Here is a 56,355-nt window from a genome sequence, read left to right as displayed (position 1 = left end):
CTGGGTCGACCAGATTGCCGCCCTGCTCGATGGGCTTGGCATAGACAAGGTGTCGATGGTGGGCAATTCGTTCGGTGGCGGCATTGCGCTGGCTTTCACGATCGCGCATCCGGATCGAGTTGAGCGGGCGGTACTGATGGGACCGGCCGGTCTTGAGTTCCCGATCACGCCTGCGCTCGATGAGGTCTGGGGCTATGTTCCCTCGGTCGAGGCCATGCGCTCGTCGCTCGAATATCTTGCCTGGGATCACAGCAGGCTGACCGACGATCTGATCAAGTCGCGATACGAAGCAAGTATGCGTCCTGGTGCACAGGAACCGTATCATGCGACCTTTGGCGGCGCGAACCGTCAAGCCAATATCGCGATGCTGGCAAGCCGCGAAGAAGACATTGCTGCGCTGCAACACGAAATGCTGGTGCTGCATGGCCGGTTCGATCAGGTTATTCCACTGGAGTCGAGCGTGCGCTTGGCAACGCTGCTGCCTCGTGCTGACCTGAACGTGTTCGGCGAATGCGGGCACTGGGTTCAGATTGAGCGCATGGCCAGCTTTAATCGAGTTGTGTCTGAATTTTTCACCAACGGCCTCAAGGGCTGACGCATACAAGGAGAACTGAAATGGCTTTGACCGGTGTAATTCGCCCTGGATATGTGCAACTGCGGGTCCTCGATCTCGATGAGGCTATTGTTCATTATCGTGACCGGATTGGTCTCAATCTCGTCAGCGTCGAGGATGGGCGTGCCTTCTTCCAGGCGTTCGACGAATTCGACCGCCACAGCATTATCCTGCGCGAAGCCGATACCGCTGGGCTTGACCGGATGGCGTTCAAGGTCGCGAAAGACTCCGATCTTGATCATTTTGCCGAACGCCTGCTCGACGCGGGAGTGCACGTCGATGTCATTCCCGCTGGCGAAGATCCGGGTGTCGGACGCAAAATCCGCTTCAACACGCCGACCTCGCATGTGTTTGACCTATACGCAGAAATGGAGCTGTCCGAAACCGGGCCGGCGGTCCGCAATCCTGATGTCTGGATAGCCGAACCGCGTGGCATGCGGGCAACCCGCTTTGATCACTGCGCGCTCAACGGCGTGGACATCTCGGCGAGCGCCAAGATCTTCGTGGAAGTTCTCGACTTCTCAGTCACTGAGGAACTGGTCGACGAAAGTACGGGGGCACGTCTCGGTATATTCCTTTCATGCAGCAATAAGGCCCATGATGTCGCCTTTCTGGGCTATCCGGAAGATGGCCGGATCCACCACACTTCGTTCAACCTCGAATCCTGGCACGATGTTGGGCACGCGGCTGACATTATCAGTCGCTACGATATCTCGCTCGACATCGGCCCGACGCGCCACGGGATCACTCGCGGCCAGACGATCTATTTCTTCGATCCGTCGGGCAACCGCAACGAGACGTTCAGCGGCGGCTATTTCTACTACCCCGACAACCCGCGCCGCATGTGGCAGGCGGAAAACGCGGGCAAGGCGATTTTCTATTATGAGAAGGCGCTGACCGACCGCTTCATGACGGTAAACACCTGATCATGGACGGTTTGGTGACAATCCGGACAATCGGACACGGCTTGGCCGCACAAGCGGTTTCGGCCGCCGTCGCCAAGGGCGAGGAAGCCGGTTGCCCGGTCGTTGCCGCCGTCATCGGTGGAGGAGGCGAACTGGTGGCTTTGCTGCGCGCGAGCGGTACACCCTTTCCCTCGTCACAAATTGCCCAGGACAAGGCCTATACCGCCGCCAGCTTTCGGGTTGCGACGCCTGACGTGTACCATATGGTTTCGGGCAATCCGGCGCTGTGCACCGGAATTACCGCGCGACCGGGCATCGTGATGTTTGGCGGGGGGCTGCCGATCGTTATCGATGGCGAATTCGTCGGCGCAATCGGCGTCTCTGGCGGATCTGAAGAACTCGATATTTCCTGCGCCAATGCCGGCCTCTCCGCGATCGGCGCAGAGCAGCAGTGAGCGGCCGGCGCCTCAATACATTGGAACGATAGAAATCAAATGACTACCAATCCGCCTCGACCTGTAACCGACACCATACTCAATTTCATTGGAGGCTCCTTTCGCAAGGGCAGCCAGGGAAAGACCTTTGACAACGTCAATCCTGCAACCGGACAAACGATCGGCACGGTTCATGAGGCAAGCGAAGCCGATGTCTCCGATGCAGTGGCGGCGGCGAGGGCGGCGCTGAACGGACCGTGGGGAAAGATGACGACTGCCGAGAGGGTCAAGTTGATCGTCGCGGTAGCCACCGAAATCGAGCGTCGTGCGGATGATTTTCTCGATGCCGAGGTGGCCGATACCGGCAAGCCCCGTCACGTGGCTTCGCACATCGACATTCCGCGCGGCGCGGCGAATTTCCGCATGTTCGCCGACGTTATCGCGACGATGCCAGGTGAATCCTTCACCACGCCGACGCCTGATGGTGGGCAGGCGATCAATTATGCCGTGCGCAAGCCCAAGGGCGTGATCGCGGTGATCTGCCCGTGGAACTTCCCGTTGCTGCTGATGACCTGGAAGGTCGGACCGGCGCTAGCCTGCGGAAACACAGTGGTAATCAAGCCTTCGGAGGAAACTCCCCGAACAGCAGCGCTTCTCGGCGAGGTCATGAACGCGGTGGGGATGCCCAAAGGCGTCTACAATGTCGTCCATGGTTTCGGCGGCGGCTCGGCGGGCGAGTTCCTGACCTCCAACAAGGATGTCGATGCGATCACTTTTACCGGCGAGACCGGAACCGGGCAGGCGATCATGCAAAAGGCTGCAGTCGGGGTCCGCGACGTTTCTTTCGAGCTCGGCGGCAAGAATGCGGCGATCATCTTCGTCGACGCTGATCTCGACAAGGCGATTGAGGGCCTGGCACGCTCGGTCTTTCTCAACACCGGGCAGGTCTGTCTCGGCACAGAGAGGGTCTATGTCGAGCGGCCGCTGCTCGATGAGTTCGTCCGGCGGATGACGCTGGCGGCGCAGGCATTCAAGCCCGGTTCCATCGACGATCCGGCCTACCTTGGGCCGTTGAGCAGCGCAGAGCACCGCGACAAGGTGCTCGGCTATTACGCGAAAGCGGTCGAAGAAGGGGCGACGGTTGTCACCGGCGGCGGCGTTCCGAAAGTCGATGGCGATCAGGCGGGCGGCTTCTACGTGGAGCCGACGCTGTGGACCGGACTTGCGCACGACAGCACAGTGATGCGGGAGGAAATCTTCGGTCCGTGCTGCGGGGTAATCCCGTTCGACTCCGAAGACGAGGTTATCGCGCTGGCCAATGACACCGACTACGGATTGTGCGCGACCGTGTGGACCGAAAACCTTTCGCGCGCGCACCGGGTGGCAGCGGCGATGCAGGTCGGTGTGTGCTGGGTCAATTGCTGGTTCCTGCGCGATTTGCGCACGGCGTTTGGCGGGTCTGGCCATTCCGGGATCGGCCGGGAGGGCGGTGTTCACAGCCTCGAATTCTACACTGAAACCGCAAACATTTGCGTGAAGCTCTGAGATTATGACCATGGAAACAACGATAGACCCTCGGGTCATTCAACAAGCAGCCGAACAATTGCGCGGTGCCGCGACAAGCGGAACTCCCGTCGCACCGGTTCGCGATCTCATATCGGCGGGCGGGGTGGATGCGGCCTATGCCGTGCAGGAGGTCAATACCCGGCACTATGTCGACAGCGGACGAAGACTGGTAGGCCGCAAGATCGGGCTCACTTCGCTTGCGGTCCAGCGGCAGCTTGGCGTCGACCAGCCCGATTACGGCATGCTGTTTGCCGACATGGACGTGCCTGAAGGCATACCGGTTTCGCTTGATCAGGTGATTCAGCCCAAGGTCGAAGCCGAGATCGCGATTGTCATCGGTCGCGACCTGCCGCATCCGGACCTAACGACCGCCGAAATGATCCGCGCGGTGGAATATGTCGTGCCGGCGATCGAGATCGTCGACAGCCGGGTGGCCAATTGGGACATTCGCATCTGGGATACGGTTGCCGATAATGCCTCAAGTGGCCTGTTCGTGCTGGGCGCGGTTCCGCGCAAGCTCGATGGGCTCGATCTGCGTGAATGCGGCATGGTGATGGAGATCAAGGGCGAACCCATTTCGGTCGGCGCTGGTATCGCCTGCTTGGGCAGCCCGATCACCGCATCGTTGTGGCTGGCGCGGGTCATGGCGCGGGTCGGCCGGCCGCTACTCGAAGGCGATGTGATCCTGTCCGGTGCGCTCGGCCCCATGGCCGGGGTAAAACGCGGCGATGTCGTCGAGGCGAGAATCAACGGAGTTGGAACAGTTCGCGCAGAATTCGCCGCGAACGGCAACTGAAGATTGGATGAAAGGCAAGCGTATGCCCAAGATGAAATGTGCGATCATCGGCTCAGGCAATATTGGTACTGACCTGATGATCAAGATGCTCAAGGGTTCGGATGTGCTCGAACTCGCTGCGGTGGTCGGCATCGACCCAGCATCGGAAGGGCTGGCGATGGCCCGCGAGCGCGGTGTGACGACCACCCATGAAGGGATGGACGGGCTGCGCAAGCTGCCGGTTTATCCGGAGATCGGAATCGTCTTCGATGCAACCTCGGCTTACGCCCACAAGGTGCATGATGCCGCGCTGCAGCAGGACGGCAAGCTGGTCGTTGACCTGACGCCTGCTGCTTTAGGGCCGTTTTTCGTGCCCCCGGTAGGAAATGTGCTCGACAGCAGCGTCCGCAACGTGAACATGGTCACCTGCGGAGGCCAGGCTACCATCCCGATCGTTGCCGCCGTATCGCGCGTGTCTCCGGTCCATTACGCAGAAATTGTCGCATCGGTATCATCGCGTTCGGCAGGGCCGGGCACGCGCGCCAATATCGACGAATTTACCCGGACCACCGCAAAGGCGATCGAAGTCGTCGGCGGCGCGGGCCGCGGACGCGCGATTATCATCCTCAATCCGGCTGAACCGCCGATGATCATGCGCGATACGATCTTCACGCTGACCGATCAGGTTGACGAGGATCTTATCCGCCAGTCGGTGCAGGACATGGTGCAGACCGTCCAGTCATACGTCCCTGGCTATCGCCTCAAGCAGGAAGTGCAGTTCGAACGGTTCGGCTCGAACCGGCCCCTCAAAATTCCTGGTTATGGCGAGTTCGCCGGTCTCAAAACCAGTGTTTTCCTCGAGGTAGAGGGGGCGGGCGACTACCTGCCAAAATATTCCGGCAACCTCGACATTATGACCGCTGCGGCGAAGGCGGCTGGCGAGCGGCTTGCACTGCAGAACCTAGAAAAGGTGAGAGCATGACCTTCAACCCTGAAACCGGTAAGCTTTACATCCAAGACGTCACCCTGCGTGACGGGATGCACGCCATCCTCCACATGTACGGCACTGACAGCGTCCGCACGATCGCCAAAGCCCTGGACGATGCCGGTGTCGACGCCATCGAAGTGTCGCACGGCGATGGTCTTAACGGCACCTCATTCAATTATGGCTTTGGCTCCCACACTGACTGGGAGTGGATCGAGGCGGCAGCTGACGTGATCAAACGGGCGGTGCTGACCACACTGCTGGTGCCTGGCATCGGCACTGTCGAAGAGCTTCGCCGCGCTTACGCATTGGGTGTTCGCTCCGTACGAGTGGCAACCCATTGCACCGAAGCAGACGTTGCCAAGCAGCACATCGGTATCGCCCGCGATCTTGGTATGGATGTATCGGGCTTTCTGATGATGAGCCACATGATCGACGCCGAGGCGCTGGCCCAGCAGGCCTTGCTGATGGAAAGCTATGGCGCGCACTGCGTCTATGTCACCGACAGTGGCGGGGCGCTCGACATGGACGGTGTGCGCGATCGGCTGCGGGCTTACGACCGCGTTCTCAAGCCAGAAACCCAGCGCGGCATGCATGCCCACCACAATTTGTCGCTCGGTGTCGCGAATTCGATCGTTGCCGCTCAGGAAGGCGCAGTACGGATCGATGCCAGCCTTGCAGGCATGGGGGCAGGGGCGGGCAACGCCCCGCTCGAAGTGTTCGTTGCTGCAGCCGACCGAAAGGGCTGGAACCATGGATGCGACGTGATGGCACTAATGGACGCAGCGGAAGATCTGGTCCGTCCACTTCAGGATCGCCCGGTGCGGGTCGACCGCGAGACGCTGAGCCTGGGTTATGCCGGGGTCTATTCAAGCTTCCTTCGTCACGCGGAAAAGGCGGCCGAACAATACGGCCTCGACACCCGCGAAATTCTGATCGAACTGGGTAAACGGCGTATGGTTGGCGGGCAGGAAGACATGATTGTCGATGTTGCGCTCGATCTCGTTTCCGCGCGGGCAGCATAGGCGATGGCAATGGACAAGATTGAACGTTACGCGGAAATTCTGGACAGCGCGGCGCTTCATGCGCGCGCAACGCCCCAGCTCACGCATACCGACCCCGACCTGAGCGTGGCAGATGCCTATCTGGTGCAGAAGCTGTCGGTCGATCGTCGCCTCAGCCGCGGTGAACGCCGAATCGGAGTCAAGATGGGTCTGACGAGCCGGGCCAAAATGCTGCAGGTCGGAGTCGACGAGGTGGCATGGGGCCGCCTGACCGACGCGATGCTGCTCGAGGAAGGCGCGTCGATGTCTCGCGCACGTTTCGTTCACCCACGGGTTGAACCGGAAGTGGCCTTTCTTATGAAGGCACCGCTTTCCGGAAAGGTCACAGCGATGGAGGCGCTGGCGGCGGTCGAAGCGATTGCTCCGGCAATGGAGATCATTGATAGCCGGTACGAGAACTTCAAATTCGCTTTGTCTGATGTTATTGCTGACAACACTTCGTCCTCTGGCCTTGTGATCGGACAATGGAACGATCCGGCCAAGGATTTCTCGAACCTCGGGGTAATTCTCGAAATCGACGGCCATGTGATCGAGGTCGGTTCGACTGCAGCTATTCTCGGCCATCCCTTGCGGTCGTTGGTCGCCGCAGCGCGACTTGTCGCTGAAGGCGGAGAAGAAATCTCAGCAGGCGACATCGTCATGGCAGGTGGCATCACCGCCGCTCCCAATCTCGCGCCCGGTCAAACCGTCCGCACGACGATTCAGGGGCTTGGCTCGGTCATGTTCCAGGTGGAGGACTAAATGCCGATCATCGAGGTTAACCTGCTCGAGGGGAGATCGCCGGACGACAAGGAACGGCTGATCCAAGCCCTGACCGATGCTGCCATCACTTCGATCGGGGCGCCGCGTGAATCGGTTCGCATTATGTTGCGCGAGATGCCGAGCGGCCACTTCGCGGTGGGCGGACAGTCCTTTGCGGCGAAAGCGGCTGCAAAGGCCGCCGGGAAGCAATAGCGTGACAACTGGGCTGCACCGGATCCGGATTGTCGGCGGCGGAGAGTTCAGCTGCGGTGAGGACGAGCGGGTCTTGCTCGCCATGGAGCGATGCGGATCGAGCGATATCGGCGTTGGTTGCCGTGGCGGCGGGTGCGGAATTTGCAGAGTCAGGGTGGTCGGCGGAGATTATACGACAGGTAAGATGAGCGTGGCGAAGATTTCGGAGACCGAGCGCGCAGCGGGCTTTGTCCTAGCCTGCAGAGTGTTTCCGGTGAGCGACCTTTTGATCGAAGTTGGATGAATTCTAAGGAGAGATGCAATGGCTACACAGTTGAAAAGTGGTACCAACGAGTACGGAATTAAGAGCGAATACGGTCACTTTATCGGCGGCGAGTGGATTTCCAGTGATAGCGGAAAGACGATTGACCTGATTAACCCTGCCACCGGGGCGGTGCTGACCAAAATCCAGGCTGGCAATGCTAAGGATATCCAGCGTGCAGTGGCAGCTGCCAAGGCTGCCTTCCCCAAGTGGTCGGAAAGCTCGCCTGCCGAACGTCAGGACATTTTGATCGAGGTCGCGCGTCGGCTCAAGGCGCGCCATCAACATTACGCTACGCTCGAAACGTTGAATAACGGTAAGCCAATCCGCGAATCGATGTACTTCGACATGCCCCAGGCTATCGGCCAGTTCGAGTTGTTCGCCGGGGCCGCCTACGGTTTGCATGGCCAATCGATGGATTATCCTGATGCCGTCGGCATCGTTCATCGCGAGCCGTTGGGCGTGTGCGCCCAGATTATCCCGTGGAACGTGCCGATGCTGATGATGGCCTGCAAGATCGCGCCCGCGCTCGCTTCGGGTAACACAGTTGTGCTTAAACCCGCCGAGACGGTCTGCCTTTCGGTGATCGAATTCTTCGTGGAAATGGCGGATCTTTTGCCCCCAGGCGTGATCAACGTGGTCACCGGCTACGGTCCTGACGTCGGTGAGGCACTTGTGACTCATGAGGACGTCCGTAAGGTCGCCTTCACCGGTTCGGTGGGGACAGCCCGCCGGATCATGCAATATGCTTCCACCAACATCATCCCGCAGACACTCGAACTGGGTGGCAAGTCCGCGCACATCGTTTGCGCCGATGCTGATATCGATGCAGCAGTCGAAAGCGCCACGATGTCGACAGTCCTCAACAAGGGCGAGGTTTGCCTGGCCGGATCGCGACTGTTCCTGCACGAGTCGATCCAGGATGAGTTCCTCGCCAAGTTCAAGGTCGCACTCGAAGGCATTCGCCAGGGCGACCCCCTCGACTTCGCCACACAGCTCGGCGCGCAGGCGTCGCAGATGCAGATGGACAAGGTCGTAAGCTACCTCGAACTGGCGACTGAAGAAGGCGCCGACGTTCTGACAGGCGGCAGCCGCAACAACAATCTTGCCGATGGGCACTTCATCAGCCCGACGGTCTTTACCAACGTCAACAACTCGATGCGTATTGCGCGTGAAGAGATCTTCGGCCCCGTTACCAGCGTGATTAGCTGGAAGGACGAAGACGACATGATGAAGGTGGCGAACGATACCAATTACGGCCTCGCCGGTGGTATCTGGACCCGCGATATCGCGCGCGCGCACCGCATGGCACGCAAGCTCGAAACCGGCACGGTGTGGATCAACCGCTACTACAATCTGAAGGCCAACATGCCACTCGGCGGCTACAAGCAGAGCGGGTTCGGTCGTGAATTCAGCCATGAAGTGCTCAACCACTACACCCAGACCAAGTCGGTCGTGGTGAACTTGCAAGAAGGTCGCACCGGGATGTTCGATCAGTAATCCCAGACTGATCGATAACCGGAGACGGAGGAGAGAAAATTGTCTAACAGGCTTGATGGACAGGTGGCGCTACTTACCGGTGGCGCCACCGGGATCGGGGCGGCGGTGGTCGCGCGTTATATTGAGGAGGGCGCCAAGGTTGGCGTCCTGGTCAAGGACGATGAGCAGGTAGAACTCGTGCGTTCGCGGCATGGGGACAGCGTGGTGGCCGTGGCGGGAGACGTGCGTTCCTATGCAGACAATGCCCGCGCCGTGGCGGAAACCGTGGCGGCTTTCGGCAAGCTTGATGTATTCGTCGGGAACGTTGGGATCTGGGATTTTATGGTCCCGCTCGAACAGCAGGATCCCGAGCAACTCGGCAAGGTCTTCGACGAAATCTTCGACGTCAACCTGAAGGGTTATTTTCTTGGTGCCCGCGCCGCCATCCCCGAACTCAGGAAGGTTAAGGGAAGCATCATTTTCACGGCCTCTACCTCGAGTTACTATACCGGAGGCGGCGGCACGCTATACGTCGCCTCCAAGCACGCGGTGCTCGGGCTGATCAAGCAACTGGCCTGGGAGCTGTCGCCTGACATCCGGGTCAACGGCGTTGCACCGGGGGGGACGCGGACCCCGCTCAGCGGCACTGAGACCGGTGGCTTTGCAGAGACGAAGATGGAACAGATGCCCGGGCTTGACGAAATGATTTCCAGCATGACCCCGCTCGGGCGGATAGCCGAACCGGCCGACCATGCTGGTCTCTACACGCTTTTGGCTTCGCGGCGGGACTCTTCGTATATGACTGGCACGGTTCTGCTCAGCGATGGCGGTATCGGTATCGGCAAACGTCCGGAAGAGTGAGTACTCTGCATTCAGCCAGGGTCGTTAGAAGCAAGAGCATGACAGGAGGATAGAGGCCATGGCTGAGAGATTTCAATTTTCCGACTTGCTCGTCATTTCGGGAGTCATCGGAGCTGCACGATGGAAGCCGACGCATCTTGGACGCACTGTTGCCCCTCCCCAACTGGTTGAATTCGGCGGCGATCTGACAAGAGATCGAGCGGAACGGCTGATGGCACATGCCGAAGCAGGGGGGCTTGCAATTTACGGGATCGGGCAACTCAGCTACCATCGCGCGCCGGTTGACAAGACGGTCGTCTATCCGATCGACGCCTATTACGCGCATGGTCAATACACGTCGGTCATTGCGACCATGAACCGCGTGGCAGTTCTGCTCGACAACGCCGAAAAGGTGGACATCCAGGAAATGGTCCGCAAAATGATCCGGGTCGATAACTGACGCGGGCTCGTTTCCCCCTTCGCTGGTATTGACGGGTTGGGGTTGGGGATGGGGAGCGAGGGAACCTTCATCCCACCCTTACCCAGAAGATCGCGGTCCAAAAAGGTCAACGATACCTTTTGGATCTGACGATCCCGAAGCTACAACCTTGATCCGAAACTACTGAAAATCTGGCTCGATCTCTTCTGGAAGCCCGGGCGCGGGACGGTCCGATACCATTCGGACGCCATCGATGACGATCGGGCTGGCTACTCCGGGGCGGCCGTGGCGTTCAATCGCCATGCCCCGTGCGATGACCTGTGGGTTGGCAAAAACCTGGTCCAATTCGTTGATCGGGCCTGCGGGAATTCCTGCCTGTTCGAGTTGTTCGAAAAGCTCTTCCCGGCCCCTTTGCACCGTGATCACTTCGAGCGCTTCAATCAAGTCTGCCCGATTGCGGATCCGTTGAGGATTGGTGATAAAGCGCTCGTCCCGGTCGAGTGCAATATCCAGCACGCGGCAGAGGGCGGCAAACTGGCCGTCATTGCCGACCGCGATGATCAGATCGCCATCGCGAGTGGGGAATGCCTGATAGGGTACCAAATTGGCATGCCCATTGCCGACCCGGCGCGGCACCACCCCCGAGGTCATCCAGTTCAGTGCCTGATTGCCCATGACACTGACTTGGGTATCGAGCAGCGCCATGTCGATGTGCGCGCCGACCTGCGTTTCGTTCCGCCGGTTAAGCGCCGCCAGGACCGCCACCGCGCTGTAAACCCCGGTGAACAAGTCGGCGGCCGCGATACCGGCCTTCTGAGGCTCGCGCTGCGGCTCTCCAGTCATGGACATAAGCCCGCCCATCGCCTGGGCGATATAGTCGTATCCCGGTCGGTTGGCATAGGGCCCGGTTTGTCCGAAGCCGGTGATCGAACAGGTGATGAGGCGCGGATTGACCTGGGATAAAGCCGCGTGATCAAGCCCATACTTGGCGAGCCCACCCACCTTGTAATTCTCGATTATGATGTCAGCGCTTGCCGCAAGGCCACGAATGATATCCTGACCTGCTGGCGTCGCGATATCAACCGCGATGGACCGCTTTCCCCGGTTGGCCGAATGATAATAGGCGGCACCCAGATTTTCGCCCGCGTCCGACATCACAAACGGAGGCCCCCAGTGGCGAGTGTCGTCGCCACTGCCGGGGCGCTCGATCTTGATAACCTCGGCACCGAGATCGGCGAGCAACTGTCCGCACCACGGGCCGGCAAGAATGCGCGCGAGTTCGAGAACCCTGATGCCGTTTAGCGGTTTTGTGGATGCCTCTGTTGGCGTTGCGGCCCAGCCACACCCCGTCATTGCGCACCTGCCACTGCCGAAGCAATGCGCTTGCGCCAGTCTCGCGCCATATCGCCGGCTGCTTTGGCCAGGGTGAAAGAGTCTATCCCCACCGCGAGGAACCGGGCGCCGCCGTCCAGATATTGCTGCACCAGCCGTTCGTCGCGTGAAAGGATACCACAGGGAGTGCCGGTAGCGCGAATGCGGGCTAGGGCTTCGCCGGTCACTTGAGCGAGAGCTGTTGCATTGGCGGAACCAAGCAGGCCGAGCGATGCAGCCAGGTCAGCCGGTCCGACAAACAGGGCGTCAATGCCATCGACTGCTGCGATAGCTTCCAGATTGTTGAGCGCTTCGACGGTCTCGATCTGGGCGATGATGCACAGGCGCTCGTTGGCCTCAGCTACGAAAGCAGGGTAGCGGCCCCAACGTGCGGCGCGCGCGCCGCCGATCCCGCGATCACCCGTCGGCGGATAGCGCGAGGCCTTGACGATAGCCTCCGCCTGTTGTGCGGTGTCAACCATCGGGACCATGATTGTCTGGGCACCAAGATCGAGGATCTGGCGGATCGTCACCGGATCGTGGCCGGGCACACGCACGATGGCAGAGCAGGCGGGAACGGTATCGACCGCGCGTAGCTGGTTGGCAATCCCGGGCAGGGTCTGAGCAGCGTGCTCACCATCGATCAGAACCCAGTCATAGCCCAGGCCAGAGCAAATTTCAGCGATGTCCGGATTGGCGAGCGCCAGCCAGAAACCAAGTTGTGGCGGACCGTCGCCAAGACGATCCTTGAAGCAGTTTTGCGGTGTCTGCATCATTCCCTGCCTTAAACGAACCGAAAACCGATGACGCCCAACGGCCCGAAATCGGCGTTGAACACATCGCCCGCATGGGCTTCAACCGGCCGGGTGAATGATCCGCCCAGCACGATCTCGCCCGGCTCTAGAGTCTGGCCCCAGGGCGAGAGCCGGTTGGCGAGCCATGCCACGCCGATTGCCGGATTGTTGAGCACGCCTGCGGCAACGCCGGATTCCTCGATCACACCGTTGCGGCTGAGCAGGGCACTAACCCATCGCATGTCGATCTTGTCGGGCCGCATCGGCAATCCGCCGACGATGATCCCGGCATTGGCAGCATTGTCGCTGATAGTGTCCTGCACCTTGCGGCGCGCGCCGGTTTCAGGATCGACGGGAAAGGTGCGGCTGTCGATGATCTCGACCGCTGGGATTACATATTCGGTCGCCCGTAGCACGTCGAACATGGTCGCACCGGGGCCTTCGATGCGCTTTCCCAGGACGAAAGCCAGCTCGACCTCGACCTTGGGAGTGATGAACCGGCCGATTGGCACGTCACCCCCCTGCTCGAACACCATATCATCGAGCAGGGTGCCGTAATCAGGTTCGGTAATCCCGGCGGCCTGCTGCATGGCCCGCGAAGTCAGGCCGATCTTGTGGCCGACGATTTTCCTGCCCGAGGCGAGTTTAAGGTCAACCCACCGCTTGCTGATGCTGTAGCCATCTGCGATCGACATTTCCGGGTGGCGCGCCGTGAACTGGCGAATCTGCTGGCGCGATTTTTCGGCCTGATCGAGCTCGGCCGCAAACGCCGCGATCTCTGCCTCGCTGAGGATCGTCGCTGCAGCGTCGGGTCGGCTTCCATTGCGGTCCATAAATTGCTCCTCGTCCCTTGCGATTTTGGCTCTGCCGCTTCTGGGTAAATGCATTGCACAATTGGAAACGCTCGTCTACATCCTCGCTGCACAACAGCCCGTAAACGGCCGCAACAAACACTTAACAGAGGAGAGCAGGATGCCAGGCGATACGAGCGTAAGAGAAGAAAAAATTACTGGCCGTGGGCTGACTTCCCACACCTTGCTTGCAGGTGACCCGAGCAAGCCCGCCATTCTTCTGTTGCACGGTGCAGGGCCAGGGGCGCATGCCGCTTCCAACTGGCTGCACCTGATGCCGGATCTGGCAGAAAACTTCTTCGTGATCGCGCCCGACCTGATCGGCTTCGGGCAGTCGGTTATCCCCGACCCATGGCCAGACAATGTGATGGGATGGATCGGCACTCGGGTCGAACAATGCTTTGGCGTGCTCGACGCGCTGGGGATTGAGAAGGCCCATGTAGTCGGCAATTCGATGGGCGGCGCGCTTACCCTGCAGATGATGAGCGAAGAGCCTGACCGGCTTGATCGGGTGGTGCTGATGGGTTCGATCGGTGCCCCTGGCCCCAAAACTCCTGAGCTTATCCGCCTGCTGTCGTTCTATTCCGATCCGCGGCACTCACGTTACCGCCAGTTGATGCACAGTTTCGCTTATGACGCCGACAAGTTCGAAGGCATGGAAGAGATCGTCAACAATCGCTTCAAGATCGCCACCGACCCCGAGATCATGAAAACTGCGGTCAAGATGATCGATTCGATGAAACAGGGGATGGACGGGCTCAACATGCCGCCTTCTATCCTGTGCAAGATGCCGCACAAGGTGCTGATCTTCCACGGCCGGCAGGATCGCATCGTACCGCTTGATACCAGCCTCTATCTGATCGAGCATCTGAAACACGCCGAGCTTTACGTGCTCGATCGGTCGGGCCATTGGTCGCAGCTTGAGCGTTGGGACGTCATGCGGCCGATGATGGAAATCCATTTCGGCGCGCGTAGCTTCTGACGCTCCTTGGGCTTTGACGGTTCGGGTCCTGACGGACGCAGTCAACTGCATCTGTTAGCCCGGTCCGGCGTGTGAACGACCAGCATGTATCAGACTACAGCCTCGGTGCTTTGGCAGTTTTCACTGGACCAGATTGGCACGCTTTGCCGGACGTTCTAAAGCTGGCATGCCCGTTATCTTGAATGCGGGCCGGAAGCGCTGGGATAACGGGCACTGGCGCCGAGCCGGGTGTGTCTCCGAGATGGCGGAAAAATCCAAAGCCAGCTCGTCGAAATGGCGCTGGAAGAGACCGAAACGAGCCCCCGCGAACTTGCGATGCGCTTCACCTGCTTCGTCTCAGAATCCACGGTTTGAAGCAAATCACTCTGCCGATGCCTTCTGCCTCAGATAAACGATGCAATCTCGCTCTAAAGTAATAACGAGTCCAACCTGGTTTAGTCAGCAAGGTTGCCAGACATTTTCCCCAGCAGGGTCTTGACTGTGTTATACTCAGTTGCGGAAATCCCGGCCAGCAGTTGAGTGTATATCGCGTCGGCCTCTAGCCTGAGCGATGGAAGTATCTCGATAGCCTTGGGAAGCAGGTGCAGGCTCCAGACGCGGCGATTCCCTTCGATTGAGCGCCGCTCGACAAAATGGGCCTTTTCCAGCTGATCGATCACATGACCCACACTCGCGCGTTCAAGATCGAGGTGTCTTGCAAGTTCGGTCTGGGTGAGTCCCGGTGAGCGGAATATATAGGCAAGGGCGCGCCATTGAGTGCGAGTCAGGCCGAATTTTGCCGTGGACGCATCAAACAGCCTGCGCAGTTTGCGCGGGACTTCCTCGACGAGAAAAACGATCTCGTCGGCCTCGGTCACATAGCTATCTTGGCTGATTTCGTCCGGCATTGGTCTGTGCCTTACGCGACGGGCAGAGGATTGAAAAGACTTTACTGTAAGATATATTACAGTAAGCTGCCATCATGGCGAAAGAATCGATCAAACTGGCCGGTCAATCTGCTCTTGCCATTTCCGCCAGTGTCGAAGGCGCAAGCGATGAAATGCCGGTCATCCTCGCGCATGGCGGGGGACAAACCCACCTTGCCTGGAAGAGGATTTCAACGCTTCTCGCAAGTCATGGCTTTCACGCGATTGCATTGGACCTGCGAGTTCACGGGAACAGCGAACGGGCATTGATATGAGTATAGCACCCAATCACAAGATTGCCCAAAAGATCCCTTCGGCTTTGTTAGCGCCGTTCGCGGATGGATTTCCCCTTGGCAAATGCTTTGCTCAATCTGAAGAAGCTTCGCCGCCAACTTCTGTGCTTGTCGGCATCCGTACCCCAACATTTCGTATGGGTCTGAGCCAAGACTACTGGAGAAACCGATGACCATACAGCAGCCCGTCGATCCGGTCCCCGCGGCCACCATGCTCTTGCTTCGCGACACGCCGGAGTTTCAGGTCCTGATGGTCAAACGCCATCACCAGATCGATTTCGCCTCCGGCGCGCTGGTGTTTCCCGGAGGGAAGCCTTCGGTTGGAGATGAAATTGTTGAATGGGCCGATCATTGCAGGGGCTGGGGCACTTTCGACGCTACGCAGCGCACATTGCGGATCGCCGCGATCCGCGAAGCGTACGAGGAAGCCGGGATCTTGCTGGCTGATCATCGTGACGGCGGCGCGTTTGAAGATACATGTGATCTTGAAAGCCGCAAAGCGGTGGAGCGAGGCGAGCGCGAATTTCTTGACGTCGTTCGCGAGGCCGGTGTGCACTTGCGCCTCGATCAGCTCAGCATATTCGCAAGGTGGATAACGCCCACCTTCATGCCCAAGCGCTTCGACACCCATTTCTTCGTCGTTCGCGCGCCTGAACGCCAGATTGCCGCATGCGATGGATACGAAACCGTCGATGCGGAATGGCTTTCGCCGCACAAGGCGTTGGAAATGGAAGCAACTGGCGAGCGAACCATTATCTTTCCTACGCGCTTGAACCTGCAATTGCTGGCCAAAGCCGCAAGCGCAGCGGATTGCGTGGCGCAGGCTGAAGCCCGCGATATCGTAACGGTTCTGCCGGAAATCATTCAGCGAGACGGCAAAAACGTCCTTACGATCCCAGCTGATGCCGGATACGGCCCAGCCCACGAAATCATGGGCTGAGAGCAAGCTGCCAGCGGCGAGGAAACTTTGTCGTTAGTAGCCGGATAGCTGGGCAAAACGGTCCTTCAGGTAGCTCGACGACCCCCAACTCGCCTCGAGCACGCGAGCACGCTTGAGGTAGAAGCCGACATTGAATTCATCGGTCATCCCGATGCCGCCATGCAGCTGGATACCCTGATTACTGATCGCGTGCAGAACGCGATTTGCCTCGGCCTTGGCGATGGTCGCTGCACGCGCGACACCAAAGCCGCTGTCGACTGCCTGTAATCCCGCCTCGACTGCGGAGCGCATTTGCGCAAGGTCGGCGAACAGGTCCGCCATGCGGTGCTGCAGCGCCTGGAAAGTGGCGAGCACCTGATTAAATTGTACGCGCTGCTTCAGATAGTCGAGGGTCGTGTCGAACACGGCTTGCGCCATGCCGAGCATTTCGGCCGCCGAAAGTACGCGCGCCCGGTCGAGCACGTCGTCAAGCAGACTGTCGCTTCCGCCCTCGAGCTTCTCGGCGGCAGCGCCAGCGAAAGAGACATCGGCGTGGCTGCGCTGGTCGGTGAGCTTGCGCGTGGTCAGTGAAACGCCATCGCCCTTCTCGACCAGGTAGAGGCCGTCTTTGGCTGCAACAACGAAGAGGTTCGCGCCATGCGCTTCGTGAACGAATGCCTTTCTGCCGGTCAGCTTGCCGCCCGAAACGCTTGTCGCGATTGCTGCAGGATCGCAATGCGCGCCTTCGTCGACAGCCAGCGTTGCCACGGTTTCGCCGCTGGCAAGCCTGGGTAGCCATTTGGCCTTCTGCTCGTCGCTTCCGCCCAGCAGGATTGCACCAGCCGCGATGGTTGTGGTCACCAGCGGACTTGCGGTCAGCGTTTTGCCGAGTTCCTCGACCACGAGGCCGGCCGACATGAAGCCGAAATCCGATCCACCATGCGCCTCGGGAATGATGATCCCGGCCCAACCCATTTCGGCCATCGCGGCATAGGCGCTGGAGTTGTAGGCGTGCGGTTCGCCCGATGCGCGGACTTTGCGGAACTCGGACACCGGGCTTTCCTTGGTCGCCCAGTCGCGCGCCATGTCGCGCAGCATTTCCTGTTCTTCGCTGAGAACTGCCATTGTCCTTGCTCCCCTCGCTTACTGGTGGTCGAGCATGCCGAGCACCCGCTTGGCAATGATGTTGTTCTGGACTTCGGTCGAACCGCCATAGATCGTCGCTGCCTTGCCGAAGAGCCAGCCGCGCACATCCTCGAGTTCGTCATCGCCAAACTCGTCGCCTTCCCAGCCGAGGCCTTGAAGGCCGCGGATTTCGATCAGCAACTCGCTGCGTTCCTGGGCCAACTTGGTGCCGACCTTTTTCAGCACCGAGCTGATCTCTGAAACGCCGCCTTGCGCTTTGCTTTCCTCGACCGCACGACGCGCGGTGAGCAGGAAGCTGTTCGAGCGGATCTCGAAATCGGCGATCTTGTCGCGCAGGACCTTGTTGACGAGCGCGCCGTCACCGCCGGTTTCGCAGTATTTCTTGGCGACATCGGCAAGGCTCTGGCCCATCATGCCGGCAAGGCGCCCGCCGCCCGAAATGTTCGTGCGCTCGTGCTGAAGGAGGCGTTTGCCGATAGTCCAGCCTTGGCCTTCCCTGCCCACGAGATTTTCCTTCGGCACCTTTACATCGGTGAAGAAGGTCTCGCAGAACGGACTCGTTCCGCTGATCATGGTGATCGGGCGGACTTCAACGCCCGGTGCATCCATGTCGATCAGCATGAAGCTGATGCCCTTGTGCTTGTCTGACCGGTCGGTGCGGACGATGGCAAAGCACTTGTCCGCCCACTGGCCACCGCTGGTCCAGGTCTTCTGGCCGTTAACGAGGTAGTGATCGCCCTTGTCGACGGCGAAGGTCTGCAGGTTCGCGAGGTCTGATCCGGCATTCGGTTCCGAGTAACCCTGACACCAGCGAATTTCGCCACGGCAGATTGGCGGGATATGCTCCAGCTTCTGCTTTTCATCGCCGTATTCGAGCAGGGTCGGGCCGAACATCATCACACCCATTCCGCCGATCGGATTGTAGGCACCGACCTTGGCGAACTCGTGCTCGATGATCCTGGCCTGGCCTTTGGTCAGTCCGCCGCCGCCATATTCCTTGGGCCAGGTCGGTGTACCCCAGCCACGCTCGCCCACGGCTTCTCGCCATTTCTTCTGCACAGGTGTCTCGTTGGTCGGACCGTCGAGCCCGGCGAGCATATTGCCCGTGCCGCTGAGTTCAGCAGGGAAATGGGCAGCGAGGAATTGGCGCACTTCGGTGCGAAATGCGTCTTCGCTTGCCTGGACATCGGATTCTGGCTGTGTTGGCAAGGAAACCTCCGTGAAAGAGCTGAATTCGTGGTTCCCCAGACGGACTACAAGGCCGCGCTCTGGCTGGTTAGTATTGCTGCGCAGGAACGTGCAAAACTAAACCTTCCATCGCAGCCTCCATTGGGATCTGGCAGGCGAGGCGACTGTATTCGTTGGCCCCTTCTGCAAACTGCAGGAGTTCGGCCTCCGCTTCGCCTTCCTTCAGACGACCAACCGTGTCGATCCAGCCCGGATCGACATGGACATGGCAGGTCGCACAGGCACAGACACCGCCGCAATCGCCATCGATGCCCGGTACATCATTGAAGAGCGCCGCCTCGCGTGCGGTTTCGCCCTCAGCAGTTTCGACTTCCCGCCGCGTTCCATCGCTGGATACGAACGTCACTTTGACCATCATAAACTCCGTATTTCTGCTTCAGCAAATCAGCGCGCGTGCAGCCGCACCGGCAGCTTCGTGATCCCGCGCACAAGGTTTGAGAAAAGGCGCTCGGGCTCGCCGGTCACTTCGACCTTAGCGAACCGCTTGTGAATCTCTTCCCAGATGATCCGCAACTGCAGTTCAGCCAGCCTGTTGCCCATGCAGCGATGGATGCCATAACCGAATGACAGGTGATGGCGCGGATTCTTGCGGTCAATGATGAAGCGGTCGGCCTGTTCGATAACCGTGTCGTCGCGGTTACCCGACAGGTACCACATCACGACCTTGTCGCCCTTCTTGATCTGCTTGCCGCCGATCTCCCAATCCTGAAGCGCGGTGCGGCGCATGTGAGTCAGCGGCGTCTGCCACCGGATGATTTCCGGCACCATGCTGGCGATCAACGAAGGGTCGTCATTCAGTTTGCGATATTCATCGGGGTTCTGATTGAGCGCCAGCACACCTCCGCTTATCGAATTGCGCGTGGTGTCGTTGCCGCCCACGATCAGCAGCAGCAGGTTACCCAGAAATTCAAGGAAGGGCATATCCCGTGTCGCCGGAGAATGCGCCATTATGGAAATCAGATCGTTCTTCGGTTCTTCGTTGATGCGCTGCTCCCACAGGCCTTTGAAATACATCGCGCACTCGATGAGTTCTTCACGCCTCGCTTCGTACGATTCGACGATGCCGGTTTCAGGAGCGGCGGTGGTGACATCGGACCAGCGCGTGAGCTTGCGGCGTTCTTCCCACGGGAAATCGAATAGGGTGGCAAGGGTCATCGTGGTCAATTCAACGGAGACCTTGTCAACCCAATCGAATTCCTCGCCTATCGGCAAATCATCGAGAATCTGACACGCTCGTTCGCGGATTGTCGGTTCGAGCAACAGCAAGTTGGACGGCGCTACAGCGGGGGTGATGGCCTTGCGTTGCTGGTCGTGCTTTGGAGGATCCATAGCGATGAACATTTCAAGTTCGAGCGCGCCTTCCACCGAATGCATGTCCTGAATGGCGATACCGCCGAGCTTTGCCTCCGACGAAAAGACTTTGTGGTTGGTGTCGACAGCCATGATATCGTCGAACTTGGTGATCGACCAGTAAGGCCCAACATAGCTTTCGCGGCAATAGTGGACCGGCTCCTCTTTGCGCAGCCGGTCGAAATACAGGCCGATCGTGTCCTGCTGAAAAAGAATCGGCCGTGCGACATCAATTTCGTCGATCGGAATGGCTGCAACTTTTCCGGCAGTATCCAGCTCCATCGTGTCGATGCTCATGTCTCGTCCTCCATCCCAGGCAAGCAGACTCACCTTGCTATCAAACAGGTAGATGTTTCGCAGGGTGTGGTCAATAAAGCTTATAAGGATTGTTGGGATATTTGACCGCACTGCAAACTTCATAGACTGATGCTGGACATGTCATCCGACAAACTCTTATAAGGTTTTATCAGAGGAGCGATTCCCAGAGATGCAACCGAAGGTCGATGCTTCGAGGAAGGCCAAGCGTGCGCTCACGCTTGCGCAGGACATCGTACGCGATATCGAAGCCGGGGCGCATGTTGCGGGCGACAGGTTGGCGCGCGAGGACGAAATGCTTGCGCGATACCATGTCGCCCGAGCGACCTTGCGCGAAGCGCTTCGCTTCCTTGAACTCCAGGGCGTTATCCATCTTCAACTTGGTCGCGGTGGCGGGCCGGTGGTCGCACGCCCGCAGACTGGCGATTTCGCAAACAGCCTCTCGCTGATCCTGCATTTTATGGAGGCGGACTTGAGGGGCTTGCTCGAATTGCGCGAAGCGATTGCGGCGGATGTTGCAGCCTATGCCGCCCAGCGCGCGACCACGGGTGATCTGAGCGCACTTGCCGATTGCCTCAAAGAGCTGGAGCGAAACGAAGCGAGCAGCCAGTTCGAGGAACTGAATCGCCGTTTTCACGACATGCTCGGCTGGGCCAGCGGAAATCCGCTTTTCGGCCTTCTGACTTCCGCGTTGCACATGCTTACCCGCGAATTTTCGCTCTCGCTGGGGTATTCGGCGCAAGAGCGTGCGGTCCAGTTGCGTTTCTTGCGCCGCGTCCTTGAAGCCGTGCGCAAGGGCGACGCCGAAGGAGCGCGGCAGGCGATGGCGCGTCTCGTGGCGGGCTCCGCCTCCTATCTCGCAGAAAGAAGCCCCGAGCTTGTGTCCCAGAAGGTCAGGTGGGGGCAGACGTAAAAAACGGGCGCCGGTGGGTGGCGCAGAATGGAGAGAGTATTACGATGGCACTCAAGAGCCGCATTTGCGAAATTCTCGGGATCGAATACCCGATTCTTCTGGCCGGAATGGGTGGGGCAAGTGTCCCTGCGCTCGCGGCCGCCGTATCGAATGCCGGGGGACTTGGCGTTCTTGGAGCCGCGGCCTGCTCGCCAAACCAGTTGCGCAGCTGGATCCGCCAGACCCGCGAACTGACCGACAAGCCATTTGGGGTCGACACCCTTCTGCCTGCTTCCGTCAGGCGCGGGTCGGCACCGCAGAGCGGCGGCTCGCCCGAAAACCCGATGGCACTGCTTGGCGAATATCAGCAGTTCACCCGCGATTTCATGGAACGCGAGGATCTGCCCGAAGTGGATGCCGCAATGGCCATGCTCGCGGCTGGCACGCCGGAAATGGGCAAGGGCGGGCTGCAGCTGTTCACGCGGGAGTTTTTCGAGGCGCAGATGGAAGTGGTAATCGAGGAAAAGGTGCCAGTCTATGCCGCCGGCCTCGGCAATCCCGGACCGTGGATGGACCGCCTTCATTCCAATGGCACCAAGGTGATGGCGGTGATCGGCAAGGTCAAGCACGCCCAGCAGGTGGTCGATTCCGGCATCGACATGATTGTGGCGCAGGGCCACGATGGCGGCGGGCACAACTCCCCAATCGGAACGTTCTCGCTGATTCCGCAGGTAGTCGATGCGGTGGGCGATCGGGTTCCCGTGATTGGAGCGGGTGGAATCTCCGATGGCCGGGGAGTCGCCGCAGCGATGATGTTAGGCGCGCTGGGCGCGTGGGTCGGCACGGCGTTTCTGGCAACCGAAGAGGCAGGGATTGAACGGTTCCAGAAGGAAGCAATAACCGATGGCGGCGATGCAGATACCGTCGTTAGCCGCTCGTTGACCGGCAAGCCTGCGCGCATGATCCGCAACAAATGGGCCGATGCCTGGGTTGCGGCGGGCAAGGAGCCGCTTCCCATGCCTTACCAGTCGATGATTTCAGGGCCGGTCATGGCTTCGGGCATCAAGGCTCAGCGCAAGGATATCATGCCTGGCTTCGCGGGGCAGGGAATTGGCCTGATCCACTCGATCCGTCCAGCGGCAGAGGTCATGCGCGATCTTGTCGAAGGGGCCGAAAGGGCGCTGGCCGATGCCAGATTCTGTTCCTGAATTGCGGTACGACGGGGACGCGGTATGAACGCTTCGCAGACCTTACCCTTTGCCAACAAGGCCGCCATAACCGGTGTGGGCGAAACCGCATTCGTCAAGGGCACCGAGCGGACCGCAGTGGACATGATGCTGGAAGCCTCGCGCCGCGCAATCGCGGATGCCGGGCTGAAACCTTCCGACATCGACGGCATGGTGCCGCCGCCGATCTATACAACCTCGGAGGAAATGGCCGCCAATCTCGGCATTGATGTGCTGCGCTACGCGGCCACAGTTCACATGGGCGGCGCCAGCCCGACGACGGCGCTGCAGAACGCGGCAATGGCGATCGCCTGCGGGCTTTGCGATCACGTGCTGGTTACGCTCGGTTGGAACGGCTATTCCGCCCTCAGGCCCAAACCGGGTGCCCCGCCTACTCGGCCGATGAACATGAACACGCTGACCAATACCATCCAGGGCTATTACATCCCCTATGGTGTGTTCCTGCCGGTGCAGATGTATGCTTGGCTGGCGACCCGCCACTCGAAGCTTTACGGCGTGGGCGCGGATGCGATGGCAGCGGTAGCGCTAGCCTGCCGGCGTCACGCGCAGTTGAATCCGCGCGCCTTTACCTATGGGCGCGAACTCGACGCGGAAACCTACCATTCGGCGCGCTGGATATCCGAGCCCTTTCGCCTTTACGATTGCTGCCTTGAAACCGATGGCGCCTGCGCGGTAGTCATATCGCGAATGGATCGGGCCAGGGATATGCCCCATGTGCCCGTCAGCATCGCCGGTGCCGCTGAAGGCCACCCCTATCCAGCCGACGACATCCCTTCGCGGCCCGATCCCTTCAAGATTGGCCTCAGCTATGCTGCCCCGCGCGCTTTCGACATGGCGGGCGTCAAGCGCGAGGACATGGATTTCCTGCAGATTTACGACTGCTTTACCTATGTCGTTTTGCTGCAACTGGAAGCGATGGGCTATTGCGAACCGGGCGCACAGGCCGAATTCGTAGCCAATGGCCAGATTGAGCTGGGTGGCCGCTATCCGATCAACACCCATGGCGGCTTGCTCAGTGAGGCGCATGTCTGGGGACTCAACCACGTGGTCGAGGCAGTACGCCAGCTTCGTCACGACTGCGGCGAGCGCCAGGTGCTAGGAGCCCAGACCGGCCTAGTTACCGGCTGGGGTGACCTTGGCGATGGAAGCATTGTCATTCTCAGGAGGTTTACATGAGCAGCGAGAGCGATCTGCCTCCCAAAATGCGGCCCTCCGCGCAGGTCGCGCCGCCCAAACCGCGACCTCGCCCGCAAGACCCGGTTGAGCAGGAATTCTGGAAGCGGTGCCAGGACGGCAATCTCTATTTCCAGCGCTGCGGCGGCTGCGGCTGCTTCCGCCACCTGCCGCGCTATATGTGCGCAAAGTGCGGCTCGCCGGAATTCTCCTGGGAACGCAGCAGTGGCAAGGGCACGCTGTTTTCCTGGACCGTTACCCACCAAGCCCTCCACCCGGCTTTTGCCGACGAAATTCCCTTCGTGGCGGCGCTGGTGGAATTGGAAGAGGGCGTACGCATGGCCACGCGCCTGATTGGTTGCGATCACGAGCGCTTAGCGCTCGACCTTCCGGTGGAAGTGGAATTCGAATTGATCGGTGAGGACTTCCGTCTTCCTGTTTTCCGCCTGCGTGAAAGTTAGAAGCGTCATGGATCTTGAATATGGGCCCGAATACGATGTCTTCCGCAAGCAAGTGCGGGCTTTCATCGAAGCGCACAGCCATCTCGCGCCGCCTTCTGCTGACCGGGCGGGCCGACCTTCGTGCAAGGCGGTCGAATGGCAGAAGCTGTTGATCGAGCATGGGTATGCCGCGCGAACGGTCCCGCAGGAGTATGGCGGCTATGGAGCGGAGCCGGACATTCTCCAATCGCGTATCATCGCAGAGGAATTTGCGCAGGCCAGGGTGCCGGGCGGGCTTGCTAATCAGGGAATCTCGATGTTCGTGCCGACCCTGCTCGAACTCGGCACCGAGGAACAGAAACGGCGCTGGATCGAACCCACGTTGAAAGGCGATATCGTCTGGTGCCAGGGCTATTCCGAACCCGGTGCCGGGTCGGACCTCGCCAACCTCAAGACCAGCGCGCACATCGAAAACGGCGAATTTGTTATCAATGGCCAGAAGATCTGGACCAGCACCGCCAAGCAGGCCGACATGATCTTTTGCCTGGTCAGGACCGAACCTGACGCGCCCAAGCATGGCGGCATTTCCTACCTGATCTTTTCGATGGACACGCCGGGCATCGAGGTTCGCCCCTTAAAGACGATGACCGGTCACGCCGAGTTCAACGAGACGTTCTTCACCGATGTGCGCGTGCCCATGCACCAGATTGTCGGCCAGCGGGGCCAGGGCTGGTTCGTCGCGAATGCAACCCTTGGCCATGAGCGCGGAATGCTGGGCGATCCCGACGCGCTTGAAAACCGGCTGCAGGCGCTGATCGCACTGATGCAGGAAGAGCATTTGGGCCTGGGTCGCGCGATCGACAATCCGGTACTGCGCGACCGGGTAGTGGCACTTCAGGCCGAAGTAGCGGCGATGAAATATAATGGGATGCGTATCCTTTCGAACAGCCTTAGAGGAGAGCCGGGTGGCATGGCGAAGCTGATCGTCAAGTTGCAAAGCTGTGAACTCGCTCACCAGATATCCGCGCTGGCAATCGACGCCATGGGCGAACTGGGCATTCTCTATCACCACAGCCCGCGTGAGCGGGAAGGCGGGGCGTGGCAATGGAACTATATGTTCCAACTCGGTCTCATCATTGGCGGCGGGACCGCTCAGATCCAGAAAAACATCATCGCTGAACGCGGCCTTGAAATGCCGCGTGAACCGAACCCGGCAAAGACCTCGAATGTAGGGCCAAAAGCCTCAGACATGGCGAGTCAGAAGCAGGGAGCAAACTGATGGATTTCGGACTTTCGCAGGACCAGCAGATGTTGCGCGACGCGGTTTCGCGGTGTCTTGCCAATACTAGCCCGCTCAGTCATGTCCGCGAATGTGCGGAGCGTGACAATCCGCTGAGCGACCAGTTGCTGCGGGCTCTCAACGATCTGGGCGTTGCCGGAATGCTGGTCCCCGAAGAGCATGGCGGGCTCGGCATGACCTTGCTCGACGCTGCGGTGGTAGCGGAACAGCTTGGCTATGCGGTAGCCCCGGTGCCGTTTCTCGCCAGTCAGGCTCTCGCACCGATCGCCTTGCGCGATGCGGGCAGCGAGGAGCAAAAGGCCCACTGGCTGCCAAAGATCGCGAGCGGCGAGGCGCGTATCGGTGTCGCTATTTCTGAGACGATTGAGGTGCGCGACGGCGCGGGGGTTTCCTCTGTCGGCGGGAAGCTCAACGGCACCGCCCTGTTCGCGCTCGATTTCGAAGGAGCCGATGCCTACATCGTCGCCGATTCCGGTGGCAGACTGCACCTTGTCGGTGCCAAAGCGTCCGGGTTGGTAGCTATCGCGCTGACGACTATCGATCGCACCCGCAGCGTCGGGGAATTGCATTTTGATGGGACCGCGGCGGAACCATTGGCTGACGATGGCGGAGTTGCAACAGCCCGGTTGCGCGCTGCGGGTCGTGTTATCCTCGCCGCCGACAGTCTTGGCGCAGGTCAGGCCATGATCGAAAAGGCTGTCGATTATGCTGGCCAGCGCGAACAGTTCGGCCGCCTGATCGGCAGTTTCCAGGCCGTAAAGCATATGTGCGCCGAGATGGCCGCGCGGCATGAACCGTGCCGCTCGCTCGTCTGGTACGCCGCCCACGCCTTCGACGCGGTGCCGAATGAGGCATCGCTGGTTGCCTGCTATGCGAAATCGCACACGGCCGAGGTCCATCGATTTGTCGCACGCACTTCCATCGAAGTGCACGGCGGAATGGGATTCACCGACGTGCTTGGCCTGCACTACTGGTTCAAACGGATCGGATTCGACCGGCAGGTCCTTGGTGGGCCAGAAGTGGTCCGGGCGGAGGCTGCGGCACTTCAGGGTTGGACCAAAGCTGCGTGATGTTTCTACCGGGGGACGCGCGCTAAAGCCGCCGCCCCATTCGGAGAGGAGAACTAATATGACCGACTGGAATCTCGGCGACATTCTCGACGCTTTCGAGCCTGTCATGCCAAAGGATGCGCCGGCCCTGATCCACGGTGACCGGATCATTACCTGGCCCGAAATGTCCGCGCGTTCGAACAATGTTGCCCGCGCGCTGCGTCAACGCGGCGCTGGCGATGGCGCAAAGGTCGCCTTTTATATGCGCAACCGCCCAGAATATGGCGAGTTGATGGCAGCCTGCTTTAAGGGGCGCTTGATCCATGTGAACATCAACTACCGCTATGTCGCCGAGGAGGTCTTTTACATCTTCGACGATTCCGACAGCGAAGTAATCGTCTACAACTCGGAATTCCGCGACTGTATCGTCGAGCTCAAGGACCGGCTCGAGAAGGTGCACACCTTTGTGGAAATTGGCGAGGCGTCGCAAATCGCGCCTTTTGCGATCCCTTACGAGACATTCGCGCAAGAAGGCGACGGATCGGCGCTCGGCATCGTGCGCTCACCCGAAGATCAGCTCTTCATCTATACCGGTGGCACGACCGGCATGCCCAAGGGCGTGATGTGGCATCACGACCAAATGCGCAAAGCACAGCTCGAGGCCCAGAAGCTGCTCGCCCCCGTTCCTCAGACACTCGAAGAGCATGTCGCGTTGATCACAAGTCAAGGGCCCGGCAACCGCACTGTGCCCTCCTGCCCGATGATGCACGGGACCGGCTTCATCACCGCGATCGGCACACTTATGTCGGGCGGCGCCATCGTTACACTTGCAGACCCGTCCTTCGATGCGACGGAATTGTGGGAAACAGTCGATAAGCACAAGGTGCAAAGCATCGCAATTGTGGGCGATGCATTTGCCAAGCCGATGCTGCATGCGCTGGACGAGAATCCCGGCCGCTGGGATACCAGCAGCCTCGTTACCATCGTTTCATCCGGCGTGATGTGGAGCAAGGAAGTCAAGGCTGGGCTGTGCAAGCATATCCCCCAGGTGGTGCTGATGGACAGCTTCGGCGCTTCCGAAGGGCTCGGCTTCGGCCGCTCCATCACAACCGCGCAAGGGGGCACCAACACCGCGAAATTTGCGATTGGCGAATGCTGCGATGTCTTTGACGAAAACGACCAGAAAGTGACGCCGGGAAGCGGCGTACCGGGATTTATCGCTCTCGCCGGGGCGATCCCGGCGGGTTATTACAAGGATCCCGAGAAATCCGCCAAAACGTTCCGTACAATCGATGGGGTTCGCTATTCGATTCCCGGCGACTGGTGCACGGTCGAGGCCGATGGCAGCCTGACCTTGCTGGGCCGTGGCAGCGTGTGCATCAACACTGCTGGCGAGAAAGTTTACCCTGAGGAAGTCGAGGAGATTCTCAAGACCCATCCCGCCATTGGTGACGCGCTGGTCGTGGGCGTGCCGAACGAGAAATGGGGCCAAGCCGTCACCGCTGTTGTCCACCTCAGCGGCGACGCTCCGTTCGACGAGCAAGCCGTCAAGGATCATGTGCGGGGGCAGTTGGCAGGATACAAGACGCCGAAGGCCATATATCCAACGAATACCCCCCTGCGCGCATCGAACGGCAAGGCCGACTACGCAACGGCGAAGGCAATTGCCGAGAGCCTGACTGCCGCATCATGACGACCCAGACTTCGCCCGATTACGACGCGGTGATCGTCGGTGCCGGCTTCAGCGGGATCTACCTGCTCCACAAGTTGCGTGACGCCGGGTTCAACGTGCTGCTGGTCGATGCGGCGGCCGATCCGGGCGGCATCTGGCACTGGAATTGCTATCCCGGCGCACGCGTGGATTCGCAGATTCCGCTCTATGAATTCTCGATCCCCGAAGTGTGGCGGCCATGGACCTGGAGTGAGCGCTTTCCGGGATGGGCAGAACTCAGGGCCTATTTCCTCCATGTCTGCGATACGCTGAACCTTTGGCCGCTGATGCGTATGGGGTCGAGGGTCGAGAGCGCCGGTTTTGAACCGGGGGCGGGACTATGGCACCTACAACTTGAGGGCGGGCAACCCGTATCGACACGCTTTCTGCTCCCAGCCCTCGGTTTCGCGTCGAAGCCGTTTATCCCCGACATTCCGGGCATTGAGGATTTCGAGGGCGAATGGTGCCACACGGCGCGCTGGCCGCAGGAGGGTATTGATCTGGATGGGCGCAAAGTTGCCCTGATCGGAACCGGAGCGAGCGGAGTGCAGGTCGCCCAGGAAGCAGCCAAACGTGCGGAGTCGCTGACACTGTTTCAAAGAACTCCGATCCTGGCCCTGCCGATGCGTCAGGAGCCGTTGACGAGGGAAGATCACGAGCGCGAAAAGGATGGCTATCCCGCCTATTTCGAACAGCGTCGGCAGACGAGCGCTGGCTTTGAATGCCAGTCGCTTGAGGTGTCGGCGCTCGAAGTCAGCGAAGAAGAGCGCAATGCGCACTTCGAAGATCTGTGGCAGCGGGGCGGATTGAGGTTCTGGTATCACAATTTCGCTGACATTCTTACCAATCGCGAAGCCAACCGCCACGCCTACGATTTCTGGCGCGACAAGGTTCGCGCGAGGATCGCCGATCCCGATCTGGCCGAGAAACTCGCCCCATCCGAACCGCCGCATCCGTTCGGCACGAAGCGGCCTTCGCTCGAACAGGGATATTACGAGATTTTCGCGCAGGACAATGTTGCGCTGGTTGATCTGAAGGCAAACCCGATCACCCGTGTCGCGCCGCACGCAATCACGACCGAAGACGGCGAGGTCGAATGCGATTTCATCGTTTTTGCCACCGGCTTCGACGCCGGGCGGGGCGGGTTGATCGACATGAACATCACCGGCAGAGGCGGCCAATCACTTTCGCAGGCCTGGCAACACGGCTTGCGCGCCTATCTGGGAATGGCGGTATCGGGTTTCCCCAATATGTTGTTCGCTTACGGCCCCCTCAGCCCCTCGGGATTTTCCAATGGGCCGACAAGCGCGGAAATGCAGGGCGACTGGATCTGCGATTTCATGGTCTGGCTGCGAAGCAACGGTTTCTTCCTTTTCGACGCTCAACCGCAAGCCGAAGATGGCTGGACCGAAATGGTCGCCCAAGCTGGCGCGATGACGCTCTTTCCCGAAGCGGACTCCTGGTACATGGGCGCGAACATCCCGGGCAAGAAGCGCCAGCTTATCAATTTCCCAAGCATGTCGGCCTATGCCGCGATTTGCGTCCAAGTGGCGCGCGATGCCTACCGCGGCTTTACCGCCAGCACACCAGCGAACAAGGACTGCGTAACCTGATGAATGAGATGGTGAGAATCGAAGATTTTCCGACCGACATCGACCCGATTTGGGCTGGTGACGGTTCGCATCTGCCCGAATGGTTCGTGTCGGCCCTCAAGGTGCCGCGCGAAGAGGGTTATGTGGAAATCGATGGGGCCAAGGCGCACTATTTTCGCTGGGGTCACCCGGGCAAGCCCAAGGTGCTTATGACGCATGGCTTTCTCGCCCATGCGCGCTGCTTCGCCTTCATTGCACCGTTTCTTGCCGAAGACTATGATGTGGTAGCGTTTGATCTGGCCGGCATGGGCGACAGCGAGATGCGCGGGCGCGCCGACCTCTTGGCAAGGGGGGGCGAGTTTCGCGAGATTGCCGAGGCGCTGAATATGTTTGCGGATGGCCAAAAGCCGACGATTATCGCGCACAGCTTCGGATCGGGAGCGGCCCTGACAGCCGTGACCCAATCGCCCGGGACCTTTGCCGGAGTGGTGGTTTGCGATCTCATGATCATGCGGCCTGCTCTCCTGGACGAGTACTGGAACCTCAGCCGGTCCAGCCCAGGTTCTGGCGATCCGGACAAGCCCAGCAAGCGCTATCCCAACTATGAAGCGGCGCGCCAGCGGTACATCCTTTCCCCGCCCCAGCCGGTCGGCGCGCCATTCCTGCTGGACTACATGGCCTATCACTCCCTGCGGCAGGATGGAGACGAGTGGACTTGGAAGTTCACGACCGAGGTCTTTCGGAGGAGCAACAAGCCCGACGAATGGCTCACCATGGGCGAGCGTCTGGTGCAGGCACCGGGCCGAAAGGCTATCGTACACGGCGGCTTGAGCCTGCTTTTCACACCGGAATCAGCCGAATATGTTCGCGAACTGGGTGGAGGTGACATTCCGATAATTGCCGTTCCTGAGGCGCGACACCATCTGATGCTCGACCAGCCATTGGCATTCGTAACCGCGTTGCGCTCTGTTCTGGCTCTTTGGGGAACGCACACTGCACCGCCATTCGCCGGCTGATGCTAGTGGTATCTTGTCCCGGAGTTCCCGCAGGTGCGGTGCTCGCCAGACATTGTTTGTCGGAAAACAAGTACTGCCGCTCACCGTGCGTCGGCTAAACCGTTGCGGCGTTCAAGCCATCGTTCGCGCCGCACCAGATGGAGCGGGAAGGCGAAACACATGCCAAGCAGTGAAAGCATGGCAAATGTCACGCCGGTACCGGTTCCCAGGCCGATGCGCTTGGCGTCGGCGATGACCCAGACCAAGAATACGCCCCAGACAAATAGGTTGCCTATCGTCAGAAATGCAGCCGCGTTGCCGCTGTTGTAGGCATCCATGAAGAATCCTGGCAGGTTGATCAGATTGCCGCCCTCAGCCGGCCAGCCGAATCCCTTGGTCCATACCCAGACCAGGGAAATTGCAGCTGCCGCCACGAACAGGGCATGTCTTGGCAAAAGGTTTTTCATTTCGGCTTCTCTTGCTATTTTATTCAGGGTCCTTCGACGATAATCGCCGTGCTGGAAGTAGCCGAAAGCCGCATTTCCAAAAGTTTCTGATAATCGTCGGATCTGTACCAGTCCTGTGCTTGCTTGAGGTCTCCGAATTTGAGCACGACCGCTCCATGCGGAGCCGTTCCTTCCAGCGTTTCGGCCACAACTGGACCCGCGGTGAAAGAGATGCCCTGCGCCCGAAGATGCTCTCTTGCCTGTTCCTTGTACTGGTTCAACAGGGCCGGATCTGAAACCGTTTGTGTTACAATGATGACGTAAGCTGCCATGTCATTCTTTCCTGGTTGAAGGTGCTTGGCTGAATGCCAAATTTTGCGGGCGTATTGGTCGAAACCTGTCGTTGCAGGCAGGCCATGGAAGCATGGCAGGTGCAGGAACGTATACAAACATTACCGCGCGCTGCTGCGGTCGAGGAAACGATCTGCTGATATCGCATCGCGAGGCACGCCCGCGCTGAGTAACTCTGTTTCGGCGTGGTCGACCATCGCGGGCGGACCGCAGAGATAGGCCTCACATTGCGCCTTGTCCGGTATGGCGGCGATCTGCTGCGTCACCAACCCCCGCGCGCCTTGCCAGGGGCTATCCGGTGTCTCTTCGGACAAGACCGGTATAAATTCGAACGGCGCATTCCAGTCGGCGGCGAGTGCGCTGATTTCATCAAGGCAATAAAGATGCGCCTTGGTCCTGGCACCATACAACAGGATAACCGGCCGATTGGCGCCAAGCGCATGGGCCTCCTGCAAAATCGCCATGATCGGAGCGAGGCCGCTGCCACCCGCAATGCAGAGCATTGGCGCCTTGCTTGGCTTGAGGTGGAACGCGCCATAGGGCGCCGCCACCTCCAGCTGCGTTCCGATGCGTTCACCGCCAAACAACCAGTCGGTGAAAGCGCCTCCCGGAACATGGCGGACATGGAATTGCAACTGCTTTGCCGACCCGTTTTTGGGTGCGAATGCGAAGGAGTAGCTTCGGGGACCGTCGATGCCAGTCAGGCTCAGATCGGCGTACTGGCCTGGGGTAAAGGACAGCGGTCGGTCAAGCTCGACAATGAGGTTTACGATGTCCGGGCAAAGCCGGGTGGCTGCGACAATCGTTGCCGGATAGTTTTTGACCGCTTGCTGGCTCAACAAGGGAGCGTCGAGTGCAATCGTCAAGTCCGAGCGAGGTAGGGCCTGACAAGCAAGCCTGTATCCAGCCGACAGTTCGTCGCGCTCCAGAACCAGCGCGGAGGGACTTAATTCCCGTATCTTGCCGTCCAGAAGCTTGAATTTGCAGGTTCCGCACGAACCGACTTTGCAATCGTGCGGCATGGCCATGCCCTCGGCGAGCATTGCTTCGAGCAGGGTTTTGTCTTGGGCGACAAACAACTCCCGCGCTTCGGAGGTCACAGTCACCTTGCTCGGCTTGGGTTTTTTCAGGAAGGAAAACATGAATGCGATCTATTCTGTTCGATCTGCGGCAAGTGGGATGAAAGAAAAAGGAAGCGTCATCCCCGGAGGGACGACGCTCGAGTAACATGCAGATGACCGGACGGATACATCGTCATGTTGGTGGACTGTGTCATTCGATGGCGAGCCACTGCGGCCAACCGGCCCTCGCGTTGGCGGCTTGTGCAAGTTTGCGCTCGCCAGGTGATGCAAACCTCTGGTCCCAGTCTTTGAGGCGCGGCTGGGCGATGAACCGGTTCCAGATTGGCGGGACCAGTCCGCACAGGAAGCACAAGAACAATGACGGCATCTGCGGAGCCTCAGGTTCAGGTCGCAGCTCGTAGAAGGGTGTGTGCCCGTCGAGGTGGTGGTTGATGTGATTGGTGATCTCCACCCCAATCGGACGCACGATCATGCCAAGATGGTTCCACGCGTGATGCTTGGCGATCGGCTCCCCTTCGATCCGCAGCAGGCCGTAGTGCTGAAAGTAGTTGAAGCCTTCAACCAGCATTTTGGCGAAGAACATCGCGGCTACCGTCATCAGGCCAGCAACCGGGCTCGCGAGAACGACCATCGCACCGATAATTGCGCCAACCAGCACCAGTTGCAACCACATCGCATTGCGCCAGCTCCATTTCGAATGACCCAGGCGCGAAAGGATCTCTCCCTGCTTGTCCCAGGTGTCCTTGTACGAACCCCAGGTGGCCGAAAGCACGAAGCTGTAGATTGTCTGCCCCCTCAAGGGGGTGTCACTATCTTTCGCCGTGTCGAGATGCACATGATGAGTGACAATGTGTGCAATATCGCGATTGGGATCGCCATAGAAGGCGCTCAACCCCTTTGCGACCGCGCGCGGGAACCAGTGCCGACGATGCATCAGCTCGTGTGCGACGGGCAGGGTCGGAACCGCAGAAAGCCAGGCAAGGCTGGCGATCGATCCGGCGATCTGCCAACCCGAAGCCGCATCCCCTAACAACGGATTTGCGCCGGAATTAACCGAGTAGGCGAAAACCAGATAGAGCGCGATCATCAGCGGTAGCTGCAGATAGATCGCTAAATCGGCGACGGACGAAATGCCGCGTGCGCGCATCTTGCTGTCACTTGGAAGGGCTATGTCAAGCATCATCAGCACCGGGAAGGTGCCAAAGCCGAGCCACACGAACGGGCCGCCGAGGACAAACCCCGCGATGCCCGTCAGAGTCATCATCGGCACAAGATAATACCGTAATGCGTCCACCTTATTCTCTCCGATCCGTCCGGTCCGCAGGCCAGCTCTATTGTTGTTCGTGTGCAGGAATGCCCCGCGCCAAGGAGCGCATGGTTAGCGGCACGTAATGCGACTGGCTCCGCATTTCGTGCCGCCGCATCCCTAAAGGAAGATGTTCAGGTTCTTGCTGAGAAGGACATTATGCTTGAGTATGATCCGCCGTTTGACCAGCTGAAATGAAGCTCCCGCTTCGCGCCAGATATCGACACGGTTGCCGATAAGTGAATCTTCCTCACGCTCATTGCGATTGCGATAGGCGTAGAAGTTGGAATAGACCCGGTATTCTCCGGCCTTTTCAGTCAGCTCTACCTCAACATTGGTGATGATGTGCGTGTAACGCGTGGCCGGATCCTCTGACCATGCCGTTCCGGTTTCCAGCCGCGTAAGCCGTTTTTTGATCTCCTCCAGATTGTCGTTGTAATAGGCCATCCGGGTCAGGTCGTTGACCTGGTCGGTCTTGTCGCGGCGATAGCGTGTTTCAATGCCGGGCATATGATAGAGCAAATCGTCGGCCAGCATCTTGACCCAATCGACATAGTTCTCATCGTCGAGCATGCGCGCTTCGCGGTAGACCGTCTGGGTCAAGGCGTGCGTCAGTTCGAGCGAGGCGCTCTGGCCCGTCTGGGGGCGTTCCAACGTGGCGTTCTGTGTCATAGTAATGATCCCTTTCAGAGCGCGAACAGGCCGGGGAGGTTGCGCGTCTCGCCAACGCCGGAAAGGCGTGGTTCCGGCCGCTCGGGCATTGCATCCAGCTTGTCGGCTTCCATCATATCGAGCCAACGCTGGTAGAAACCACGCTGGTTGGCGTCGTTATACTGCCCGCGATAGACGATGCCCGGCAGCGTATCGTGCTCGATCTGGCGCGATATGCCGCAACGGTAATGCAGGCGTTCGTGGCGGGTCACTACACCGCGGTTGACCGTGGTGCAGTTACTCCAGTTCTCGCCATCGTCCATCTCGAACGTGCCCCCTGGGCCAAAGGTCTGCATGACCCCCTTGGTAATTTCATCCTTGATGTCATCTGGCATCGCTTTGTTGACGATCACCCAGGTCTTGAGCTCGAATTCCATCGGACCCTTGGGCTGCCACTGACGGAAGGTCGAAATGCCAGGAAGGAACGACACGTTGGGGAAAATCGACGCGGAGGCGACCGATCCGAAAATCTTCGAGCGCATCTCGCCCAGCCGTTGGGCCATCTTGGGGCGGATCTTCTCATAATATTCGAGAACCTTCGGTCGGCCGAGGAGGAAGAGATCGCCCACCCCTTCGGTGCCGAATTCCCACCCGTGGCCGTTAACGCTGGCATGGTAGGAATTTTCCATGTCGATCGGCGGGAAGGGCTCGCCATTGTTCATCGAACGGCAGCCGGAATCATGGGTCCAGCCAGCATGGTAGGCATCGCCGATGAAGTTCTCGACGCCGAACTTCCAGTTGGCGTTCATCACCGACTTGATGCAGCCGCCGATCAATTCGGTGCCGCCTTCTTCGTTGTCGAGCAGCATGTCGAGGTACCAGCGGAAGTCGCCCAGCCAGGCATCGAGGCTCGGGCCGTCTTCGGCGAAGGTCGCAAAAACCAGCCCCTTGTAACTGGCAACCCGGGCTACCTGCTTCAAGCCGTTCTTTTTCCGATCGATATCGTTTTCGTCGTAGCAATATTCCTCGTGCATGCCTTTCAGTTCACCGCCGGTATCAAAGGCCCAGCCGTGGTAATTGCAGACAAACCGGCGGGTGTTTCCGGCGTCGGCAAAGCACACCTTGTTGCCGCGATGCGGACAGGAATTCAGGAAAACCCTGATTGAGCCATCAGGCTGACGCGCGACGATCACGGCGTCTTCGCCCATGTGGGTGGTTAGAAAATCGCCTGCCTTGGGCAGCTGGCTTTCGTGGGCCACGAACAGCCAGGACCGTGCGAAGATGCGGTACAGTTCTTCCTCGTAAATCTCGGCATCGCTGAAGATTCGGCGGTCGAGCCAGCCTTCCTTGAGATCCATGTAACGCGAAAAATCCGGCTCGCGGCCGATCCGTTCGATACGCATGTCATTCTTCTCCCGATAATTTCTTCTAGAAAAACACGTTGATGTTGCTGTCTGGCAGCACCGCATGGTCAAGCGCGATGTCACGCGCAGCGAGGCACCAGCCCTTCGTTCCATGGCGCCACCGGTCGGTGCGCCCCGCAGTAAATTGACGCGCCAAGCCGTCGATGCGGTTGCGATGAATGACGATGACCGAGTGCACGATCACCTCGTTTTCGGCATCCGCAGGTTCGATTTCGACGTTCGAAATGACGCGGCGCACGAAATTGGGTGGATCCTCGGCCCACACATATCCCGAGCGCAGGCGATCGATCCTGAGTTTAAGCCGCGCAAAGTTCTCGTTAAAAACAACGCCAGCGCCGACTGCCGCTGGCGGCGACCGATCTGCCCGGAAGCGTCGCCGTTTGAGGTCCATTCGGTAGGTAACATCGTCGCACAGCAGCTCCAGCCAGTCCTCGAAGCGTTCGGCATCGAGGAGGCGCGCTTCGTGATACAGGCGCTGCGTCAGAGCGATCATGTCCTCTACCAGGACCGGGGCAGGGTTCATTTCAAGCATTCTCAGGCTCCTCAACGGAGAGCGAGTTAATGTTGTAGGTGGGAACCTCGGCCCAGCTTTCAGCCTGCATGTGTTCTTGCCAGCGGCGATAGAAATAGCGCTGGTTGTGCTCGCTCACCAATCCGGCTGCGATGTCGCCAGGAAAGCCATCGCGCGGCCCAGAACGGCCGAGCGCCATGTTAGTGAACACGTCCATCTGCGCCGTCCGCCAGCCACGCGACTGTTCGGTGCAGGCAGCGAGATTGTCGCCATCGTCATTGTCGAACAGACCAGCGAGACCGAAGGTTAGGCACTGATTGTCGAGGATCGTTGCCTGCATTTCTTCGGGCATGTCGTTTTCCACCATCGCCCAGGTCCATTGCTCGAGCTTGCCCGGACCCTTCGGATGATAGACCCGAAACCAGTTCAGGCCTGGCAGGAACTGGAGGTTGGGGAAAATCGTGATGTTGATCTGCGAACCCCACAGCTGTTCGCCGCGCACCTTGCCCAACCGCTCGATCGCCGTGGGACGATTGGCCTCCAGATAATCCATCATGGGCTTCGGTTCGGGGTAGAAGGCGTAGCCCGAAACCCCGTCGAGCGAGGTCAGCGCCATGTGGCCGTTCATTCCGGCGACGGAAAGCCCGCCTTCGAGGTTGGTACTCGAGTTGCCGACGCTGAGACCAGCAAGGTCCATCGACTGGACGGCCGACATCGCTCCGGCATGCGCCCAACCCAGATGGTAGCCATCGCCGCAGACATTCTCAACCGGCAGCTTCCAGTTGCTGCCCAGCTCCATCTTCTGGGTTTCGCCGAGAAGCGAAGTTCCGCCTGGCATCGCATCCAGCCAGACATCGAGGAAGAATTTTGCATCGCCAAGGTAATCCTCGAGCGAGGGCGCATCTGGATCGAAGCAGCCGAAGACCAGGCCCTTGTATTCGGCAACATGGGTTACCTGAACCAGGCCCAGCTTGCTGCGGTCCAGTTCGCCAAAATAGGCCTCGTTTTCCAGCGGAACCCCGGCGAGCGACCCGTCTGGCGCGAACGACCAGCCATGGTAATTGCAGGTAAAGGCCTTGGCATTGCCGCGATCGGCGCGGCAAATGCGGTTCCCGCGGTGGGTGCAGCTGTTGAGGAAGGCCTTGATCGACCCGTCTTTCTGGCGAATGACGATGACGTCGTCCTCGCCCATGAAGGTGCGGAAATAGTCACCAGCTTTGGGGATCTGGCTGGTGTGAACGAGGAACAGCCAGCAGCGACCGAAAATGCGTTCAAGCTCCTGTTTGTAGAGCTCCTCGTTCGAGTAGATCGTCCGCTTTTGACGGCCTGTCGTCGTATCGACCAGGTCGGAAACATCCATTGCTCTCTCCACTCACTCGCTGCCGCTGTTTTTTTGGTCAGTCTATCTTGAGTTATAGCCTCTTAAGCACGGAATGTGCCAGTCTCGGAAATCAGTTTGTTTTCATCATTGTAACTGATTACCCGTCTGTTCGCCCTCCCGACGATTGACATATCTGTCAAGTCTGGAGAGATGATATAGCGCTGGGTTCACATATTTGTTATGGTTCGGCATGAAGCATCTTCCGGCCTATACCGACCTTACCAGCCGACTACGGTTTTCGCCTGAGCAAGGACGCATTTGGCGTGACAGCGAGCGCTGCGTATTGTTGAGCAATTCCGCGCTGACCATGTTGCGCAACGAACTGGTCGTTCAACTGGGCCTTGTCAAAGCGCGTCGGCTGTTTTGGGAACTGGGCTTCGCAGAAGGCGCGCGTTGCGCGGTTGAAGCAAAACATTTGCGGCCCGGCAGCAGTTTCCTTGATGCCTTCGCGGTTGGCCCACAAGCCCACGCAGTGACCGGGTTCGGCTGGACAGAAATCGAAACCTTGGAGACCGATACCGAGAACGGACATTTTGAAGGTCGGTTCCTGGTACACGATTCTATCGAGGCTGGGATTCATCTCGCCACCGAAGGCGTCCACACTGATCCGGTGTGCTGGTTGCAAACCGGTTTTGCCAGCGGTTTTGCGAGCACATTCGCAGGCCAGCCCATAATAATGCGCGAGATCGAGTGCCAGGGAATGGGCCATCCAGCGTGCCTGCTCCATGGCAAGCCGGAAGCGGAATGGCCGGGGCTGGACGATGCCGAAACCAATGCGGTTCCACTCGATCCGGCGGTGTCCCGGCACCAAGACAAACATTTCGTCGCCGGGGTATCGGCAGGCTTCAACGCAGTACGCAACCTGATAGAACGCACGGCGCGAACCGATGCCAGCCTGTTGTTTCTCGGAGAGACGGGTGTCGGCAAGGAGGTGTTTGCCAAGCTGGCGCACCGGCTGAGCCTGCGCAATGATGCGCCGTTTGTCGCGCTCAATTGTGCAGCCATTCCCGAAGGCCTCATCGAAGCCGAACTGTTCGGCGTGGCCAAGGGCGCTTTTACCGGAGCTGGAGCAGACCGGCCGGGACGATTCGAACTCGCCGACGGCGGCACGCTGTTTCTCGACGAAATTTCGATGCTTTCGCCGCTGGCGCAAAGCAAAGTCCTCCGGGCCATCCAGGAAGGCGAGTTTGAGCGTGTGGGTGACACCAGGACCATCCAGGTGAACGTCCGCCTGATCGCGGCATCCAACGTCGATCTCGAGGCTGCGATGGGCGAAGGGACCTTTCGTGCCGACTTGTATTTCCGGCTTTCAACTCTTCCTATCCGGGTTCCGCCGCTGCGAGAGCGGCGTGAGGACATCCCGGGCTTGATGGAGCACTTCCGGCGTAAATATGCAAAGCGTCATGGACGAACGGTAGAAGGCTTCACAGCGCGTTCAATCAATGCGCTGTTATTGCATGATTATCCTGGGAACGTCAGGGAGTTGGAACGGATGGTCGAGCGTGCCGTGCTTCTTGCCGACGAATCCGGGGCCATCGATTTGCGTCATCTCTTTATCGGGACAAATAATGTGCATGTGCGTCGCGGTCTTACGCTGACCTGCGACGGTCGCGTCGCCGAAGAGCAACCTGTAGACGGAGAGCCCTTCTCGCTTTCTCACATGGTGGGACTACTTCGCCAAAACGGAGCAACGCTTACGACGATAGAAGATGCGATTGTACGGTCTGCAATCGATGCTGCTGGCGGCAATGTTGCACAAGCGGCCCGGGAATTGGGACTGTCGCGTCGACAGCTCTCTTACAAAGTTGAGAAAATGCAAAGTTGCGACTAGACCGGCCGGGCGTTGACGATTCTGGGACGCATTGGATAATTTGCAATGACCTGCGATTTTCGCGAGAGGGAAGCAAGGGCAGGGCGGGGCCGGGAATTTGGGAGACTTTAGAATGCGTTCAGTTGCAATCGTAGGCGCTAATCTAGCAGGTGGGCGAGCGGCGGAAACGCTGCGGCAAGCAGGATTCGACGGTAGGATCACTCTGATCGGTGAAGAACCCTGGAGGCCCTATGAGCGCCCGCCGCTGTCCAAGGAGTTCCTGTGGAATCCAGCCGAAGTGCCGGACAATTTTTTCCTGCAGGATGAAAGCTGGTACTCCGACAACCGGATCGACTTGCTGCTCAACACCCGGGCCGAAGCGATCGATTTAGCTGCGAGCGGCGTGCGCCTCTCGGGCGGCCAATTGGTCGCCGCCGACAAGGTTTTGCTGGCGACCGGCGGACACGCCCGAAAGCTCAATCTGGCCGGAGCCGACTGCGCCAACGTGCATTATCTGCGCACCCAGGACGATGCCGCCAGAATGGCCCTCGACCTTCGTCCAGGCGCACGGGTGGTGATCGTTGGCATGGGCGTGATCGGGGCCGAAGTGGCTGCCAGCGCGATCAAGCTGGGCTGCGATGTGACGGCGGTAGAACCGCTGGCGGCTCCGATGGAACGTGCACTGGGCAAACGTTTCGGTCAGTGGTTGGGCGAGGAACACCGCAAGCGCGGGGTCAAGACCCATTTCAGCCGGGGCGTAACGGGTTTCAAGTTCGCGGACGGCCGCGTATCCGCGGTCGAGATCGACGACGGCACCATCTTCCCTTGTGATGCCGTCGTTGTTGGGGTGGGCATCATTCCGGCAACCTCGCTGGCGGTCGATGCCGGGTTGGCTGTAAACAATGGGATCATCGTCGACCGTCGATGCCAGACCAGCAATCCGGCGGTGTTTGCCGCCGGTGACGTGGCCGAGCAGGACAGTTTTTTTGGCGGACGCTTCCGGCAGGAAACCTATCAGAACGCGGCCGACCAGGCCCAGGCGGCGGCCTTGGCGATGCTTGGTCACGAAGTCGATTACTGCAAACCGATGTGGTACTGGAGTGACCAGTTCGATCTGAACATCCAGTTCTGTGGGCAAATTCCGGTGCAGGCCGAGATTGTCCTTCGCGGCGATATCGAAAGCAACGCTTTCGTCGCTTTCTTTCTGTCCGGCGATACAATTGACGGCGTGCTGACAGTCAACCGCGCGCCCGATATGGGGATTGGCAAGCGGCTGATCGAACGGCGGGTTAGCGCGAGCGCGGATCGGCTTGCTGATGCGGATGTGTCTCTGCGCGAACTGCTCAAGCAGTCTGCCTGACGGTGCGTTGGCGGCGCGGGAGCGGTCTTATCCGATCCCGCCGCCCGCGACGAAGAGTGTCTGCCCGGTGACGTAGGAAGCCTCCTGAGAAGCCAAAAAACAAATTGCCGCGGCCAGTTCCTCAGGCTCGCCGAAGCGGGCCATAGGGGTGTCGCGCAAGGTCTGCTCCATCACGCCTGCAAAACCTGCCTTGACGGTTTCGCTCATCGGTGCAGGATCGCGCGGAGTGACCCGGGTGACGTTGACTCCGCCCGGCGCAACGCAGTTAACGCGCACGCCGCTGGCTTCCAGTTCCAGCGACAAGGCTGCGGTAAGCGCGGCAACCCCGCCCTTGGCGGCGGCATATGGAACCCTGTTCACGCCGCGCGTGGCGACTGAACCGATATTTACGATTGAACCGTGCCCGGCCGCGAGCATGTACGGCAACACCGCGTGGCAGCACCAAAGTGTTGGCCACAGCGAACGGTTGATTTCAGCCACGATCTCGTCCGGGGTATAGTCCCAATAGGGTTTGGCCCAGATCGTGCCGCCAACATTGTGGACCGCCACGTCGATTTGGCCGAATTGATCGGTAACCGTCCGGTAAAGTTCGGTCGCCCCCTCGCATTTCTCGAGGTCGAAGATGGCGGCGTGGACATCGCAGCCCTTGTCCCGCAGACGATCGACCGTAGCCTGAGTGGCGTCAGCCGCTCGGTCGGCAATGATCACGATCGCGCCTTCTTCAGCCAGACGCTGGGCCGTGGCTAACCCGATGCCTTGAGCTCCACCGGTCACAACCGCGATCTGGTTGTCGAACCGCTTGGCAAAAGTCATAATCCTGCTCCTCCGTTATCCCTCATTCCTGCAACGAAACGCAAGGCTGGGTGGTTGCCTTGCCTATATTCTTGATCTATGCCGCGCAAGGAAATGCGTTGCGCGATGGCGAATGATCGGGCGTTGCAGTGGCGATCACCGGACCGAATCTGAGGAGAGAAACGAAATGGCCCGTACACTTATTGACCCCAGCGACGTCAAAGGCGCCTGGGCGATTATTCCCACTCCGGCGAAGGAGAATGCCTCGGATTGGCGCGCGACAAAGACAGTTGACCTCGATGAGACAGCGCGTGTGGTTAACGGCCTGATCGATGCAGGGATAAACGGAATTCTGAGCATGGGGACGCTTGGCGAAGCGGCGACCATGACCCACGACGAAAAGCTCGATTTCATGAAGGCGTTGGTCGATGCCGCGGCCGGCCGGGTGCCGATCTTCGTTGGCACCACTTGCATCAACACGCGCGACACGGTCGCGTTGACCCGGCAAGCGCTGGAACTTGGCGCGGATGGCACGATGCTGGGAATTCCGATGTGGTGCGCGCCCAGCCTTGATGTTGCTGTCCAGTTCTACAAGGACGTCGCTGAGGCCGTTCCCGAAATGAACATTGCCATCTACGCCAATCCCGAGGCCTTCAAGTTCGATTTCCCGCGTTCATTCTGGGCCCAGATGGCTGAGCTTCCGCAGGTCGTTACTGCAAAGTATATCGGCGTCGGCAACCTGTTGCCAGACCTTGCCGCGATACGGGGCCGTATCAAGCTGCTGCCGATCGATTTCGATTACTACGGCGCAGCCCGTATGGACGACTCGATCGACGCCTTTTGGTCGAGCGGTGCCGTGTGTGACCCGCTGGTGACCACGACATTGCGTGACCTTGTATCGCAAGCGCGCGCGACCGGTGATTGGAGCGCGGCGCGGGCCTTTATGGGCCGGCTCGGCCCAACGGCAGCGCCGCTTTTCCCTAACGGCAGCTTCAAGGAATTCTCGACCTACAACATCGCGCTTGAAAAGGCGCGGATGAATGCTGGCGGGTGGATGAATGCCGGCCCGGTTCGGCCACCGTACCATCTTTGCCCGGAACCGTATCTCGAGGGGGCACGCAAGTCGGGCAAAATGTGGGCTGAACTTGGCAAGGCGCTTGCGGCCGAAACATAGAAGAAGCGCGAAAATTGGGAGAGAGCGGGTGACGGACATCAAGCTGTCGTGGCCGAAGAACTATAATGAAGTTCCTAAGGAAGCCTTCGTTCGCGAAGACATCTATGCGGAAGAGGTTAAGCGCATTTTTCATGGCACCGAATGGCACCCGGTCGCCCATGAAAGCGAATTGCCCAACCCGGGAGATTTCAAGACTTTCCGGTTGGCTGGCGTTCCTCTGCTTATCGGGCGCGACGTTGAGGGCGTGGTGCGGGTTTTCTACAACGCCTGCTCGCACCGCGGCAATCAGCTCGAGACGGCGGTCATGGGCAACAAGACCGAATTCGAATGCCCTTACCACCGCTGGCTCTTCGATTCGAAGGGTGACCTGGTCGGGTGTCCCAACCCACGGGAATTTCTGCCCGGTTTCAACAAAGCCGACTATCCGCTCGCCCAGCCGCGGTTCGACATCTATTTTGGCCTGATCTTCGTGACGCTTTCGGCGGATACCGAGCCGCTGCTTGAATTTCTGGGCGACTCGCAGAATTGCTTGCGCGAGCTGCTTGCGGGCGACGGGCGGCTCAAGCTACTTGGCTACCAGAAGGTCCGTTATGATACGAACTGGAAGTCGTATACCGATAACGATGGCTATCATGCTCCGTTGCTGCATCAGGCGTTCAAGATGCTCAACTGGCAAGGCGGCAAAGGTCGCCAGTACACAGCAACGCACCGCGGTCACATCTGCTTCGAATCGGCCCTTTCTGTGGCAACCGGGCCTTCCGTGCTCAAGGACAAGTCGCTTATCGAGTTCAAAGGGCAGGACCCGGCGGTCGGATCCCGGATCGTCTCGCTCTTTCCAACCTTTGTTTCAACGAAGCATCTTGATGTCATCAACTTACGCTTCGCGACACCGATCGATGCGGAGACGGTTGAAGTCCACTATGCCTATTTCGCCCATCAGGATGACGACGAGGAAATGGTTCGCCATCGCCTGCGGCAAAGTTCCAACCTGCTCGGCCCGTGCGGCTTGATCAGCATGGAGGATGCTTCGGTCTTTCACCGCATCCACATCGGAAACCACACCCCCGGGTCGGCTATTTTCCAGAAGGGCGTGCACGACCCTCTGAAGTTGGAATCGGAATTCCTTCAGAATGATGAGAGCGGCAACCTGCCGCGCTGGGAATATTACCGTTCGGTCATGGGTTTCGAAAGGGCGGCGGCATGACGCAGACAGATATATCGCTCGAAGCTGCGCTCAACGCCTTGCTGCTGGCTGATGCGCGCGCACTCGACGGCAAGGATATGCTGGGATGGTTGGGTAATTATGCGGAAGAGGAGGCTGCCTCCTACTACTGTCGTTCGGCAGAAAATTCGGAGCACGGGTTAGAGATCGGCTTCATGTACGACGATTGCCGCTCCAGGCTTGAGGATCGCGTTACCTTCGTGAACGACATCTGGGTCGGAACCTTTCAGGACTATCGCACCCGTCATTTCGTCCAGCTCACCAGCTTTGATCGCATCGATGCAACCACCCTGGGAATGCGATCCAACTTTTCGGTGTTCATGACGCCTACAGACAGCGGGATCACCCAGGTCCTGGCGGCGGGACAGTACCTCGATACGGTGCGCCAAGGTAAGAATGGCGAATTCAAGCTGTTATCTCGGCGCGCTGAACTCGATACCTCGGTATTGCCGCGATACCTCGTTTATCCGATCTGAAGGAGCGACCTAGGACTCATCGCTTGTTTCCAGATCGAATGTTTGAGTGCAGGACAATCGGGGGGATAATGGTCTGCCCGATTGCGCGGACACTGCGGGATAAGAATTGTATATTGTCCAACAAGTGGCTATCCCTCAAAGCTTGAGCGCGCTTGGCGAGCGATGGCTTATCATGGACAGCTAAAGCGAAATGGCGGCCATGGATGGGCTAGATTCTGGGAGAGATTATATGGCGGCGAGTGTTTTTCCAAAAAACCAGGAAGAGTATTTCGAGCAGCTGCGAAGGGCACCGTTACTGGCGCTACCGACCGCCTTGCTTTTCGTTGCCTCGATGGGTGGCATCGGAATCGTCTGGTATCTCGTAATGACGGGGCAAATGCCGATTTGGTACGGAACCATCGCCAACGGCCTGATAACCTATCTGCTTTTCAGCGTAATACATGATGCGGCCCATATGTCCCTTTCAAGGGTCAAATGGATAAACGAGACGATCGGGGCGATCGGCCTCTTCTTTTTGTTTCCCTATGCGCCGATGGTACTTCTGCGTTGGGTGCACAACAAACACCACAGCTATGCCAACGGACCGCAAGACCCTGATCTCTTTGAACACGAATCGCCATGGTGGCAGGTACCGTTTCGCTGGACCCTGTTTGACGGCGCCTACATTTATTACTTCATCAAGTACGGCCAGAATGTTCGCAAAAAGCACGGCAGGGAACTCGTCGCCTTTTACTCAGGCTTGCTTGCGCTTTTTGTAACCGCCATTTATTTTGGATTCGGTTTTGAACTCATCATGTTGTGGTTCCTTCCCTCGAGGATCACACTTTTCATGATTGCAGTCGTTTTCGTGATCCTGCCCCACTATCCGGCAATGGTCGCCCAAGACGAAGAACCATACATGGCAACGACGATGCGCTTTGGATGGGAATGGCTGCTGACGCCGTTGCTCGTTTATCAGAACTACCACCTCATCCATCATCTCTATCCGGAAATCCCTTTCTACAGGATGCACAAGGCCTATTTCGTCAAGTTCGATGAGATCAACCGTGAGAACATCAGCAGGCAGACAGCCTTTGGGCTCAAGCCGGAGAACATGGAATCCCATCTGGCCTACCGCAAGGAAAAGGACACGGCTTTGCAGCCAGCTGAATAATAGCTGGCTCGACACGCTGCTCGTTAAGATCACTGCTGTCGTCGCCGTGCTTGCCATTGCGAACTGCCCCTCGCCGTGACCGGCAAGGCTGGGGATTCATGGGCGGGGCGCTACGCTGCTTGAGTTCCCGCCGCCCCCACTGCGCCGATCACAATGCGCAAACCAGCAATTGGCAGCCCCGGCAGGTTAAGGTGCTGGCACAATCGACGGGGCCGAGCATCATCCCCAGGAAGCTCGAGCGGATAAAGTCTGCCGACGTAGAGTATTTGGGTACCAAGAAAAGGGGCGTTAGGCAGGACGGTACAATTTTGCTCAGTCATGTAGGCCACCGAAAATAGCAACGGCGAGGATGTCCATTATGAGTGCCAAAGAGATTGGGGGCGGTGTGCCATCTAATGCGATCCCGGCGGTTCGCCCCGAATTCGACGTCGGGTTTGCTTCAGACACATCGTCGTGGACGCCCTATCAGAAACTGGTGCTGCTGCTGTGCTCTTTGGTGATAGTGCTCGATGGTTTCGATGCACTGGCACTCGGGTTTGCCGCCCCGGCGATGCTGCCCGACCTTAACCTTACCAAGGAAGAACTTGCGCCGGTGCTGGCGATCGGCCTGATCGGCATGACCATAGGTGCCACAATCGGCGGGATCCTCGGCGACAAGTTTGGACGCAAGATAGCCCTGTTGGCCAGCACAATCATCTTCGGATCTATGACGGGCGCAATCGCTTTCGCCAATGACTTGCCGACACTGGGACTATTCCGCTTTATTGCGGGTATCGGTCTGGGCGGCGCGCTCCCGAATGTCACCGCACTTGTTGCAGAGTATACGCCCCAACACCGTAGGAGTTTTGCGGTTACTCTTAGTTTGATTTGCATGGCGGTCGGCGGAGTGATCGGCGGGTTCGTTTCTGCCGAAGCGCTTCCGGAATTGGGTTGGCGGGGATTGTTCGCTGTGGCGGGCGCCTTGCCGCTGGTGCTGGCAGTGGCGCTGTTTCTGTTGCTGCCGGAATCTCCGCGATTTCTGGTGACCCGGCCGGAACGGTCGAACGAATTGCGCCAGATCTTCGAAAGGATGCGGTTCGACGTGCCGTCGGACGCCGTGTTTGTCGATCGCTCCGAATCGGGTGTCAACAAGCCATCGGCGGCAACCCTTCTGCGCCCTCCCTACTTGTGCGATACATTGCTCTTGTGGCTGGCCTTCTTTGGCTGCCTGCTGGCGGTGTTCATGTCGTTTAACTGGCTTCCGACCATGCTCGCCGATGCCGGCTTCGACCTTCCGACATCGAGCCGCGGCCTCCTGACGTTTAATGTGGGGGCGATTGTGGCTGCGGTGCTGGTATCCTGGATAATCCTTTTCACCGGATCGCGGTTGCCAATGCTGATTATGGCGCTTGGCGGTGCCGGGGGAGCCTTGGCGTTGAGCCGCATAGGGTTTGACCCGGCCGCGCCGAAGCTGCTGCTCCTGACGGCGCTGGCCCTGCTTGGTGGCTGTATCGTAGGCCTTCAAGTTGTACTCTACGTGCTCGCGTCGCACGTCTATCCGACGTTGCTGCGCGCAACCGGGGTTGGCCTTTCGGCGGGAATCGGCAGGGTCGGTGCGGTATTGAGCAGCTTTATTGGTGCAGCGGCCCTGTCTGGCTTCGGCCCGGTGGGCTTCTATTATGTAGTGGCCGCCGCCATGGCCGTGACGGCGATCGCGTTGCTGCTGGTGAGGAGGCACATTCCGCCCAGCGCCAAAACCGGGACAACCCCGGCTGCAGGGAGCTGACGCTGAGCGCTGCGGTTGGGTTTTGAACGTCGGTCGCGGGCGGGGCAGTCTAGATAGCTGACAAAAAGGCTGATTGGGCATGATCGACCCTGCAAGATGTCACCAATACCATCTTGCTAATAGGCGCGCTTTCATCTGTAGAAACTGGCCCAGCCAATGCCAACCATGCACTACTACGCAACCTTGGACCACGCGAGTCTGGAGTTTTCCGCCTTGCTCAGATCCGGTAGGCTGGTTTCACCGGCTGAGTTTGCCAGCATGATCAGGGGAATGTCCCGCGCATCCTTTGCGATCTCAAATTGAACCGGGCGACCCTTCTTCATTTGAGTGATTGCCGCTTGTTTTTTGATGTCCGGTCCGCTCACCAAAACACCGATCTTTAGTTCGACGAGGTCGCAGCCTCTCAACTTACCCTCGATCGCTAAATCAAACAATGCTCGATTCCAAACGCACTGCCCGCGATCCAGAAAGAAACGAATGGCCCAATTTTTGTTTCTGATTGAACGGTCGCTTCGGGCCAATCTTAACGCCGAAGTTTCAAGGTAGGTCGCTTTGCGTTTCCGGGTCGAATTTTAAGTATGTCATTTTCATTCCCCATGGTCGGAATGGCCAAGGAGAATGTCCGCTTCGAGGAACCAAGAAGTTGGACGCTTGCGTCTGTAATGAAGGCGCGAAGCCGACATTGATCGAGTGTAGTATCGGCCACCATGGGGGAGGGTGCTCAATGCCCTGTGGATAACTTGAAATCTATGCCGGGCGGGGGTATCGATGGGGGTATTTTTTAGAGCGTGGATAAAATATCGCTTGTCTTCAGTGATATAGCTCGAAACCGCCTGTCCCTCCTCCGCTACCAACAACCCCTTTGAATATAATCATAATTTATCAAATTGCGGCGACACCGGGCAGAAATGCCGTGTTGCATCTTGTTGCGCGCTTTTCCGGCGGTTTTCGCTACTTTCCGTTCAATTCCCGCTAGTCCGTGCAACATACGCGCGACATGATCCCTTTCGGGCAGGGGTGATCAAAAGTCTGTGCCGATTGCAACGGACATCGGCTTGGCCGAAAAAATGAACCATCCGCAATTCTAGGCATGGGGGGATGGCAGCTAAGGCGGGATTTCTGCCAAAAGCTGCCTTTCGGCAATCGACCCGATTGTGTTGAAAAACCCGGCGCTGAGATCGGCGCTGGCGTCAGCCTGATCGCCGCGCCGAGGCTTGGCCCCCGCTTATGCGGGGGCTGGGGTGGCTGGCATTGGGATCAGCTTGGCCATCTTGCGGAGGTTTTGGGCAGTTGCTGCGAGGAGGAACTCGTCTCTTGCGCCGTTTGGACCTCGCAGGCGCAGGCGATCCATCCTCAGGATGCGCTTGAGGTGCGCGAACAACATCTCGACCTTCTTTCTCTGGCGGCGCGAGACCAGATAGGCGTCGGTTGTGGCGATATCACGGGCCAGATCACGGGCGCCCTCGTGGACTGAGCGCAGGATCTTGCGTGCTGGTTGGGTCGGGCAACAGCGCTGCTTGAGGGCGCAGGCGTCACAGTCGAGCTTGCTGGCGCGGTAGCGCAGCATGCCGTTCTCATCGACGAACGGCCGATCCTCGCGATAGACCTTCTGCCTCTGGCGCAGCCGCTTGCCGGCGGGGCAGATATAGCTGTCATCCTCATGGTCGAAGGTGAAGGCCGAACGCTCGAAGGTATCATCGCGGCGGGCAGACTTGTCGAACACAGGGATGTGCGGCTCGATGCCGCGCTCCTCGACCAGCCATGACAGGTTCTTGGCATCGCCATATCCGGTGTCGCCTACGAGCCGCTCGGGCCAGAGGCCGAAGCGCTCCTGCGTCCGGTCGATCATGCGCCGCTGCGCGGTCACCTCGGCCTGACGGATGGCGGTGGTTGCCTCGACATCGACGATCACTGCGTTCTGGAGATCGATCAGGTAGTTGGTGGCATAGGCGAAGAAGGCACGCTCGCGGCTTGCTGCCGTCCAGCGTGCGGCCGGATCGGCCACCGCCAACTGCTTGGGCGGCACCGGGGTTGCGCCCCCGAAGGCCGCATCGTCGAGCACAGCCAGATACTCGCGAACAGCATGGCTGGTGGCCGGGTCCGGCAGACCATCCGCCTGATCGACAGCATGCTGGCGGTTCACATCGGCGCGCACGAGGCTGCCATCAACCGCGAACCCTTCACCGCCGACCAGACCCTCGGTGATGCAACGCGCCACGGTCGTCTCGAACAGCTGGCGCAGCAGATCACTGTCACGGAAGCGCCCGTGCCGGTTCTTGGAGAAGGTCGAGTGGTCGGGCACATCGCCTTCCAGCCCCAGGCGGCAGAACCAGCGATAGGCGAGGTTTACATGAGCCGCCGCTCTGACCGGATACCCATGCAGTAGCCGATGATCAGCATCCGGATCATCAGCTCGGGATCGATCGAGGGCCGTCCGGTCGAGCTGTAGAAGGGGCGCAGATGTTCACGAATGCCCGACAGATCAACGAACCGGTCAATCGAGCGCAGCAGGTGATCTGCCGGAACATGCCGCTCCAGGTTGAAGCTATAGAACAGCGCCTCCTGCGCCACGGTCCGCTCACCCATCATCCGATCGTCTCCGCCATGCTGCAGAGACATAGAATCAATACTTTACCAGCATTGCAAGGGGGAGTTTTTCAACAGAATCGACCCAATGTCAGACGTTCGGTTGCGACCTGCGACTTCCTGGAAGCGGCCAAATGTTCATGGGGCTCGGAACAGCTCAAATTGAGACTTAGCCGTCGTTCCCCTACGATGTGCCTAGCGGCGCTTTTCCCTAGAAGCAGACAACCGACATGTATTCGACCGGCTCGGCATAGCGATATCAGCTGGGCCGCTTGTTTAAGTGCAGCTCGGGTCCGCAAAAGGGCTAAAGCTGCATTTCGACTTTCAGATTGTCGCCATACGGCATTTCTCACTCGAGCTGGATGGGGACTGCCAATCATCCTGAAGCAATTGCACCAACCGCAATAATGGGTGTGAATTCACGCTCGGAAGAGTATTTCTGAAGTTTGACAGAGGCGCCTTCAGCTTCGGCGTGCTCTCGATTGCGTTGGGGCTTGCCTTAGCCAATTGGTGGGAGAAAGGCCGAAATGTCGGCGAAACGCGCGAACGAAAGCTGTGTCGTCGGAATAACCGAGCTTCGCACTGATCTCGCGGACACTGACATCGCCATTAGAGAGCATCTCCCTGGCCATCTTCATGCGCACCGTATCGACGATCTCTCGATAGCTTGTGCCGGCCTCAGCCAGATTGCGGGCGAGCGTTCTTTGAGAACGACCGATGGACTGTGCTATCTGATCAAACGTCGGCACCCGTCCATAATCCCGAAGCGACCCGTTGACCGACCCGGCAATGGTCTCGCCGACATTCGATCCTTGCGTGTCCTTGCGTGTCGCGGCCTCCAGCGCGGCTTGGGTCGCCTGCCAAAGCTCAGGCTTGAAGTCCGGTCCGACGCAACGCAGCGCTTCTGACGGGACAATCAACATCGCGGCATCTTCCGGCTTGATCGTGCGGCAGTGCAGGAGCGCATCGACTGCGGTATCGGAATGGAACCGGCCGATCGCGACCCGCCCCAGGAGGTTACGTCCGTCGCTGCTCATCCCCAGAAACGAGCGGATCACGAGGAATATCCAGATGAGACTGATCTGCTCATAGAGGGCGCGAAAGGGGCCGAGATCGGGATGGACGCAGATTGCAATCACCAGCCTGCCGTTCTCATCGGCCATCGTGATGCTGACCGTGGGGTTCTTCCCGTCGACCCGGGTAACGAGTGCGCGCAATGCTGCTTCGAGATCGGGTGCGGCCAGAACTTCCGCCTCGAGCGGGAAGCGCGGCCACTCCAGCATCATTCTCGCCAGCTCTGCTTCACCGATACGGGTCAGCAAGCTTGCCATTGGCTTCAGGCCTTCGACCAACGGTAGCTGGCGCGGAACGTGACGCAACCCCGCGTAATCGGTGCCTTCCAGCAGCCACTCCGGCCAGCCGAGGCTCTCGCCGAAAAAAGACGTGAAGCCGCTGGGCACGCTGCCGAAGGCTAGCCCCGGGTTGCGATGCGCCAGCGCCGCGATCGACGCATCAAACTCCAACGCCGTCTGCTGGTTCATCGGCTGCCCTTTCGCACCCCAATCCGCCAAGAGACATTCTTCCCGGCCATGGCAGAAATTGTCAAGCTTTTGGCAGGAGGTGCCGATTTCATATCAATGCGGGAATCAGTAGTCTTACCATGTCACATCCGTTTGACTGCGGATGCCTGACACAGGGGGCAGGAGCGGTCGCAGAGCCGCCCTGTCGATGGATCGCCTGTCCCGGGGAGGGCGGGCAGACGGGAGCAGACAATGATTGATCGATTTTCCAGCCGTATCCTCGCGTTAGGCGTTTGCAGTGTGCTTATTGCGACGCCGGTGCTGGCCGAGAAGGCAAGCAACCTGACCTGGATCAACGGAAAGGACGCCGCCAGTGCCGACCGGGAACTCAGGAACCGCGGGTTCAAGAGCATTTCCAGCCACCGCAGCTCAAGCGGCTACGTCAACAGTTACTGGTGGAACGGCGGGGACGACAATTGCATCGTGGTCGAATCCTATTCGGGCCAGGTCATGAGCATCAACGACGCGACCGACCAGGACTGCGGCCATCACAAGGGCGATGGAGCCGCAGCAGCCGTCGGCGTCGTCGCGGGGGCGGCGATCCTCGGCGCGCTGCTCGGCGGCAAGTCGCACCACAAGGACGGGCGCGACTATAACCGCGAACAGACCGCCGAGTTCGACCGCGGCTATGCTGACGGGCTGCATGGGGCGACCTATCACAACTACAGCCGCTCGGATGCCTATTCGCACGGCTACGAGAAGGGCGTGGACGAGCGCGAGGCGAACCTCAGCCACCACCACCGGCGCGGGGGCTATGCCCAGGTCGCGCGGATCGATGACCTGCAGGGTGCGCGTGCGGCCGGCGGCATGAGCGATCTGGAAAGCCGCGGCTTCAAGCAGGTCGACAACTTCACCAGTGGCAACGCGCGCTATTCGATCCAGTGGAAGCGCGACACCCGCCAGTGTGTGCAGGTGACCATCGCCGACGGCAAATTTTACGACATCCGCGACATCGGGACGCACCCCAAGTGCCGCTGATCGGCCGGGTCTGCTGACCCGGCCCATGCAGGGTCGGCGCTGCGCCTTGACGAGGCACACCCAACGGGTGCGGCGCTGGCTCTGCCTTTGCTGATCCGAACTGTTTGAGGGTAGTAAGAAGATGACCATGCGTGTGATGATGGGCGCTGCCATGCTGGCGCTGTCGGCCTGCGGCGGTGCGAACGACGCTGCGGATGCCACGGGCGAAGCCGCAGCCGACACTGCGGGTGCCGCCATTCCCGAGAGCCTCGCCCCGTTCGGCGATGGCTATCCCGCAGCGGGTGACCCTTGCCGCCGGCTCGGCGAAAGCGCAGCGACGTCGAACTATCTCGATGACAGCGCGGTGCTGGTCGGATGCCCCGACGAGGCATCGGCCAAGGCGCTGGGCGGCTCCCTCGTCGGCAATGTCGATGGCGTGCGGCTGGTCAGCATCGCGATGGGCGATGCCAATGCCGGCATGAACGAGAACCGCCCGCCGCCCCCGGCAGATGCGCCGGCCAAGTTGGGCGATTTGGCAGTGCGCGGCCCCGACGGCCTCGAGCAACGGTGCCTCAAGCGTCTGCGCGCCGAAGGGCTGGCGGTGATCGGCACCAACCGCATAGAGGAGTCCGAAGCCGCGACCGAGATCTTCGTCAACATCCGCGACGCCGATGCCCCCTGGCGCTGCCTAGCCTATCGCGACGGCACCATCGCCGAGGTGATGTATACCGGCAGCGAGGGCGGGTTGTAGCAGTGTATCGACCTGACCAACGAGGAAAACGCGAGATGGTAAACTGCAAGAACATTCTCTTTGTCGCACTGCTGGCAAGCAGCCTCGCCGGTTGCGGGGGCGCGTCGGACAGCGCCGCCCCTGCTGCAAGCGATAGGTCGACAATCGCCGAAAATGGTCCGCCACCGCCGCCCGACATTCCCGAACCGATCGAACCGGGCGACGAATACACCGCGACCACGATCCTCGACTGCGGCTTTGACGGCGCTGCTCCGACCCAGAAATGCAACGCCGGGGTCAAGCGCAATTGGGGGGATGCCGGCGACGAGGCGCTGGTCGAGGTGTTCAAGCCCGACGGACGCAAGCGCGCGCTCTATTTCAAGGGCACCGATCCCTATGGCGCGGACAGTGCGGAGGCTGACGGCTCGGCCGCATGGGACTTCACCTCCACCCGCGAGGGCGACGAGGTGACGATCACGTTCGGCCCGGAAACCTACGTCATCTTCGACAGCCTTATCGTCGGCGGGTGATCAATCAATAGCACGCCAGCAGGGCGCCGACCGCAACCTGCATCAGCCAGGAGAAGCAGCATGAAAATCGCATTGTTACCGATTGTCGTCGCCATGATGGCCCCGCTCGCAGTTGCGCCCGTCTACGCACAGGAGGCCAAGAACATCCAGTTCGCGCGCGGGACGACCGGTTCGACCGTCTCTGGTTCGATCAAGGGTGACCAGTATATCGATTACCGCATTTCGGTGCGGGCTGGCCAGCGCATGGACATCACCCTCCAGCCGACCAAGGGGTCGCCCTATTTCAACGTGGCGGAGCCGGGATCGGCCGATGTGGCGATCTTCAGAGGCTCAAGCGACGGCCAACTTTACAGCGGCACAACAGCGAAAAGCGGAACCTACACGATCCGCGTCTACCAGATGCGCGCGACCGCCCGCCGCGGCGAAACGGCTTCTTACCGGCTCACGGTTTCGGTCACGGGAGCAGCGGCGAGCGGCTCGGCACCGAGCCACCACCCCGCCGATGCGCTGGTCAGCGGCACGCCCTATCACGCCACCGCGACGATCCGCTGCCGCGCCTCAGCCGGCGCATCGATGTCGTCGTGCGTGGCCGGTGTCGTGCGCCGCAATGCCTCGGCCACGGTCCACATCGACACCCCCGACGGGGGCGAGCGCTCGATCTTCTTCCGCGACGGGCGCGCGGTGTCGAGCGACAGCGACAACATGATGAGCGTCACGCGCAGGGGTGACACAAACATTGTCACCATCGGCACTTACGAGGTCTATGAAATTCCAGACGCCTTCATCTTCGGCGGCTAGAGAAACGGGAGGCGTGAGAAGCATAGGGGCTATTGGGATGAAGATTTTCCTATGGGGAAGCGCCATTTCGTTGGCCTGCACACTCGCTGCGTGTCAACATTCGGCAAACGCTCCTGAACCTAGCGAGGCATCGTTTTTGGGCCTGAGTGGGACAGTTTGGCGGCTGGTTGAAGTCAAGTCGATGGATGATGCCTTGGGCTCGATCCGCCCAGACAATGCTGAAAAGTATACGCTGACATTTAACGCCGATGGCACAATTGCAGCCCGTCTCGATTGCAACCGAGGGGTGGGCCCCTGGCGCAACGAGATTGTCGAACCCAGCGGCGGCTCGCTCGAAATCGGTCCGCTGGCGGTGACGAGGGCACTTTGTCCGCCGCCGTCGATCGGTGAGGCTCTGGCAGGCCAACTCGGCGATGTGCGCGCCTTTATCATCGAAGACGGACGGATGCACATGGCGCTGGCGGCGAACGGCGGAATTCTCGTGTGGGAGCCTGTCGCGCCGCAGCAATGATGTCGTCACCTACCCGAAAGCAGTATGGCGGCTTCGGGCGGAACCAGACGTTCAATTTGACCATTGTGAATGGCTGGGTCTGGGTCGAGAGGCGACGCATTACTTGGCTGCGATCAACGGCAGCTATCGCGTTCTGTCACCCGAAAGCGGTCAGGCGGCAAACCACCCAACATCGGTCATTCACGCTTCGAAGCGCAGTGCCCGAAAGCGGACGACAAAAGTCCGATCAATAGAGTGCTGTCAAGTTCTCATGAGGTGCAGGGGGGTGGTCAAAAGGCTAAGCCGATCATCATGGACACCGGTCGAAATCCCGCGTTGAAACGCTAACACAGGTTTCCGCCCGCGCGCGGGCGCGCGCGAAGGAGCGGCTAAAGTAGGCTGAAATAGAAAAGCCGCTGATCACTGCTTTCAGTGCATCCCCGGTGCAAAAACACCGAATTTCCCATATGATTTAGGAAAATAAATTGGCGTGGTGTCCGGGTGCGGTTAGCAATCGGTCATCCAGCTTTGGGGGTCATTCAATGCAAACGCCGCTTCGCCAGCTACTCGCCCAGTGTCCCCCGTCAGCACCAATGGCACAGATTTGAGGTTGTGATTTAAGGAGGGTTGGGGCTTCGTCGTAGTGACGAAGGAACGAAGATGAAGACCCAACCCTCCTTGAAGAAATCGCCCCCCAAGAAGGCCCCTGCCGAGCGGGTGGTGAAGGACATCCGGCGTGCAACCCGTCGCCATTTCTCGGCTGAGGACAAGATCCGCATCGTGCTCGACGGGCTGCGCGGCGAGGACAGCATCGCCGAGCTGTGCCGGAAGGAAGGCATCGCCCAGAGCTTG

The 56,355-nt window shown here is 59.4% G+C and carries 58 protein-coding genes and 1 pseudogene (1 of these 59 only partly in view); 38 read left to right on the top strand and 21 right to left on the bottom strand.

All coding sequences use genetic code 11. From position 1 onward, the window contains the following. The 13 genes in view from BUA05_RS06075 to BUA05_RS06015 are tightly spaced (at most 58 nt apart) and all read left to right on the top strand, a layout consistent with a single transcriptional unit that may run on beyond the window. A protein-coding gene (locus tag BUA05_RS06075; RefSeq protein ID WP_072673779.1) for an alpha/beta fold hydrolase crosses the window boundary here: on the top strand, positions 1-595 show its 3' portion. It extends 257 nt beyond the left edge of the window; the window shows 595 of its 852 coding nt (coding positions 258-852); its start codon lies off the left edge, out of view; its stop codon occupies positions 593-595. 20 nt (positions 596-615) lie between these two features. Beyond that, entirely contained in the window at positions 616-1,539 is a 924-nt protein-coding gene (locus BUA05_RS06070) for a catechol 2,3-dioxygenase (RefSeq protein WP_072673778.1), read from the top strand. Positions 1,540-1,553: 14 nt separating this feature from the next. Further along, positions 1,554-1,973 carry a GlcG/HbpS family heme-binding protein gene (locus BUA05_RS06065; RefSeq protein WP_245790110.1) on the top strand — a complete coding sequence of 140 codons (420 nt, stop codon included), beginning with the start codon at positions 1,554-1,556 and terminating at the stop codon, positions 1,971-1,973. Positions 1,974-2,012: 39 nt separating this feature from the next. Continuing rightward, positions 2,013-3,497, top strand: a complete 1,485-nt coding sequence (locus BUA05_RS06060) for a 2-hydroxymuconic semialdehyde dehydrogenase (protein ID WP_072673776.1) — start codon at positions 2,013-2,015, stop codon at positions 3,495-3,497. Between the two features lie 4 nt (positions 3,498-3,501). Beyond that, a complete protein-coding gene (locus tag BUA05_RS06055) occupies positions 3,502-4,314 on the top strand; it encodes a 2-keto-4-pentenoate hydratase (protein WP_072673775.1) in 813 nt (270 codons plus the stop codon). Between the two features lie 22 nt (positions 4,315-4,336). Then, the gene (locus BUA05_RS06050; RefSeq protein WP_072673905.1) at positions 4,337-5,275 is read left to right on the top strand and encodes an acetaldehyde dehydrogenase (acetylating); all 939 of its coding nucleotides are present in this window, start codon (positions 4,337-4,339) and stop codon (positions 5,273-5,275) included. Next, on the top strand, positions 5,272-6,303 hold the full coding sequence (gene dmpG / locus BUA05_RS06045; protein ID WP_072673774.1) for a 4-hydroxy-2-oxovalerate aldolase: 1,032 nt from the start codon (positions 5,272-5,274) through the stop codon (positions 6,301-6,303). Before BUA05_RS06050 ends, dmpG begins: the two co-directional genes overlap by 4 nt. A gap of 9 nt (positions 6,304-6,312) precedes the next feature. Further along, the gene (locus tag BUA05_RS06040; RefSeq protein ID WP_072673773.1) at positions 6,313-7,083 is read left to right on the top strand and encodes a 2-keto-4-pentenoate hydratase; all 771 of its coding nucleotides are present in this window, start codon (positions 6,313-6,315) and stop codon (positions 7,081-7,083) included. Next, positions 7,084-7,296: a 2-hydroxymuconate tautomerase gene (locus BUA05_RS06035; protein WP_072673772.1), complete on the top strand. Its 213-nt coding sequence runs from the start codon at positions 7,084-7,086 to the stop codon at positions 7,294-7,296. It begins immediately after the preceding gene. 1 nt (position 7,297) lies between these two features. Then, positions 7,298-7,579 carry a 2Fe-2S iron-sulfur cluster-binding protein gene (locus BUA05_RS14915; RefSeq protein WP_178139150.1) on the top strand — a complete coding sequence of 94 codons (282 nt, stop codon included), beginning with the start codon at positions 7,298-7,300 and terminating at the stop codon, positions 7,577-7,579. An 18-nt stretch (positions 7,580-7,597) separates the two neighbouring features. After that, a complete protein-coding gene (locus BUA05_RS06025; RefSeq protein WP_072673771.1) occupies positions 7,598-9,097 on the top strand; it encodes an aldehyde dehydrogenase family protein in 1,500 nt (499 codons plus the stop codon). Between the two features lie 39 nt (positions 9,098-9,136). Beyond that, entirely contained in the window at positions 9,137-9,937 is an 801-nt protein-coding gene (gene hcaB, locus BUA05_RS06020; protein ID WP_072673770.1) for a 3-(cis-5,6-dihydroxycyclohexa-1,3-dien-1-yl)propanoate dehydrogenase, read from the top strand. A 58-nt stretch (positions 9,938-9,995) separates the two neighbouring features. Further along, on the top strand, positions 9,996-10,376 hold the full coding sequence (locus BUA05_RS06015; protein WP_072673769.1) for a hypothetical protein: 381 nt from the start codon (positions 9,996-9,998) through the stop codon (positions 10,374-10,376). 159 nt (positions 10,377-10,535) lie between these two features. On the opposite strand, the gene BUA05_RS06010 is transcribed toward BUA05_RS06015, so the two are convergent. From BUA05_RS06010 to hpaH, 3 genes are read right to left on the bottom strand one after another with little or no spacing between them, the layout of a single operon-like run. Beyond that, the gene (locus BUA05_RS06010; protein WP_072673768.1) at positions 10,536-11,708 is read right to left on the bottom strand and encodes a CaiB/BaiF CoA transferase family protein; all 1,173 of its coding nucleotides are present in this window, start codon (positions 11,706-11,708) and stop codon (positions 10,536-10,538) included. Next, positions 11,705-12,502, bottom strand: coding sequence for an HpcH/HpaI aldolase family protein (locus BUA05_RS06005; protein WP_245790109.1), 798 nt, complete (start codon positions 12,500-12,502; stop codon positions 11,705-11,707). The genes BUA05_RS06010 and BUA05_RS06005 overlap by 4 nt, the downstream gene beginning before the upstream one ends. Positions 12,503-12,510: 8 nt before the next feature. Next, positions 12,511-13,353: a 2-oxo-hept-4-ene-1,7-dioate hydratase gene (gene hpaH / locus BUA05_RS06000; RefSeq protein ID WP_178139149.1), complete on the bottom strand. Its 843-nt coding sequence runs from the start codon at positions 13,351-13,353 to the stop codon at positions 12,511-12,513. 25 nt (positions 13,354-13,378) lie between these two features. Here hpaH and BUA05_RS05995 point away from each other — a divergent pair, with 25 nt between their 5' ends. Beyond that, positions 13,379-14,353 (top strand): alpha/beta fold hydrolase, encoded by a 975-nt coding sequence (locus BUA05_RS05995; RefSeq protein WP_245790108.1) that lies wholly within the window; start codon positions 13,379-13,381, stop codon positions 14,351-14,353. 434 nt (positions 14,354-14,787) lie between these two features. Here BUA05_RS05995 and BUA05_RS05990 read toward each other — a convergent pair whose 3' ends face one another. Beyond that, positions 14,788-15,240: a MarR family winged helix-turn-helix transcriptional regulator gene (locus tag BUA05_RS05990; protein WP_072673766.1), complete on the bottom strand. Its 453-nt coding sequence runs from the start codon at positions 15,238-15,240 to the stop codon at positions 14,788-14,790. A 74-nt stretch (positions 15,241-15,314) separates the two neighbouring features. On the opposite strand from BUA05_RS05990, the gene BUA05_RS14470 reads away from it, so the two are divergent. Then, positions 15,315-15,533 (top strand): alpha/beta fold hydrolase, encoded by a 219-nt coding sequence (locus tag BUA05_RS14470; protein ID WP_143150266.1) that lies wholly within the window; start codon positions 15,315-15,317, stop codon positions 15,531-15,533. 187 nt (positions 15,534-15,720) lie between these two features. Then, positions 15,721-16,491, top strand: coding sequence for an NUDIX hydrolase (locus BUA05_RS05985; RefSeq protein ID WP_072673765.1), 771 nt, complete (start codon positions 15,721-15,723; stop codon positions 16,489-16,491). Between the two features lie 33 nt (positions 16,492-16,524). On the opposite strand, the gene BUA05_RS05980 is transcribed toward BUA05_RS05985, so the two are convergent. From BUA05_RS05980 to BUA05_RS14905, 5 genes are all read right to left on the bottom strand, one after another. Beyond that, on the bottom strand, positions 16,525-17,595 hold the full coding sequence (locus tag BUA05_RS05980; protein ID WP_072673764.1) for an acyl-CoA dehydrogenase family protein: 1,071 nt from the start codon (positions 17,593-17,595) through the stop codon (positions 16,525-16,527). Positions 17,596-17,613: 18 nt separating this feature from the next. Then, the gene (locus BUA05_RS05975) at positions 17,614-18,825 is read right to left on the bottom strand and encodes an acyl-CoA dehydrogenase family protein (protein WP_072673763.1); all 1,212 of its coding nucleotides are present in this window, start codon (positions 18,823-18,825) and stop codon (positions 17,614-17,616) included. A gap of 67 nt (positions 18,826-18,892) precedes the next feature. Beyond that, the gene (locus BUA05_RS05970) at positions 18,893-19,219 is read right to left on the bottom strand and encodes a 2Fe-2S iron-sulfur cluster-binding protein (RefSeq protein WP_072673901.1); all 327 of its coding nucleotides are present in this window, start codon (positions 19,217-19,219) and stop codon (positions 18,893-18,895) included. 29 nt (positions 19,220-19,248) lie between these two features. After that, positions 19,249-20,511, bottom strand: a complete 1,263-nt coding sequence (locus BUA05_RS05965) for a cytochrome P450 (protein WP_072673762.1) — start codon at positions 20,509-20,511, stop codon at positions 19,249-19,251. Positions 20,512-20,680: 169 nt separating this feature from the next. Then, the gene (locus BUA05_RS14905; RefSeq protein ID WP_245790122.1) at positions 20,681-20,842 is read right to left on the bottom strand and encodes a hypothetical protein; all 162 of its coding nucleotides are present in this window, start codon (positions 20,840-20,842) and stop codon (positions 20,681-20,683) included. Between BUA05_RS14905 and BUA05_RS05960 the strand changes: the two genes are divergently transcribed. Genes BUA05_RS05960 through BUA05_RS05920 form a run of 9 tightly spaced genes read left to right on the top strand, consistent with a single transcriptional unit; the run spans position 20,774 to position 30,949 of the window. Next, positions 20,774-21,442, top strand: a complete 669-nt coding sequence (locus BUA05_RS05960) for a FadR/GntR family transcriptional regulator (protein ID WP_245790118.1) — start codon at positions 20,774-20,776, stop codon at positions 21,440-21,442. The two genes, BUA05_RS14905 and BUA05_RS05960, sit on opposite strands and share 69 nt — an antisense overlap. A 44-nt stretch (positions 21,443-21,486) precedes the next feature. Next, positions 21,487-22,629: an NAD(P)H-dependent flavin oxidoreductase gene (locus BUA05_RS05955; protein ID WP_066525559.1), complete on the top strand. Its 1,143-nt coding sequence runs from the start codon at positions 21,487-21,489 to the stop codon at positions 22,627-22,629. Between the two features lie 24 nt (positions 22,630-22,653). Further along, positions 22,654-23,844 (top strand): thiolase C-terminal domain-containing protein, encoded by a 1,191-nt coding sequence (locus tag BUA05_RS05950; protein ID WP_072673760.1) that lies wholly within the window; start codon positions 22,654-22,656, stop codon positions 23,842-23,844. Continuing rightward, on the top strand, positions 23,841-24,302 hold the full coding sequence (locus BUA05_RS05945) for a Zn-ribbon domain-containing OB-fold protein (RefSeq protein WP_072673759.1): 462 nt from the start codon (positions 23,841-23,843) through the stop codon (positions 24,300-24,302). The genes BUA05_RS05950 and BUA05_RS05945 overlap by 4 nt, the downstream gene beginning before the upstream one ends. Beyond that, positions 24,259-25,560, top strand: coding sequence for an acyl-CoA dehydrogenase family protein (locus BUA05_RS05940; protein ID WP_245790107.1), 1,302 nt, complete (start codon positions 24,259-24,261; stop codon positions 25,558-25,560). The genes BUA05_RS05945 and BUA05_RS05940 overlap by 44 nt, the downstream gene beginning before the upstream one ends. Beyond that, entirely contained in the window at positions 25,560-26,651 is a 1,092-nt protein-coding gene (locus BUA05_RS05935) for an acyl-CoA dehydrogenase family protein (RefSeq protein ID WP_072673757.1), read from the top strand. The genes BUA05_RS05940 and BUA05_RS05935 overlap by 1 nt, the downstream gene beginning before the upstream one ends. Positions 26,652-26,709: 58 nt before the next feature. After that, positions 26,710-28,323: an acyl-CoA synthetase gene (locus BUA05_RS05930; RefSeq protein WP_072673756.1), complete on the top strand. Its 1,614-nt coding sequence runs from the start codon at positions 26,710-26,712 to the stop codon at positions 28,321-28,323. Next, a complete protein-coding gene (locus BUA05_RS05925) occupies positions 28,320-29,954 on the top strand; it encodes a flavin-containing monooxygenase (protein ID WP_072673755.1) in 1,635 nt (544 codons plus the stop codon). Before BUA05_RS05930 ends, BUA05_RS05925 begins: the two co-directional genes overlap by 4 nt. Further along, on the top strand, positions 29,954-30,949 hold the full coding sequence (locus BUA05_RS05920) for an alpha/beta fold hydrolase (protein ID WP_072673754.1): 996 nt from the start codon (positions 29,954-29,956) through the stop codon (positions 30,947-30,949). Before BUA05_RS05925 ends, BUA05_RS05920 begins: the two co-directional genes overlap by 1 nt. Positions 30,950-31,029: 80 nt before the next feature. Here the strand turns inward: BUA05_RS05920 and BUA05_RS05915 are convergent, their stop codons facing one another. From BUA05_RS05915 to BUA05_RS05880, 8 genes are all read right to left on the bottom strand, one after another. Then, positions 31,030-31,395: a DUF2834 domain-containing protein gene (locus BUA05_RS05915; protein WP_072673753.1), complete on the bottom strand. Its 366-nt coding sequence runs from the start codon at positions 31,393-31,395 to the stop codon at positions 31,030-31,032. Positions 31,396-31,418: 23 nt separating this feature from the next. Next, positions 31,419-31,706, bottom strand: coding sequence for a DUF1330 domain-containing protein (locus BUA05_RS05910; protein WP_072673752.1), 288 nt, complete (start codon positions 31,704-31,706; stop codon positions 31,419-31,421). Between the two features lie 120 nt (positions 31,707-31,826). Further along, positions 31,827-32,867 carry a 2Fe-2S iron-sulfur cluster-binding protein gene (locus BUA05_RS05905; protein WP_072673751.1) on the bottom strand — a complete coding sequence of 347 codons (1,041 nt, stop codon included), beginning with the start codon at positions 32,865-32,867 and terminating at the stop codon, positions 31,827-31,829. 130 nt (positions 32,868-32,997) lie between these two features. Then, positions 32,998-34,071: an alkane 1-monooxygenase gene (locus BUA05_RS05900; protein ID WP_281247012.1), complete on the bottom strand. Its 1,074-nt coding sequence runs from the start codon at positions 34,069-34,071 to the stop codon at positions 32,998-33,000. A 162-nt stretch (positions 34,072-34,233) separates the two neighbouring features. Next, complete coding sequence (locus tag BUA05_RS05895) at positions 34,234-34,785, bottom strand: 3-phenylpropionate/cinnamic acid dioxygenase subunit beta (RefSeq protein ID WP_072673749.1); 552 nt, start codon at positions 34,783-34,785, stop codon at positions 34,234-34,236. Positions 34,786-34,799: 14 nt separating this feature from the next. Beyond that, a complete protein-coding gene (locus BUA05_RS05890) occupies positions 34,800-36,251 on the bottom strand; it encodes an aromatic ring-hydroxylating dioxygenase subunit alpha (protein ID WP_245790105.1) in 1,452 nt (483 codons plus the stop codon). Continuing rightward, on the bottom strand, positions 36,193-36,681 hold the full coding sequence (locus BUA05_RS05885) for an aromatic-ring-hydroxylating dioxygenase subunit beta (RefSeq protein ID WP_245790104.1): 489 nt from the start codon (positions 36,679-36,681) through the stop codon (positions 36,193-36,195). The genes BUA05_RS05890 and BUA05_RS05885 overlap by 59 nt, the downstream gene beginning before the upstream one ends. A 31-nt stretch (positions 36,682-36,712) precedes the next feature. Continuing rightward, a complete protein-coding gene (locus BUA05_RS05880) occupies positions 36,713-38,059 on the bottom strand; it encodes an SRPBCC family protein (RefSeq protein WP_072673746.1) in 1,347 nt (448 codons plus the stop codon). Positions 38,060-38,270: 211 nt separating this feature from the next. Here BUA05_RS05880 and BUA05_RS05875 point away from each other — a divergent pair, with 211 nt between their 5' ends. Both BUA05_RS05875 and BUA05_RS05870 read left to right on the top strand, forming a co-directional pair. Continuing rightward, complete coding sequence (locus BUA05_RS05875; protein WP_072673745.1) at positions 38,271-39,911, top strand: sigma-54-dependent Fis family transcriptional regulator; 1,641 nt, start codon at positions 38,271-38,273, stop codon at positions 39,909-39,911. 112 nt (positions 39,912-40,023) lie between these two features. Then, positions 40,024-41,250 carry an NAD(P)/FAD-dependent oxidoreductase gene (locus BUA05_RS05870; RefSeq protein ID WP_072673744.1) on the top strand — a complete coding sequence of 409 codons (1,227 nt, stop codon included), beginning with the start codon at positions 40,024-40,026 and terminating at the stop codon, positions 41,248-41,250. A gap of 27 nt (positions 41,251-41,277) precedes the next feature. On the opposite strand, the gene BUA05_RS05865 is transcribed toward BUA05_RS05870, so the two are convergent. Beyond that, complete coding sequence (locus tag BUA05_RS05865) at positions 41,278-42,063, bottom strand: 1,6-dihydroxycyclohexa-2,4-diene-1-carboxylate dehydrogenase (RefSeq protein ID WP_072673743.1); 786 nt, start codon at positions 42,061-42,063, stop codon at positions 41,278-41,280. Between the two features lie 166 nt (positions 42,064-42,229). Here BUA05_RS05865 and BUA05_RS05860 point away from each other — a divergent pair, with 166 nt between their 5' ends. The 5 genes from BUA05_RS05860 (at position 42,230) to BUA05_RS05840 (ending at position 47,832) form a co-directional block, all read left to right on the top strand. Further along, positions 42,230-43,216 carry a dihydrodipicolinate synthase family protein gene (locus BUA05_RS05860; protein WP_072673900.1) on the top strand — a complete coding sequence of 329 codons (987 nt, stop codon included), beginning with the start codon at positions 42,230-42,232 and terminating at the stop codon, positions 43,214-43,216. A gap of 28 nt (positions 43,217-43,244) precedes the next feature. Beyond that, positions 43,245-44,420 (top strand): aromatic ring-hydroxylating oxygenase subunit alpha, encoded by a 1,176-nt coding sequence (locus BUA05_RS05855; RefSeq protein WP_072673742.1) that lies wholly within the window; start codon positions 43,245-43,247, stop codon positions 44,418-44,420. Continuing rightward, on the top strand, positions 44,417-44,914 hold the full coding sequence (locus tag BUA05_RS05850) for an aromatic-ring-hydroxylating dioxygenase subunit beta (protein WP_072673741.1): 498 nt from the start codon (positions 44,417-44,419) through the stop codon (positions 44,912-44,914). Before BUA05_RS05855 ends, BUA05_RS05850 begins: the two co-directional genes overlap by 4 nt. A 190-nt stretch (positions 44,915-45,104) precedes the next feature. Further along, entirely contained in the window at positions 45,105-46,067 is a 963-nt protein-coding gene (locus BUA05_RS05845; protein ID WP_245790103.1) for a fatty acid desaturase, read from the top strand. A 358-nt stretch (positions 46,068-46,425) separates the two neighbouring features. Then, the gene (locus BUA05_RS05840) at positions 46,426-47,832 is read left to right on the top strand and encodes an MFS transporter (protein ID WP_158093693.1); all 1,407 of its coding nucleotides are present in this window, start codon (positions 46,426-46,428) and stop codon (positions 47,830-47,832) included. A 173-nt stretch (positions 47,833-48,005) separates the two neighbouring features. Here the strand turns inward: BUA05_RS05840 and BUA05_RS14345 are convergent, their stop codons facing one another. The 3 genes and pseudogenes from BUA05_RS14345 to BUA05_RS05825 form a co-directional block, all read right to left on the bottom strand. Beyond that, positions 48,006-48,353 carry a site-specific integrase gene (locus BUA05_RS14345; RefSeq protein WP_245790102.1) on the bottom strand — a complete coding sequence of 116 codons (348 nt, stop codon included), beginning with the start codon at positions 48,351-48,353 and terminating at the stop codon, positions 48,006-48,008. Between the two features lie 704 nt (positions 48,354-49,057). Then, a pseudogene (locus BUA05_RS05830) lies at positions 49,058-50,421 on the bottom strand (IS1182 family transposase). Positions 50,422-50,879: 458 nt separating this feature from the next. Beyond that, complete coding sequence (locus tag BUA05_RS05825) at positions 50,880-51,959, bottom strand: helix-turn-helix transcriptional regulator (protein ID WP_072673739.1); 1,080 nt, start codon at positions 51,957-51,959, stop codon at positions 50,880-50,882. A gap of 279 nt (positions 51,960-52,238) precedes the next feature. Between BUA05_RS05825 and BUA05_RS05820 the strand changes: the two genes are divergently transcribed. The 6 genes from BUA05_RS05820 to BUA05_RS05790 all read left to right on the top strand — a co-directional run. Next, a complete protein-coding gene (locus BUA05_RS05820; protein WP_245790101.1) occupies positions 52,239-52,976 on the top strand; it encodes a hypothetical protein in 738 nt (245 codons plus the stop codon). A gap of 121 nt (positions 52,977-53,097) precedes the next feature. Then, on the top strand, positions 53,098-53,706 hold the full coding sequence (locus BUA05_RS14840; protein ID WP_211277613.1) for a hypothetical protein: 609 nt from the start codon (positions 53,098-53,100) through the stop codon (positions 53,704-53,706). A 35-nt stretch (positions 53,707-53,741) separates the two neighbouring features. Beyond that, on the top strand, positions 53,742-54,215 hold the full coding sequence (locus BUA05_RS05810) for a hypothetical protein (RefSeq protein ID WP_072673737.1): 474 nt from the start codon (positions 53,742-53,744) through the stop codon (positions 54,213-54,215). A gap of 60 nt (positions 54,216-54,275) precedes the next feature. Then, entirely contained in the window at positions 54,276-55,013 is a 738-nt protein-coding gene (locus tag BUA05_RS05805; RefSeq protein WP_143150265.1) for a hypothetical protein, read from the top strand. Further along, the gene (locus BUA05_RS05800) at positions 54,979-55,524 is read left to right on the top strand and encodes an META domain-containing protein (RefSeq protein ID WP_084662494.1); all 546 of its coding nucleotides are present in this window, start codon (positions 54,979-54,981) and stop codon (positions 55,522-55,524) included. Before BUA05_RS05805 ends, BUA05_RS05800 begins: the two co-directional genes overlap by 35 nt. Before the next feature lie 639 nt (positions 55,525-56,163). Continuing rightward, positions 56,164-56,355: transposase (locus BUA05_RS05790; protein WP_143150264.1), on the top strand; the 192-nt coding region annotated here is incomplete at its 3' end.

This window comes from Erythrobacter sanguineus, assembly GCF_900143235.1.
Classification (GTDB): Bacteria; Pseudomonadota; Alphaproteobacteria; order Sphingomonadales; family Sphingomonadaceae; genus Erythrobacter; species Erythrobacter sanguineus.
Note: the sequence above shows the minus strand (reverse complement) of the source record. Positions and strands in the feature narration are given on the sequence as shown.

Coding starts and splice junctions, on each gene's coding strand:
- BUA05_RS05875 (WP_072673745.1), top strand. CDS start 38,271: ATGAAGCATCTTCCGGCCTATACCGACCTTACCAGCCGACTACGGTTT.
- BUA05_RS05950 (WP_072673760.1), top strand. CDS start 22,654: ATGAACGCTTCGCAGACCTTACCCTTTGCCAACAAGGCCGCCATAACC.
- BUA05_RS05885 (WP_245790104.1), bottom strand. CDS start 36,681: ATGATCGCTCTGACGCAGCGCCTGTATCACGAAGCGCGCCTCCTCGAT.
- BUA05_RS05800 (WP_084662494.1), top strand. CDS start 54,979: ATGAAATTCCAGACGCCTTCATCTTCGGCGGCTAGAGAAACGGGAGGC.
- BUA05_RS05990 (WP_072673766.1), bottom strand. CDS start 15,240: ATGCCGGACGAAATCAGCCAAGATAGCTATGTGACCGAGGCCGACGAG.
- BUA05_RS05980 (WP_072673764.1), bottom strand. CDS start 17,595: ATGGCAGTTCTCAGCGAAGAACAGGAAATGCTGCGCGACATGGCGCGC.
- BUA05_RS14470 (WP_143150266.1), top strand. CDS start 15,315: ATGGCGAAAGAATCGATCAAACTGGCCGGTCAATCTGCTCTTGCCATT.
- BUA05_RS05910 (WP_072673752.1), bottom strand. CDS start 31,706: ATGGCAGCTTACGTCATCATTGTAACACAAACGGTTTCAGATCCGGCC.
- BUA05_RS06055 (WP_072673775.1), top strand. CDS start 3,502: ATGACCATGGAAACAACGATAGACCCTCGGGTCATTCAACAAGCAGCC.
- BUA05_RS05825 (WP_072673739.1), bottom strand. CDS start 51,959: ATGAACCAGCAGACGGCGTTGGAGTTTGATGCGTCGATCGCGGCGCTG.
- BUA05_RS06060 (WP_072673776.1), top strand. CDS start 2,013: ATGACTACCAATCCGCCTCGACCTGTAACCGACACCATACTCAATTTC.
- BUA05_RS05880 (WP_072673746.1), bottom strand. CDS start 38,059: ATGGATGTTTCCGACCTGGTCGATACGACGACAGGCCGTCAAAAGCGG.
- hpaH (WP_178139149.1), bottom strand. CDS start 13,353: ATGGACCGCAATGGAAGCCGACCCGACGCTGCAGCGACGATCCTCAGC.
- BUA05_RS06010 (WP_072673768.1), bottom strand. CDS start 11,708: ATGACGGGGTGTGGCTGGGCCGCAACGCCAACAGAGGCATCCACAAAA.
- BUA05_RS05850 (WP_072673741.1), top strand. CDS start 44,417: ATGACGCAGACAGATATATCGCTCGAAGCTGCGCTCAACGCCTTGCTG.
- BUA05_RS05945 (WP_072673759.1), top strand. CDS start 23,841: ATGAGCAGCGAGAGCGATCTGCCTCCCAAAATGCGGCCCTCCGCGCAG.
- BUA05_RS06040 (WP_072673773.1), top strand. CDS start 6,313: ATGGACAAGATTGAACGTTACGCGGAAATTCTGGACAGCGCGGCGCTT.
- BUA05_RS06005 (WP_245790109.1), bottom strand. CDS start 12,502: ATGATGCAGACACCGCAAAACTGCTTCAAGGATCGTCTTGGCGACGGT.
- BUA05_RS05810 (WP_072673737.1), top strand. CDS start 53,742: ATGGTAAACTGCAAGAACATTCTCTTTGTCGCACTGCTGGCAAGCAGC.
- BUA05_RS06070 (WP_072673778.1), top strand. CDS start 616: ATGGCTTTGACCGGTGTAATTCGCCCTGGATATGTGCAACTGCGGGTC.
- BUA05_RS05900 (WP_281247012.1), bottom strand. CDS start 34,071: ATGATGACTCTGACGGGCATCGCGGGGTTTGTCCTCGGCGGCCCGTTC.
- BUA05_RS05935 (WP_072673757.1), top strand. CDS start 25,560: ATGGATTTCGGACTTTCGCAGGACCAGCAGATGTTGCGCGACGCGGTT.
- dmpG (WP_072673774.1), top strand. CDS start 5,272: ATGACCTTCAACCCTGAAACCGGTAAGCTTTACATCCAAGACGTCACC.
- BUA05_RS05930 (WP_072673756.1), top strand. CDS start 26,710: ATGACCGACTGGAATCTCGGCGACATTCTCGACGCTTTCGAGCCTGTC.
- BUA05_RS05920 (WP_072673754.1), top strand. CDS start 29,954: ATGAATGAGATGGTGAGAATCGAAGATTTTCCGACCGACATCGACCCG.
- BUA05_RS05840 (WP_158093693.1), top strand. CDS start 46,426: ATGAGTGCCAAAGAGATTGGGGGCGGTGTGCCATCTAATGCGATCCCG.
- BUA05_RS06015 (WP_072673769.1), top strand. CDS start 9,996: ATGGCTGAGAGATTTCAATTTTCCGACTTGCTCGTCATTTCGGGAGTC.
- BUA05_RS05845 (WP_245790103.1), top strand. CDS start 45,105: ATGGCGGCCATGGATGGGCTAGATTCTGGGAGAGATTATATGGCGGCG.
- BUA05_RS05965 (WP_072673762.1), bottom strand. CDS start 20,511: ATGAGCATCGACACGATGGAGCTGGATACTGCCGGAAAAGTTGCAGCC.
- BUA05_RS14840 (WP_211277613.1), top strand. CDS start 53,098: ATGACCATGCGTGTGATGATGGGCGCTGCCATGCTGGCGCTGTCGGCC.
- BUA05_RS05985 (WP_072673765.1), top strand. CDS start 15,721: ATGACCATACAGCAGCCCGTCGATCCGGTCCCCGCGGCCACCATGCTC.
- BUA05_RS05915 (WP_072673753.1), bottom strand. CDS start 31,395: ATGAAAAACCTTTTGCCAAGACATGCCCTGTTCGTGGCGGCAGCTGCA.
- BUA05_RS06050 (WP_072673905.1), top strand. CDS start 4,337: ATGCCCAAGATGAAATGTGCGATCATCGGCTCAGGCAATATTGGTACT.
- BUA05_RS05905 (WP_072673751.1), bottom strand. CDS start 32,867: ATGTTTTCCTTCCTGAAAAAACCCAAGCCGAGCAAGGTGACTGTGACC.
- BUA05_RS05895 (WP_072673749.1), bottom strand. CDS start 34,785: ATGACACAGAACGCCACGTTGGAACGCCCCCAGACGGGCCAGAGCGCC.
- BUA05_RS05860 (WP_072673900.1), top strand. CDS start 42,230: ATGGCCCGTACACTTATTGACCCCAGCGACGTCAAAGGCGCCTGGGCG.
- BUA05_RS05970 (WP_072673901.1), bottom strand. CDS start 19,219: ATGGTCAAAGTGACGTTCGTATCCAGCGATGGAACGCGGCGGGAAGTC.
- BUA05_RS05865 (WP_072673743.1), bottom strand. CDS start 42,063: ATGACTTTTGCCAAGCGGTTCGACAACCAGATCGCGGTTGTGACCGGT.
- BUA05_RS05870 (WP_072673744.1), top strand. CDS start 40,024: ATGCGTTCAGTTGCAATCGTAGGCGCTAATCTAGCAGGTGGGCGAGCG.
- BUA05_RS05925 (WP_072673755.1), top strand. CDS start 28,320: ATGACGACCCAGACTTCGCCCGATTACGACGCGGTGATCGTCGGTGCC.
- BUA05_RS05955 (WP_066525559.1), top strand. CDS start 21,487: ATGGCACTCAAGAGCCGCATTTGCGAAATTCTCGGGATCGAATACCCG.
- BUA05_RS06035 (WP_072673772.1), top strand. CDS start 7,084: ATGCCGATCATCGAGGTTAACCTGCTCGAGGGGAGATCGCCGGACGAC.
- BUA05_RS05805 (WP_143150265.1), top strand. CDS start 54,276: ATGAAAATCGCATTGTTACCGATTGTCGTCGCCATGATGGCCCCGCTC.
- BUA05_RS14905 (WP_245790122.1), bottom strand. CDS start 20,842: ATGGTATCGCGCAAGCATTTCGTCCTCGCGCGCCAACCTGTCGCCCGC.
- BUA05_RS06025 (WP_072673771.1), top strand. CDS start 7,598: ATGGCTACACAGTTGAAAAGTGGTACCAACGAGTACGGAATTAAGAGC.